The sequence below is a fragment of the Nocardia sp. NPDC055050 genome, assembly GCF_053608345.1.
In genome coordinates, this window is the sequence record NZ_JBSGVG010000008.1 from 115,344 (window position 1) to 171,261 (window position 55,918).

Annotated in this window: 59 protein-coding genes (2 of these 59 only partly in view); 38 read left to right on the forward strand and 21 right to left on the reverse strand. The window is 67.5% G+C overall.

Features of this window, described 5'->3' with window-relative positions:
- A protein-coding gene (locus ACWGCN_RS10825; protein WP_379313848.1) for an AraC family transcriptional regulator crosses the window boundary here: on the forward strand, positions 1–622 show its 3' portion. 323 nt of this gene lie to the left of the window's left edge; only the last 622 of its 945 coding nucleotides appear in the window; its start codon lies beyond the left edge, outside the window; it ends in the stop codon at positions 620–622.
- Positions 623–694: 72 nt separating this feature from the next.
- Here ACWGCN_RS10825 and ACWGCN_RS10830 read toward each other — a convergent pair whose 3' ends face one another.
- Complete coding sequence (locus tag ACWGCN_RS10830) at positions 695–1,108, reverse strand: ATP-binding protein (protein WP_452457628.1); 414 nt, start codon at positions 1,106–1,108, stop codon at positions 695–697.
- A gap of 289 nt (positions 1,109–1,397) precedes the next feature.
- Here ACWGCN_RS10830 and ACWGCN_RS10835 point away from each other — a divergent pair, with 289 nt between their 5' ends.
- A complete protein-coding gene (locus ACWGCN_RS10835; RefSeq protein ID WP_379313850.1) occupies positions 1,398–1,754 on the forward strand; it encodes an STAS domain-containing protein in 357 nt (118 codons plus the stop codon).
- Here ACWGCN_RS10835 and ACWGCN_RS10840 read toward each other — a convergent pair.
- The 4 genes from ACWGCN_RS10840 to ACWGCN_RS10855 form a co-directional block, all read right to left on the reverse strand.
- Positions 1,751–2,212, reverse strand: a complete 462-nt coding sequence (locus ACWGCN_RS10840; RefSeq protein ID WP_452529009.1) for a response regulator — start codon at positions 2,210–2,212, stop codon at positions 1,751–1,753. The two genes, ACWGCN_RS10835 and ACWGCN_RS10840, sit on opposite strands and share 4 nt — an antisense overlap.
- Complete coding sequence (locus tag ACWGCN_RS10845; protein ID WP_452457629.1) at positions 2,209–3,831, reverse strand: sensor histidine kinase; 1,623 nt, start codon at positions 3,829–3,831, stop codon at positions 2,209–2,211. Before ACWGCN_RS10845 ends, ACWGCN_RS10840 begins: the two co-directional genes overlap by 4 nt.
- Positions 3,828–4,988: a PP2C family protein-serine/threonine phosphatase gene (locus ACWGCN_RS10850; protein WP_452457642.1), complete on the reverse strand. Its 1,161-nt coding sequence runs from the start codon at positions 4,986–4,988 to the stop codon at positions 3,828–3,830. The genes ACWGCN_RS10845 and ACWGCN_RS10850 overlap by 4 nt, the downstream gene beginning before the upstream one ends.
- A gap of 523 nt (positions 4,989–5,511) precedes the next feature.
- Positions 5,512–5,850 carry a hypothetical protein gene (locus tag ACWGCN_RS10855; protein ID WP_378995999.1) on the reverse strand — a complete coding sequence of 113 codons (339 nt, stop codon included), beginning with the start codon at positions 5,848–5,850 and terminating at the stop codon, positions 5,512–5,514.
- A gap of 1,149 nt (positions 5,851–6,999) precedes the next feature.
- Here ACWGCN_RS10855 and ACWGCN_RS10860 point away from each other — a divergent pair.
- From ACWGCN_RS10860 to ACWGCN_RS10880, 5 genes are all read left to right on the forward strand, one after another.
- A complete protein-coding gene (locus tag ACWGCN_RS10860; protein ID WP_387444380.1) occupies positions 7,000–7,491 on the forward strand; it encodes a beta-class carbonic anhydrase in 492 nt (163 codons plus the stop codon).
- A 67-nt stretch (positions 7,492–7,558) separates the two neighbouring features.
- Positions 7,559–8,332: an SDR family NAD(P)-dependent oxidoreductase gene (locus ACWGCN_RS10865; RefSeq protein WP_452457630.1), complete on the forward strand. Its 774-nt coding sequence runs from the start codon at positions 7,559–7,561 to the stop codon at positions 8,330–8,332.
- Positions 8,333–8,504: 172 nt separating this feature from the next.
- Complete coding sequence (locus ACWGCN_RS10870; protein WP_378996005.1) at positions 8,505–9,011, forward strand: pyridoxamine 5'-phosphate oxidase family protein; 507 nt, start codon at positions 8,505–8,507, stop codon at positions 9,009–9,011.
- 120 nt (positions 9,012–9,131) lie between these two features.
- Positions 9,132–10,742: a GMC family oxidoreductase gene (locus ACWGCN_RS10875; RefSeq protein ID WP_452457631.1), complete on the forward strand. Its 1,611-nt coding sequence runs from the start codon at positions 9,132–9,134 to the stop codon at positions 10,740–10,742.
- 139 nt (positions 10,743–10,881) lie between these two features.
- On the forward strand, positions 10,882–11,583 hold the full coding sequence (locus tag ACWGCN_RS10880; protein WP_452457632.1) for a Crp/Fnr family transcriptional regulator: 702 nt from the start codon (positions 10,882–10,884) through the stop codon (positions 11,581–11,583).
- Here the strand turns inward: ACWGCN_RS10880 and ACWGCN_RS10885 are convergent.
- On the reverse strand, positions 11,571–12,110 hold the full coding sequence (locus tag ACWGCN_RS10885; protein ID WP_452457633.1) for a hypothetical protein: 540 nt from the start codon (positions 12,108–12,110) through the stop codon (positions 11,571–11,573). The two genes, ACWGCN_RS10880 and ACWGCN_RS10885, sit on opposite strands and share 13 nt — an antisense overlap.
- Here ACWGCN_RS10885 and ACWGCN_RS10890 point away from each other — a divergent pair.
- From ACWGCN_RS10890 to ACWGCN_RS10900, 3 genes are all read left to right on the forward strand, one after another.
- Positions 12,103–12,429, forward strand: a complete 327-nt coding sequence (locus tag ACWGCN_RS10890; protein ID WP_378996014.1) for a hypothetical protein — start codon at positions 12,103–12,105, stop codon at positions 12,427–12,429. The two genes, ACWGCN_RS10885 and ACWGCN_RS10890, sit on opposite strands and share 8 nt — an antisense overlap.
- A gap of 333 nt (positions 12,430–12,762) precedes the next feature.
- On the forward strand, positions 12,763–12,891 hold the full coding sequence (locus tag ACWGCN_RS10895; protein ID WP_379314492.1) for a hypothetical protein: 129 nt from the start codon (positions 12,763–12,765) through the stop codon (positions 12,889–12,891).
- Between the two features lie 34 nt (positions 12,892–12,925).
- The gene (locus tag ACWGCN_RS10900) at positions 12,926–13,432 is read left to right on the forward strand and encodes a MarR family winged helix-turn-helix transcriptional regulator (protein WP_378996018.1); all 507 of its coding nucleotides are present in this window, start codon (positions 12,926–12,928) and stop codon (positions 13,430–13,432) included.
- Positions 13,433–13,754: 322 nt separating this feature from the next.
- Here the strand turns inward: ACWGCN_RS10900 and ACWGCN_RS10905 are convergent, their stop codons facing one another.
- The gene (locus ACWGCN_RS10905; protein ID WP_452457634.1) at positions 13,755–14,342 is read right to left on the reverse strand and encodes a hypothetical protein; all 588 of its coding nucleotides are present in this window, start codon (positions 14,340–14,342) and stop codon (positions 13,755–13,757) included.
- A 174-nt stretch (positions 14,343–14,516) separates the two neighbouring features.
- On the opposite strand from ACWGCN_RS10905, the gene ACWGCN_RS10910 reads away from it, so the two are divergent.
- Positions 14,517–14,981, forward strand: a complete 465-nt coding sequence (locus ACWGCN_RS10910) for an SRPBCC family protein (RefSeq protein ID WP_387444365.1) — start codon at positions 14,517–14,519, stop codon at positions 14,979–14,981.
- A 49-nt stretch (positions 14,982–15,030) separates the two neighbouring features.
- Here the strand turns inward: ACWGCN_RS10910 and ACWGCN_RS10915 are convergent, their stop codons facing one another.
- The gene (locus ACWGCN_RS10915) at positions 15,031–15,861 is read right to left on the reverse strand and encodes an SAM-dependent methyltransferase (protein WP_452457635.1); all 831 of its coding nucleotides are present in this window, start codon (positions 15,859–15,861) and stop codon (positions 15,031–15,033) included.
- Positions 15,862–16,044: 183 nt separating this feature from the next.
- On the opposite strand from ACWGCN_RS10915, the gene ACWGCN_RS10920 reads away from it, so the two are divergent.
- The 3 genes from ACWGCN_RS10920 to ACWGCN_RS10930 are packed head-to-tail and all read left to right on the forward strand — an operon-like array spanning position 16,045 to position 20,293.
- A complete protein-coding gene (locus ACWGCN_RS10920) occupies positions 16,045–17,463 on the forward strand; it encodes an MFS transporter (protein WP_452457636.1) in 1,419 nt (472 codons plus the stop codon).
- A gap of 44 nt (positions 17,464–17,507) precedes the next feature.
- Positions 17,508–19,100 (forward strand): protein kinase domain-containing protein, encoded by a 1,593-nt coding sequence (locus tag ACWGCN_RS10925; RefSeq protein WP_452457637.1) that lies wholly within the window; start codon positions 17,508–17,510, stop codon positions 19,098–19,100.
- Complete coding sequence (locus ACWGCN_RS10930) at positions 19,097–20,293, forward strand: DUF7373 family lipoprotein (protein ID WP_452457638.1); 1,197 nt, start codon at positions 19,097–19,099, stop codon at positions 20,291–20,293. Before ACWGCN_RS10925 ends, ACWGCN_RS10930 begins: the two co-directional genes overlap by 4 nt.
- A gap of 17 nt (positions 20,294–20,310) precedes the next feature.
- Here ACWGCN_RS10930 and ACWGCN_RS10935 read toward each other — a convergent pair whose 3' ends face one another.
- Positions 20,311–20,802, reverse strand: coding sequence for a glutathione peroxidase (locus ACWGCN_RS10935; RefSeq protein ID WP_452457639.1), 492 nt, complete (start codon positions 20,800–20,802; stop codon positions 20,311–20,313).
- A gap of 181 nt (positions 20,803–20,983) precedes the next feature.
- Here ACWGCN_RS10935 and ACWGCN_RS10940 point away from each other — a divergent pair, with 181 nt between their 5' ends.
- Both ACWGCN_RS10940 and ACWGCN_RS10945 read left to right on the forward strand, forming a co-directional pair.
- A complete protein-coding gene (locus tag ACWGCN_RS10940; RefSeq protein WP_378631374.1) occupies positions 20,984–22,465 on the forward strand; it encodes an FAD-dependent oxidoreductase in 1,482 nt (493 codons plus the stop codon).
- A 144-nt stretch (positions 22,466–22,609) separates the two neighbouring features.
- Positions 22,610–24,199, forward strand: coding sequence for a GMC family oxidoreductase (locus ACWGCN_RS10945; protein ID WP_452457640.1), 1,590 nt, complete (start codon positions 22,610–22,612; stop codon positions 24,197–24,199).
- 45 nt (positions 24,200–24,244) lie between these two features.
- On the opposite strand, the gene ACWGCN_RS10950 is transcribed toward ACWGCN_RS10945, so the two are convergent.
- On the reverse strand, positions 24,245–24,589 hold the full coding sequence (locus ACWGCN_RS10950) for a DoxX family protein (RefSeq protein ID WP_378996034.1): 345 nt from the start codon (positions 24,587–24,589) through the stop codon (positions 24,245–24,247).
- Positions 24,590–24,706: 117 nt separating this feature from the next.
- On the opposite strand from ACWGCN_RS10950, the gene ACWGCN_RS10955 reads away from it, so the two are divergent.
- On the forward strand, positions 24,707–25,585 hold the full coding sequence (locus ACWGCN_RS10955) for a sigma-70 family RNA polymerase sigma factor (RefSeq protein ID WP_378996037.1): 879 nt from the start codon (positions 24,707–24,709) through the stop codon (positions 25,583–25,585).
- A 73-nt stretch (positions 25,586–25,658) separates the two neighbouring features.
- On the opposite strand, the gene ACWGCN_RS10960 is transcribed toward ACWGCN_RS10955, so the two are convergent.
- Positions 25,659–26,135 carry an HAD-IIIC family phosphatase gene (locus tag ACWGCN_RS10960; RefSeq protein ID WP_378631370.1) on the reverse strand — a complete coding sequence of 159 codons (477 nt, stop codon included), beginning with the start codon at positions 26,133–26,135 and terminating at the stop codon, positions 25,659–25,661.
- A gap of 183 nt (positions 26,136–26,318) precedes the next feature.
- On the opposite strand from ACWGCN_RS10960, the gene ACWGCN_RS10965 reads away from it, so the two are divergent.
- The gene (locus ACWGCN_RS10965) at positions 26,319–27,545 is read left to right on the forward strand and encodes a PucR family transcriptional regulator (RefSeq protein WP_378631369.1); all 1,227 of its coding nucleotides are present in this window, start codon (positions 26,319–26,321) and stop codon (positions 27,543–27,545) included.
- A 68-nt stretch (positions 27,546–27,613) separates the two neighbouring features.
- On the opposite strand, the gene ACWGCN_RS10970 is transcribed toward ACWGCN_RS10965, so the two are convergent.
- The 3 genes from ACWGCN_RS10970 to ACWGCN_RS10980 form a co-directional block, all read right to left on the reverse strand.
- The gene (locus tag ACWGCN_RS10970) at positions 27,614–28,795 is read right to left on the reverse strand and encodes an esterase/lipase family protein (protein WP_379314825.1); all 1,182 of its coding nucleotides are present in this window, start codon (positions 28,793–28,795) and stop codon (positions 27,614–27,616) included.
- 184 nt (positions 28,796–28,979) lie between these two features.
- Positions 28,980–30,344, reverse strand: a complete 1,365-nt coding sequence (locus ACWGCN_RS10975) for a lipase family protein (RefSeq protein WP_379314826.1) — start codon at positions 30,342–30,344, stop codon at positions 28,980–28,982.
- A 250-nt stretch (positions 30,345–30,594) separates the two neighbouring features.
- Positions 30,595–31,824, reverse strand: coding sequence for a lipase family protein (locus ACWGCN_RS10980; RefSeq protein WP_452457643.1), 1,230 nt, complete (start codon positions 31,822–31,824; stop codon positions 30,595–30,597).
- Between the two features lie 274 nt (positions 31,825–32,098).
- On the opposite strand from ACWGCN_RS10980, the gene ACWGCN_RS10985 reads away from it, so the two are divergent.
- From ACWGCN_RS10985 to ACWGCN_RS11000, 4 genes are all read left to right on the forward strand, one after another.
- On the forward strand, positions 32,099–32,350 hold the full coding sequence (locus ACWGCN_RS10985) for a hypothetical protein (RefSeq protein WP_378631365.1): 252 nt from the start codon (positions 32,099–32,101) through the stop codon (positions 32,348–32,350).
- A gap of 80 nt (positions 32,351–32,430) precedes the next feature.
- Positions 32,431–32,919, forward strand: a complete 489-nt coding sequence (locus ACWGCN_RS10990) for a DUF2599 domain-containing protein (protein ID WP_452457644.1) — start codon at positions 32,431–32,433, stop codon at positions 32,917–32,919.
- A gap of 12 nt (positions 32,920–32,931) precedes the next feature.
- Complete coding sequence (locus ACWGCN_RS10995; protein WP_387444342.1) at positions 32,932–33,585, forward strand: SDR family oxidoreductase; 654 nt, start codon at positions 32,932–32,934, stop codon at positions 33,583–33,585.
- Positions 33,586–33,939: 354 nt separating this feature from the next.
- A complete protein-coding gene (locus ACWGCN_RS11000) occupies positions 33,940–34,194 on the forward strand; it encodes a hypothetical protein (RefSeq protein ID WP_378659728.1) in 255 nt (84 codons plus the stop codon).
- A 102-nt stretch (positions 34,195–34,296) separates the two neighbouring features.
- Here the strand turns inward: ACWGCN_RS11000 and ACWGCN_RS11005 are convergent, their stop codons facing one another.
- Both ACWGCN_RS11005 and ACWGCN_RS11010 read right to left on the reverse strand, forming a co-directional pair.
- Positions 34,297–35,181: a helix-turn-helix domain-containing protein gene (locus tag ACWGCN_RS11005; RefSeq protein WP_378992032.1), complete on the reverse strand. Its 885-nt coding sequence runs from the start codon at positions 35,179–35,181 to the stop codon at positions 34,297–34,299.
- A gap of 18 nt (positions 35,182–35,199) precedes the next feature.
- Complete coding sequence (locus tag ACWGCN_RS11010) at positions 35,200–35,433, reverse strand: DUF397 domain-containing protein (protein WP_056817490.1); 234 nt, start codon at positions 35,431–35,433, stop codon at positions 35,200–35,202.
- A 352-nt stretch (positions 35,434–35,785) separates the two neighbouring features.
- On the opposite strand from ACWGCN_RS11010, the gene ACWGCN_RS11015 reads away from it, so the two are divergent.
- The 6 genes from ACWGCN_RS11015 (at position 35,786) to ACWGCN_RS11040 (ending at position 41,872) form a co-directional block, all read left to right on the forward strand.
- A complete protein-coding gene (locus tag ACWGCN_RS11015) occupies positions 35,786–35,974 on the forward strand; it encodes a hypothetical protein (protein ID WP_067445892.1) in 189 nt (62 codons plus the stop codon).
- An 87-nt stretch (positions 35,975–36,061) separates the two neighbouring features.
- Entirely contained in the window at positions 36,062–36,496 is a 435-nt protein-coding gene (locus ACWGCN_RS11020) for a CBS domain-containing protein (RefSeq protein ID WP_378992030.1), read from the forward strand.
- A gap of 86 nt (positions 36,497–36,582) precedes the next feature.
- A complete protein-coding gene (locus ACWGCN_RS11025; protein ID WP_452457645.1) occupies positions 36,583–37,860 on the forward strand; it encodes an aminotransferase class V-fold PLP-dependent enzyme in 1,278 nt (425 codons plus the stop codon).
- A 39-nt stretch (positions 37,861–37,899) separates the two neighbouring features.
- On the forward strand, positions 37,900–39,153 hold the full coding sequence (locus tag ACWGCN_RS11030) for a heavy-metal-associated domain-containing protein (RefSeq protein ID WP_452457646.1): 1,254 nt from the start codon (positions 37,900–37,902) through the stop codon (positions 39,151–39,153).
- Positions 39,150–40,559, forward strand: a complete 1,410-nt coding sequence (locus ACWGCN_RS11035) for a decarboxylase (RefSeq protein WP_452451470.1) — start codon at positions 39,150–39,152, stop codon at positions 40,557–40,559. The genes ACWGCN_RS11030 and ACWGCN_RS11035 overlap by 4 nt, the downstream gene beginning before the upstream one ends.
- On the forward strand, positions 40,559–41,872 hold the full coding sequence (locus ACWGCN_RS11040; protein WP_452451468.1) for a pyridoxal-phosphate dependent enzyme: 1,314 nt from the start codon (positions 40,559–40,561) through the stop codon (positions 41,870–41,872). Before ACWGCN_RS11035 ends, ACWGCN_RS11040 begins: the two co-directional genes overlap by 1 nt.
- Here the strand turns inward: ACWGCN_RS11040 and ACWGCN_RS11045 are convergent, their stop codons facing one another.
- Entirely contained in the window at positions 41,873–43,264 is a 1,392-nt protein-coding gene (locus tag ACWGCN_RS11045; protein WP_452457647.1) for a condensation domain-containing protein, read from the reverse strand.
- A 346-nt stretch (positions 43,265–43,610) separates the two neighbouring features.
- Between ACWGCN_RS11045 and ACWGCN_RS11050 the strand changes: the two genes are divergently transcribed.
- From ACWGCN_RS11050 to ligD, 3 genes are all read left to right on the forward strand, one after another.
- Positions 43,611–43,994: a cold shock domain-containing protein gene (locus ACWGCN_RS11050; RefSeq protein ID WP_378992022.1), complete on the forward strand. Its 384-nt coding sequence runs from the start codon at positions 43,611–43,613 to the stop codon at positions 43,992–43,994.
- A 183-nt stretch (positions 43,995–44,177) separates the two neighbouring features.
- Positions 44,178–45,257 carry an ATP-dependent DNA ligase gene (locus tag ACWGCN_RS11055; RefSeq protein ID WP_378992021.1) on the forward strand — a complete coding sequence of 360 codons (1,080 nt, stop codon included), beginning with the start codon at positions 44,178–44,180 and terminating at the stop codon, positions 45,255–45,257.
- Positions 45,254–46,252 (forward strand): non-homologous end-joining DNA ligase, encoded by a 999-nt coding sequence (ligD, locus tag ACWGCN_RS11060; RefSeq protein WP_452457648.1) that lies wholly within the window; start codon positions 45,254–45,256, stop codon positions 46,250–46,252. Before ACWGCN_RS11055 ends, ligD begins: the two co-directional genes overlap by 4 nt.
- Positions 46,253–46,256: 4 nt before the next feature.
- Here the strand turns inward: ligD and ACWGCN_RS11065 are convergent, their stop codons facing one another.
- Complete coding sequence (locus ACWGCN_RS11065; RefSeq protein ID WP_449962885.1) at positions 46,257–46,970, reverse strand: hypothetical protein; 714 nt, start codon at positions 46,968–46,970, stop codon at positions 46,257–46,259.
- Positions 46,971–47,227: 257 nt separating this feature from the next.
- Between ACWGCN_RS11065 and ACWGCN_RS11070 the strand changes: the two genes are divergently transcribed.
- Positions 47,228–47,581, forward strand: a complete 354-nt coding sequence (locus ACWGCN_RS11070) for a hypothetical protein (RefSeq protein ID WP_378992017.1) — start codon at positions 47,228–47,230, stop codon at positions 47,579–47,581.
- Here the strand turns inward: ACWGCN_RS11070 and ACWGCN_RS11075 are convergent.
- Complete coding sequence (locus ACWGCN_RS11075) at positions 47,578–48,147, reverse strand: TetR/AcrR family transcriptional regulator (protein ID WP_379317543.1); 570 nt, start codon at positions 48,145–48,147, stop codon at positions 47,578–47,580. The two genes, ACWGCN_RS11070 and ACWGCN_RS11075, sit on opposite strands and share 4 nt — an antisense overlap.
- A gap of 235 nt (positions 48,148–48,382) precedes the next feature.
- Between ACWGCN_RS11075 and ACWGCN_RS11080 the strand changes: the two genes are divergently transcribed.
- Both ACWGCN_RS11080 and ACWGCN_RS11085 read left to right on the forward strand, forming a co-directional pair.
- Positions 48,383–49,813, forward strand: a complete 1,431-nt coding sequence (locus ACWGCN_RS11080; RefSeq protein ID WP_378992014.1) for an SDR family NAD(P)-dependent oxidoreductase — start codon at positions 48,383–48,385, stop codon at positions 49,811–49,813.
- A gap of 69 nt (positions 49,814–49,882) precedes the next feature.
- Entirely contained in the window at positions 49,883–50,257 is a 375-nt protein-coding gene (locus ACWGCN_RS11085) for a DUF2784 domain-containing protein (RefSeq protein ID WP_378992013.1), read from the forward strand.
- Here ACWGCN_RS11085 and ACWGCN_RS11090 read toward each other — a convergent pair.
- Positions 50,238–50,990, reverse strand: a complete 753-nt coding sequence (locus ACWGCN_RS11090) for a thioesterase II family protein (RefSeq protein WP_452457649.1) — start codon at positions 50,988–50,990, stop codon at positions 50,238–50,240. The two genes, ACWGCN_RS11085 and ACWGCN_RS11090, sit on opposite strands and share 20 nt — an antisense overlap.
- A 42-nt stretch (positions 50,991–51,032) precedes the next feature.
- On the opposite strand from ACWGCN_RS11090, the gene ACWGCN_RS11095 reads away from it, so the two are divergent.
- Positions 51,033–52,409, forward strand: coding sequence for a CoA transferase (locus ACWGCN_RS11095; protein WP_452457650.1), 1,377 nt, complete (start codon positions 51,033–51,035; stop codon positions 52,407–52,409).
- A gap of 9 nt (positions 52,410–52,418) precedes the next feature.
- On the opposite strand, the gene ACWGCN_RS11100 is transcribed toward ACWGCN_RS11095, so the two are convergent.
- Positions 52,419–52,988, reverse strand: coding sequence for a TetR family transcriptional regulator (locus ACWGCN_RS11100; RefSeq protein WP_449962900.1), 570 nt, complete (start codon positions 52,986–52,988; stop codon positions 52,419–52,421).
- Between the two features lie 107 nt (positions 52,989–53,095).
- On the opposite strand from ACWGCN_RS11100, the gene ACWGCN_RS11105 reads away from it, so the two are divergent.
- The 3 genes in view from ACWGCN_RS11105 to ACWGCN_RS11115 are tightly spaced (at most 53 nt apart) and all read left to right on the forward strand, a layout consistent with a single transcriptional unit that may run on beyond the window.
- Positions 53,096–54,310 carry an FAD-dependent monooxygenase gene (locus tag ACWGCN_RS11105; RefSeq protein WP_452457651.1) on the forward strand — a complete coding sequence of 405 codons (1,215 nt, stop codon included), beginning with the start codon at positions 53,096–53,098 and terminating at the stop codon, positions 54,308–54,310.
- A gap of 53 nt (positions 54,311–54,363) precedes the next feature.
- Entirely contained in the window at positions 54,364–55,404 is a 1,041-nt protein-coding gene (locus ACWGCN_RS11110) for a nucleoside hydrolase (protein ID WP_378992008.1), read from the forward strand.
- Positions 55,401–55,918 carry the 5' portion of an amidohydrolase family protein gene (locus ACWGCN_RS11115; protein WP_379312666.1) on the forward strand. Its footprint extends 364 nt past the window's final position, so 518 of the gene's 882 nt are visible here — the first part of the coding sequence; its start codon is at positions 55,401–55,403; the stop codon falls past the right edge of the window. The genes ACWGCN_RS11110 and ACWGCN_RS11115 overlap by 4 nt, the downstream gene beginning before the upstream one ends.

A 55,918-nucleotide genomic window follows, 5' to 3' on the forward strand; every position in this document is an offset into this window, starting at 1 on the left:
CATCCGAACCAGCCGCTACGACATCACCATGTTCGACCCTGCGATCCTGAACCGTATGGCCACCGCCGCGGGTGGAGACCGCGTGCGCGTAGACGGGCACCGACCTGTCACTGTGGCGGCCGGACAGCGGCTGCGGCGGGTGATCATCCACCTGCAGCAGATCGCCGCGGACCCCGATGCAGCGAGCAGCCCGCTCACCGTCACGACGGCCTCGGACTATCTCGCCGCGACTGTGCTGGCCACCATGCCGACGACCGCCGAGCACGAGCCCACCGCCACCGATCGTCACGATGCTCACCCGCACACCGTGCGCCGTGCCATCGCCTACCTGGAGTCCCATCTGAGTGACAAGATCGCGATCAGCGACGTCGCAGCGGCAACCTTTGTCACGCCGCGCGCCTTGCAGCTCGCCTTTCGCCGCCATCTGGACACAACACCGCTCGAGTACCTGCAGCGACTGCGCCTTGCCGCGGCGCACGAGCAACTCGGCGCCGCGCTGCCCGGTGACGGTCAGACTGTCGCGACCATCGCCTACCGATGGGGCTTCCCCCATCCGGGCCGCTTCGCCACGGCCTACCGCCGGCGCTACGGTCGGCCACCGAGCCAGACCCTGCGCGAATGAGCGCTGCCGTATCGCGTCGCGAACGCGGTCCGAGCCCGCCGCGCCGGCGCGACCGAGGGGGTCAGGGCCGTCTCACGCCCGAGCGAACCGCATGTCCACCACCGTGCCTGCCGCCGATGTGCTGACCTCGAATTCACTGCTGAGAGCGCGCATGATGCCCATCCCGCGTCCACGTGACCGATCGATGTCCGGATCAGGGGTCGACCAGCGTCCCTCGTCGGTTACGACGGTGTGGACATGAGTCTCGGTGAGCGCCGCTGTAACGCGTACTGTGCCGCCGTCGCCACGGTGACCGTGCTCGACGGCGTTGGTACACGCCTCACCGACGGCGAGCACTATGTCGTACGCCTGGTTCGGGTCGACCGGTACCTCGGCCAGCCAAGCCTGTAGCGCGTGGCGCACTTCGGCCAACCGCGCGGCCTCTGCCGAGAAATCGATCTCGAACGGTTTCACGGCGCTGTCCTGCCGAGACGGGTGCGTCGTCACCTGATGCCTCCCTCTCCATCTCGACGTCCAACGAATCCGCGAGAGAACACCCGCGCCATTGGCAGTACCCCTGCAGTATCCGGATATGCCACGTCCGGGCGTGACAAAACCCTCTCGCGGCAGCCCTGCGGATACGTCCGAGCCAGGGTACCCCGGTGCGGCGCAACGGTTTGCGGCCCGAGCGGATGGGGTAGGTTGCTCGAGCAAGAATCGCTCGCACATTCGCCGACCCGGCGAAGCTAGAGGCAAGAGGTAGAAAAGTGGCGAATCGCAACCGAGGAGACCTTCGGTGAGTGTAGAAGGCGGCTTCCGCGACCTCGACGTGCAGACACGAGCACAAGACGACTTCGAAATCCTCTCCGTGCGCGGTGAAGTCGACATGGCCTCGGCGCCCCAGTTGCAGGCGGCGCTGGAGAAGGCACAGCAGAGCGGCAAGACACTGGTCGTCGATATGACCCAGGTCGGCTTCCTCGGCTCGGCCGGACTCAGCGCGTTGCTGGTCGTGTCCAAGGCAGCGCCCTACCAGCTGCGCGTGGTCGCCTCCCATGAGGTGGCTCGACCGATCGAATTGACCGGACTGGACAAGCTGCTCGCCGTCTACGCCACCCTGGAGGCGGCAATCGCCGCGGAGCCGAACGCGCACTAGGTCCGCAGTCGCGGCTCCCGTACTCGCGGGAGCCGCACGACCTGCACGAAGAACTCATCGATCTGCCTGATCGCAGCGATGAACTGGTCGAGATCCACCGGCTTGGTGACGTAGGCGTTCGCGTGCAGTTTGTAACTGCGCAGAATGTCTTCCTCGGCCGCCGATGTGGTGAGCACGACCACGGGGATGTGGGACAGCTCCGGGTCGGCCTTGATCTTCTCCAGCACCTGCCTGCCGTCGTACTTGGGCAGGTTCAGATCCAGCAGGATCAGATCCGGCCGTGGGGCGTCGACGTGCGCGCCGGTGCGATAGACGAAGTCCAGCGCTTCCTGACCGTCCCTGACCACGTGCAGCGTGTTGCCGATCTTGTTGTCCTCGAAGGCTTCCCGCGTCATCAGTTCGTCGCCGGGGTCGTCTTCGACGAGCAGGATATCGACCGGCTGGGCGGGATCGGTCATGCGAATACCTCGTTCTCGATGGATGCGGCGGTGGTCGCGGGCGCTGCCGCCCGCAGGGTGAAGCACAGGCGGGTGCCGTCACGGTAGTCGGTGTCGAGCCAGATCCGGCCGCCGTGGAACTCCACGATCTTCTTGCACACGGCCAGTCCGATCCCGGTGCCGCCGTACGCATCTCGCGGGTGTAGACGCTGGAAGATGACGAAGACCTTCTCCGCGAATTCGGCCGCGACGCCGATTCCGTTGTCCGACACCGAGAACTCCCATTCCTCGGCGTCGTCGACGTTGGACGCGCACGCCACCCGGACCACAGGGGTCAGGCCGGGCGTGCGGAATTTGATCGCGTTGCCGATGAGGTTCTGCCACAACATGATCAACAGGGTCGGTTCCCCGAGGAGCTCCGGCAACGCCGCCGGGCGCTCGATCACGGCCTCGGATTCCTCGATGGTCGCCGACAAGGCGGCCATCGCCTCGTCCAGGGTCTGATCCAGGCCCACCGGCTCGGTGCCCTCCGACATCCGGCCGACGCGGGAGAAGGTGAGCAGGTCGTTGATCAGCACCTGCATGCGCTTGGCGCCGTCGACGGCGAAGTCGATGTACTGCTTGCCGCGCTCGTCGAGCTGGTCGCCGTAGCGCTTCTCGAGCAACTGGCAGAACGAGGCCACCTTGCGCAGCGGCTCCTGCAGGTCATGGGAGGCGACGTAGGCGAACTGCTCCAACTCGGTGTTGGATCTGCGCAGTTCGTCGGCCTGGATGTCGAGATCCTGCTTCTGGCGCAGCAGTTCCGCCTCCTGGATCCGCGTGGAATCGAGCTCGGCGACGATGTGATGGCGCATGTTCTCCACCGCCTCGCAGACCAGCGCGATATCGGAAGGACCGACAGCCTCGATCTGCGCGTCGAACTCCCCCGCGGCTACCCGCCGCGACGACTCGGTGAGATAGCCCAACGGCCGTACCACCAGTCGCCGTACCAGCACGGTGAGCAGCACCCCGGTCAGCAGGAAGACCGCGACGATGCCCCACAGCACGATGTTGCGGGTGGTGCGTGCGCTTGCCAGCTCGGCGGAATCGCTGTCGACGACCGCGACGAGATGGTCGTTCTGCACCGCGAAGGTATCGCGCACGGCGTCGAAGAGCGCCTTTCGACGCACCGCTCCGGTGGCGGCGTCGAGACCGATGCCCGTGCGAGACGACACGGCCCCGGTCGCCGGATCGGTGAAGTCGGCCCGCCACTGCTGGGCGGCGAGGTCGACAGCGGCGAGGTCGGCGAGCAATCCGGGGTGGCCGACGAGCAGCTCCCGTAAGCGGTCCGCGGCGCGTGTCTGCTCCTGGCGCCCTCGGTCGTAGGGCTCGAGGAACTGCGGGTCCCCGGTGATGGCGTAGCCGCGGATGCCGGTCTCCTGATTCAGCAGCGCACCCTGCAGCCGATGGGCTTCGGTGGACGCGGGCAGAGTTTCGGCGAGCAGACGATCGGTGACCCGGCTGGTGTGCGCGATGACCTGCGCACCCGCCGCGGCACCGACGACCACCACCAGGATCATCAGCGCGAACACGAGCTGGAACCAGCCCTGTGCCGTCAGCTGACGGATCGACCCCGACCGGGCTGGTGCACTACTCGTCACGTCATCCGCCTCGTCACATCACTCCACCGCAAATACAGGATGGCCACATCGTCATCCAAACCGCCTGCCGCCGAGGCAAGCTCCGCCACCTGCCCGATCAGCGCGTCGACGAAGGACTCGGGCTGCCCGACGGGCAGTGTCTGTGCCAGTTCGAACAATCCGTCCTCGCCGAGGCGGGTGCTGCCGTCGCCGACGCGCCCTTCGAACAGTCCATCGGTGAACAGCATCAGCCCCGCCTCATCCGCCAGCGCCACCTCGTGCGCGGGCCACTGCGCGTGGCCCGGCACGAAACCGAGGGCCGGTCCGCCGGGCACCTCCACCCAGCTCAGTCCGCCACCGGTGCACGACAGCATGCCGGGGTGACCCGCGCGGCGTACCGACACCTGCCGGGTCGCCGGGTCGAGTACCAAGCTGGTAGCAGTGGCGAAGGTTTGCTGGTCGGCGCGTTCGGCGAGCAGCACTTCCTCGAGCAGGCTCAGTTGCCTGGCACCGGTGACACCGCTGAGCACCAGCGTGCGCCACGCCAGCCGTAATGCGACCCCGGTCGCCGCGGCGTCGGGACCGTGGCCGGAGACATCACCGATGATGGCGTGCACGATGCCGGTCGGGTCCTGGACCACGTCATAGAAGTCGCCGCCGAGCAGTGAGTGGTCGCGGCCGGGCCGATACCGCGACACCACCTCCACTGCGGGGTCGGCACCCAACAGCGGGGTCGGCAACAGTCCGCGTTCGAGCCGGGAGTTCTCCTGCGCCCGCATCTGACTGGCCTGCAGGGCCGCGCTGGTGAGTTCGGCCTGCTTGCGCTGGATCGCGTAACGCACTGCGCGCCCGAACAATTCCGGGTCCACCCGGCCCTTGACCAGGTAGTCCTGCGCGCCGGAGGCCAACGCGAACAGCCCGGTGCGCTCTTGGTCGAGCCCGGTCATCACCACGACAGGGACCTGATCGTTGCGGTCGCGGATCCCGGCCAGCGCCTCTAGTCCGTGCGCATCGGGCAGATGCAGATCGAGCAGCACGCAATCGGGGACGTCGGCGCGTAGGCGCTCGCCGGCCTCGGTCAAGGTGCGTACCCAATCCAGGTGCGGGCGCGGAGACAGATCGGCGACCATCTCTTCCACCAGCAAGGCGTCGCCGGGATCGTCCTCGACCAGCAGTATGCGGAGTTGACGTTGCGATCTGGGCCCGGCCGCGATGGGATCGGCGTTCAACGCGTCACTGCGCACCACGACCACCGCCGGCGCAGCCGAGAGTCGCCTGCTCGCGCCACATCAGACCTCCCCCTCCCCACCTGGACAGCACAAAACCCAGGGTGTGCACGAAAGCCTCCGATCACAGGCGCCCACGACGCGAACTGACTCCGCCGGCCGGTTGCTGGACCGAAAGGTAGTACCGGGGATGCTATCCGATTGCGCCGACACCCATGCCCACGCGGGATTTCGGCGTGGGCATGGACACCTTCGCCTATCGCACTACGTGCCCGGACTTGGTGTCCGCGAGGTCGACCACCCTATCGAAGGCCACTCCGCCCCTGAGCTCATCGCCGGCTACCTCCACGGATCCGAAGGTTCGAGAGCGAATCGCCCGGCGTACTGCGCGCTAGCCGCATACTGCGCGCGAGCCGCTGAGGCTTGCCCGCCACGTCCGACTTGCACCCACACCGGCCGCCGACGGGCCTCGTTGTCACATATGTGGCGGCTGGAGGTGGTCCTTCGCAAACACCGCCGTCACGTAATCGACGAGGTGAAGACGGAGGGCGGAAGGCCAGTCTGCCGAGAGATCGTCGAGGTCCACACCGAGTGCCTTTTCGACTTCCTTCAACACGAAGGGAAGCGGGATGCTCTCGCGCGAACAAACCTGTACCGCGTACTCCAATTGATCCACGACATCGTGGAGATGAGCGGTCTCGCTGTCATAAGATTCAGCGCCATGAGCCGCAAAGCGGTATTCAAGATTTCGTGAAACCCGATCGCCGCCTGCGTCATCGCGCGATAGCGGGGTACCACTGATGTTCTCGTCCATCGATCCCCCTGTCGAAGTAGTTCCCCGTCAATGGTCGACCGTACCCGAATATTCGCAGAAAATGGAGGGCCAAACCGGACATCTTATAGCTAATTAGTAGCTAACATAAGCGGGTTTGTGAGCCGTACCAAAGAGCATGTGATCTGCGCGAGATCGGCAGCCGGGCGCGAGGGCGGCCGTCTATCCGCGTGGCACAGGGCACTTCGGGCGGCCGTCACGACGCTTCCCACCTCGGCAAACGCCCAGTCTCGTCCCGGATACAGCACTGCCGACAGGAACGTCGGCGAGATGCCGAGGCCGCGAGGTCAGCCCAGGTGAACCAGTGAGCCGATACGGCGCAGATATCCCGGCCGGCCGACCGGAACCGTGTTGCGCTCGGCTTCGAGGAAGGCTGGCATCATTATCGCGGCCAGTTCTATAGCGTCCTTACGGTCGTGGCCGCTGTCGCAGTGTCGAAGCATTCCCTGGAAACTCCGCAGCTTCGCGGTGTTGGTGTTGAGAATTTTCTGTCAAACACCGGAAAGCACCGGAATACTACGCCTGAACGGCCGGTCCGGGCGGTCGAAAATTATTCATCCCCTGCCGCCGATGACCATACTGGCGACACTGCATCCAACTGTGAATTGCCCTGCGGCACAGAACAACCCGATTACTCCGTCTCGAATATTCATACTGCGATACCCGCGCCCGGCAAATAGCTGGCTCGACATTTCACTACGGATGCGACAGGAATCTCTTATACAAGTCATCCATGGACCCGGCGCCGGTCGACATGCAGTGCTGACGCACACGGCCTCGGCGGTTACACCTCTGCCGTCACGACGGATCATGTTCGCGACCGGATTCGATTCACAGCTGACGCGAATCCTGATTTCATAGGAGCTCTCGCAGTAGATGAATCAGGTTGCCCCTGACGACACACCGCCCCCACAGGTGCGGACCACCGAGGCGTCCGGTCGCGGTCGATCAGGCTTCTCTCCCGGCCCGACGCGGGCACCGTGGCATCGACACGGGCGGCGCCTACTCGTTCGCACCGCTGCGAACGACCCTTCGCCTCGATCTGCGCGAATCTCTGGCCGCCCTCCGAAACAGCACCAACCATGAAGGCGGAGATTCGTTGTCGCGACCCATCAACCCTAGGACGCCGCCATGACCGTCACAGACGAATACCTCAGTAACAACACCGCGTACGCAGCGCAGTTCAGCGGCCCGCTCCCGCTGCCGCCCAGCAAGCACGTCGCGGTGGTGGCGTGCATGGACGCCCGCCTCGATGTCTACCGCATCCTGGGACTGCACGACGGTGAAGCGCACGTCATCCGCAACGCGGGCGGCGTGGTCACCGACGACGAGATCCGCTCGCTGGCCATCAGCCAGCGACTGCTCGGCACCACGGAGATCATCCTGATCCACCACACCGACTGCGGCATGCTCACCTTCACCGACGACGATTTCAAACGAGCGATCCAGGACGAGATCGGCATCAAGCCCACCTGGTCCGCCGAGGCCTTCGGCGATCTCGACGAGGACATCCGCAACTCGCTGCGCCGCATCGAACGCAGCCCCTTCATCACGCGCACCACCTCCCTGCGCGGATTCGTCTTCGACGTCGCGACCGGCAAACTGAACGAAGTACTCGACTGATCATCGGTGTGACTGCCCGAGTGGCCGAGATCAGATCCGCTGCTCGGGCTCCGACACAAGGCCCCAGATGAGCAAGCCCTCCCCCGCCGACGCGCGTCGCGTCGCGATCGTGACCGGCGCCGCGTCCGGTATCGGCCGAGCCACTGTCGAGTTGTTCGCCGAACGCGGGCACGACGTGGTCGCGGTGGATCTCTCCGAGCACGGCCTGACCGGATTCGGCGACGGCATCGTGCCCCTGGCCGGCGACGTGTCCTCCGACGCGGTGAACCAGGCCGCGGTCGACGCCGCGCTGAGCCGTTTCGGCCGACTCGACACCATCGTCCTCAATGCCGGAACCGGCGGCACCCCGCCGCTCGAGGCCGCCGATGCGGTGCGCACAGCCGACCGCATCCTCGACGTGAACCTGCTCGGGCCGATTCGCGGGCTGCGAGCGGCGATTCCGGCGTTGCGTCGGTCCGGGGGCTGCGCGGTGTTGACCGCATCGGTGGCCGGTTTGCGTGGCGATGCGGGAAACTGGGCCTACAACGCGTCCAAAGGCGCGTTGATCAACCTGGTCCGCGCGGTCGCGATCGACTATGCCGCGCAGGGGATTCGGATCAACGCCATCGCACCCGGGCTCACCCGCACCGGCATCACCGCCGGCGTACACCAGGACCTCGCACTGCTCGCCGCGATCGAACGCCGGATCCCACTCGGACGGTTCGCGGAACCACGTGAACAGGCGGAGGCGATCTGGTTCCTCGCCTCGCCCGCCGCCGGCTACATCACCGGCACCACCCTCGTCGTCGACGGTGGCCTCGACGCCAACCTGGGCATTGTGCCGCTGCCCGGCCAGTTCTGAACCAGCAGCGCCCATCCGAAGTGCTGTCGACTGCTGCGATTCACCCTGTGGGACGCGCTGTTCCAGCAGGCGACAACCACATGGGCCGCTGACCAGCGGAATAGTCGCGTTCGGGATCGCCGATCGCGGTTGCTCGATAGGGTCGGCGCAACGATCGAGCTGGAAGGTGAACGTGGGAATCAAACAGCGCGCCACGGTGCAGATGAGCGCGGACGAGATCGCGCAGTTCCTCGACCGCAGCAGGGTGCTCACCTTGGCCACCCTCGATGCCGAGGGGAAGCCGCATCTGACAGCGATGTGGTTCGGGCACCTCGACGGCAAGATCTACTTCGAGACCAAGGCGAAGTCGCAGAAGGCCACCAACCTGCGCCGTAACCCGACCCTCACCTGTATGGCCGAGGCGGGCGACACCTACGACCAATTGCGCGGCGTGTCGATCGAAGGAACAGCGCATCTGATCGAGGACCCCGCCGATGAGGAGTACTGGAACGCCGGAATCGACGTCTTCCGCCGCTACGTCGGTCCCTACACCGAGCAGGCTCGTCCGCTGGTCGAGTCCATGATGCACAAACGCATCGTCGTTCGGGTCGAGCCGACGCGGATCCGCTCGTGGGACCATCGCAAACTCGGTCTGCCCGCCATGCCGCTCGGCGGCAGCACAGCCGGCGTTCAACCCTGATCTGAGCCCTTCGGACGAGCACAATGAAGGGGTCCACCTCTCGACCGCATCCTGGAAGTCGTCTCCGGCAGGGTGATCGTCGCCGTACCGGAAGAACGGTAATCGAACGGAGAAACGCCGATGACCGACGCCGATTACATCGTGGTTGGAGCCGGTAGCGCCGGTTGCGCGGTAGCTCGCCGACTCGCGGAAAGTGGCGCGTCTGTCGTGCTGATCGAGGCTGGGCGCGCCGACGACAAAGGCATCGCCAAGATGCTCTTCCAGATTCCCGGCGCTATCAACGTCATGCACTCCACGCCGCAGTTGAAGAAGCTGTTCGACTGGGGTTCCAAGTCGACACCGCAACGCTGTGCGCTCGACCGCACGATCCCCATGACGCGCGGCCGGGTCCTGGGTGGTTCGAGTTCGGTCAACGGCATGCTCTTCGTCCGCGGCAACAAGAAGAACTTCGACGACTGGGCGGCCGAGGGCTGCGAGGGCTGGGACTACGCCGGTGTCCTTCCGTACTTCAAACGACTCGAAGATTGGGAGGGCGGCGCCAGCGAGCTCCGTGGTGGCGGTGGCCCGATCAAGGTCACCCGGAAGAGCGATCTCACCGAGGCGGCCCGCGCGTTCATGGCAGCGGCGACCGAGCGCCTGGGTGTGCCTGCCATCGACGACTACAACGCGGAAAGTCAGGAAGGCGTCGCGGTCTTTCAGCAGAGCGCCGCGAAGGGGTTGCGCTACTCCACAGCGCAGGGCTACATCCATGCGGATCCGCTCCCGAACCTGCTGGTTCTCACCGAGACGACGGTCATCAGGATCGTCATCAACGGCTCGCGGGCCACCGGCGTCGAGATCACGGTCGAGGGCGGCAAGCAGATTGTGCACGCCTCGCGCGAGGTGATCCTCTCGGCGGGAGCGTTCGGGTCGCCGCAGATCCTCCAACTGTCCGGAATCGGTCCCGCCGAACACCTCGCGCAGCACGGTATCGCGGTGCACGCGGATCTGCCGGTCGGCGACAACCTGCACGACCACCTCTTCGTCCCGCTCTCGTACAACATGAAATCGGCGGTGCGTCGACCGACTCCGTCGTACTTCCTGCGCGGACTCCTCGCGGAGAAGCGCCGGCCAGGGAGCTCGTGGGCGGCCGGATCATCGTTCGAGTCCGTCGCGTTCGTGCGCACGTCGTTCGCCCAGGACATTCCCGACCTGCAGCTGCTCAGTCTCTACTGGGTCTACCCCTCGCCCAACCAGGACTCCGACAAGCGGGTCGTACCGCCGACGAAGAAGCCGGGACAGAGTGTCTTCCCGACGCTGATCTACCCGGAGAGCCGGGGCACCGTCAGGCTCTCCTCGGCGGATCCGACCGCGGCTCCACTCATCGACCCCGGGTATCTGAGCGTGCCCAAAGATGCGGAAGTACTGCTCGAAGGCATCGCGATGGTGCGCGAGATCATGGCGGGAACCGGCGACAACGCAGGCGAGATCAACCCCGGGGCCGAGTTCGCCGACGACGCGTCGCTGCGCGCGGAGCTGCCGAACCGAATTCACACCGTGTACCACCCGGTGGGCTCGGTGCGGATGGGCGTCGACGAGCGTGCGGTCGTCGATCCGACGTTGCGGGTTTCGGGCATCGACGGTCTGCGCGTCGCGGACGCGTCGATCATGCCGTCCATCATCGGCGGGAACACCAACGCGCCCTCGATCATGATCGGCGAGAAGTGCGCGGACCTGATCCTTCGACCCTGAGCGGTTCCGCATCGGTATACACGCGGTGGGCCTCTTGCCGAAGGGAGGACAATGGGCGGTGGGTTGACCAGTTCGTACGCACCGTCAGGAGCACGCGATGCTACACAGCCACCGAACGTTCTCCCACTTGCTGCACGATATGGGTGAGCAGTCTTTCGACGACCACCGAGTGCGTCATGCGGCCTGGGTCGCGCGATGGGTAGGCCACGGCGCCACCGCTCCCCTGCATCTCGATGACCTCACCGCCCTTGCCGAAGGTCTCGAGTCCCAAGCCCTGCCCGCCGGATCGGTGATGTTCTCGGCGGACCAACCGCCGGACGGAGTCTGGATCGTGCGGCAGGGGAAGGTCGAACTGTCCGTCGAGTCGGGCACACAGCGTGCGGTGGTAGGCATGTTGGGTCCTGGCGATGTCGACGGCGATATCGCGCTGGTGCTGGGGGTGCCACTGGCATACACCGCGCGCACGCTCGCCGAGACGCAGTGCCTGTTCCTGCCTCAGCGCAATTTCGACACAGTGCTCACCACCCACCCCGAGATCGCTCGGCGCTGTATATCCACTGTGGCGCAACGGGTTACGACAGTCCAGACCCGGCTGACCGATATGCTCGGCCGCCCGCTCCCGGTCCAGGTGGCTCAATTGCTTCTCGACGAAGCCGTCGACGGGTCGGTGCAGCTGGATCAGCGCACGCTCGCCGCCATGCTCGGCGTGCGGAGCCCGTCGTTCCACAAGGTCATCGAGGAATTCGAGCGACACCGCCTGATCACCATCGGCCCAGGAACCATCGGCATCGATGACGGCGACGGATTGCGGCAGCTCACAGCAAAACTTCACAGCCACTGAGCAGCCGGCGGGTGATGACAGGCCGAGACAATACCGGTCTGCGAAAAAACCTTTCCGCAGTTAACTATTCCGGATAGATATCTAATTGCGGATAATGATATTTTTGACACGCTTGGATTTGCGATTTCAACAACAGAAAGATGCGAGCGGGTTATATTTTCTGAACACCCATTTTTTAGCGGTTCGAACTCCCGTCTTACCGCTGCTCGACATTCCCTGGAGATCGCCATGATATCGACCTCTTCCCTGTTTCGTGCGGGCTTTATCGCCCCGGTCGCCATCGCTACCGTCTTTTGTTTGGCCGCACCGGTAAATGCCGCGCCCGTCAGCGTGAACTGGAGCTGCCGGGGCACGGTCCTCGGTATCGGCCAAACCTCGAGCATGAACACCTCGGTCACCGGCACCGCGCCGAGCTCGGCGGCATCGGGTTCCGCGGTGGCCATCACCATCACACCGGGCGCCTCGTCGGTGCCCAGTTCGGCTTCCGGATTCACCGTGAACAACATCAGCAACCTGAAGATGACCATTCCGACTCCGGCGAATTCGACGGTGGTCTCGGCTACCGCCTCCGGGGGCACCGTGGCGGGCACCGTGGCCACATCGGGCGGGAATGTCGTACTGACCGTGCCGGGCCCGATCGCCGGCGGCACCAGCTTCACCCCGCCGGCGGTGACCATCAACGTCACCGCCGGCGCCGCCGGAACACCGATCACCAGCAAGTACGCGGGGACCAGCTACACCAGTCCCGGTATGACCATGACGACCAATGTCTCCTTTGTCGGCAATGTCGCGACCTCGTGCTACCCGAACCCGTCCCCGACCCTGACCACCACAGCTGTCGTCTGAGCTCACCCAACGAGTGCCGCCGGATGATGACCGGTGTCCGCGCCGGCGGCCTGTGGTGAAGGGGCCGGACCGGGTTGCCTCAGCAGCCCGGCCCGGCCCCACCGACCCGCACCCGACGGCAGCATCACCTGATAGTGGTTGCCCTGCTTACGGTTTGGAGACGAGAAGTCAGTTCGACCGAATTATCCGATGCGCAGTATCGCCTCGCCCGGTGTGTCGTACAGTGCATGTCCGGCACAGCCACGGCCGCTTCGATGACCGGAGCGGTGCCGCTTTCGTGATGTTCGTCAGCCGCGGTTCGGGCAGCCGGTCGATCGATGGACAGGAGCGCCCATGCCCACTTCGAGCACCTGGCCGCAATCCCCGCTGCCGCGCCCTGCGGCATCCATCGACTCCGCCGCGCGTCCCGGCTCCCCTGAACGGATCGCGGCGCTCAGCAACCGAGCAGGCCCTGATCGGTGACTCGTGCTGAGCGGTTCTCTGTTTCCAGTGATCGATGGGAAAGCCCGTGTGCCCGACAACAAGCGAACCCGCCCGGATCTCGGTCGAGCTCAAAAGGGCGCTGGAGTTCTACCACGGAAGCGTCGAGGACCTGGTCCGTGAATTGATCAGAGTGCTGGGCGTGAACGAGACCGATCGGCGTGCGCTGGAGATCGTCCTGCTCGAGGAGAAGTCCACGACGCCGGGCAGGCTGGCCGAGCGGCTCGGTCTCACCTCCGCCGGTGTCACGATCATGCTCAACCGGCTGGAGAAACAGGGCTACATCGCACGGTCGCTGCACCCGACCGATCGTCGTCGCGTCATTGTGATGGCCACCGAACTCGCGGCCGATCGCGTACAGGAACTCGTCGTTCCGATGATCGTCGAGAGCTACAAGATGTTGCTGAATTATTATGACGCCGCCGAACTGGAAATAATCGCCGACTTTCTCACCCGCGCGGGCGAACTGCAACGAATTCACCGGCAACGGCTGCGCGAGGTGGATCCCTACTCGCGCCCCTGAGAACAGCACGCCGGTCGGCGTATTTCGAGGGAGAAAGCAGGAATGCAATGCGCACCTTCGACAACAGCGAAGACCCGGTGGCGGAGCCTGTCACCGAGACCGAGCCTCGACCCCAGAATGCGCGACGGTGCGGCCACCCGCCCGCGGCGCGATCAACAGACCGGTTCCGGCGGCACATGTCGCGTGCCGGGGTGGCGGCCGCGTTGGCGATGACGGTTATCGGGACAACGCTCGTGGTGCGGGCAGATTCGAGCCCACCGGCGCGGGCGAACAGCGCGGGGCCGTTCGCGGGCCAACCCACCGCACGATTTTCCGACTACGACTACAGTGCCGGCCGAAGCCAGTCCATCGCGACGATCACGAGCACAACAGCCGACAACCCGAGCGAGGTCGCCGTGCCGGTCGACGTCTCGGGCGGCCACCCCGCTACCGATGCCGAGTCCGCCCAACCGGGCGCCGATTCCCCGAGCACGACCACTGCGACGGAAACGACGACAACCATACCGACGGAAACCGCGACGGCGAACTCGACGGTTGTTTCGGTGAGCGCGAGTTTCTCTGCCACGGCAAGCCTTTCGGTCCAGGACACCTCCGATGTGCCGGGCCCAGCTGCCGTGACCCCGACCCCGACCTCCACGGTGCCCGTCGCCATGACTCCGACTGACACGTCGACGATCACGGTGACAGCCGATCCGAGCACGGTGACGACGTCTGCTGATCCCTCGACCGTCACCGTCACTTCCACCACAGCGCCGGGCACCACCACGACGGCACCGCCCAGCACCACGACAACAACCGATCCGCCGAGTTCGACCACGACATCCCGGTCACCGGCGATATCCACGACACCGGCGGCGCCGACGACCACATCGGCTCGGTCGACAACAACCACGTCGCCAACGACGACCATGCCCCCGCCCACGACGAAGCCGCCGCGTCCGACTCCATCGATCGCCCGCCCACCGGCCACCGCACCGAGGTGACGGCAGCAGGACGATCGGACCTGCCGCGCACGCGTAGCCGTCCGGTTCAGCTGGCGTCAGTGGCGGACCGCATCGACGCCGAGTATGCGAGGGTGGACGACATGACGGTAGAACGGTTCGAAGTGCAGCGGCAGGTCCCCGCGTCACCCTCGGAAATCTTCACACTGCTGTGTTCCCCCGAAGGGCACGTAGCGATCGACAGCTCGGGCATGCTGCAATCGGCGGAGGGCAAGCCCGTCACCGGCGTCGGCGACGAGTTCATCGTGCACATGGATCGTGAGTCCCTCAACGATTTCCCGATGGGCAAATACGACGTCACAGTGATCATCACCGAGTTCGAGCAGGACAAGCAGCTCGAGTGGACGATCTCGGGCGCCATCCAACCGCCGATCGAGCACCTGTACGGATATCGCCTCGAGCCCAGCGACATCGGCACCCTGGTCACCTCGTACTACGACTGGAGCAGGATCGCGCCCCGCTACCGCGAAGCAGCTATCTTCCCGATCATTCCCGAGTCCGCGCTGCGGGCCACTCTCGGCATCCTCGCCCGCACCATCAAGAAGTAACCCAGCGCCCCGAAAGGTAGCGCCGGGAACTCGGATCCGGATCGCGGCGCTAGGGTTTGCGGCCGACGCCGCCGACGATGCAGTTGCGGACGTCGGAGAGGGGGGTGAGGTGGGGGCCGTCGGACCACCAGTCGTCGCAGCGGACGAGGCCGGGTTCGACCATGTCGAGGGTGCCGAACATGGCTTGGATTTCGTCGCGGGTGCGGAAGCGGCCGCTACCCATCGGGCTGTGGATGAACTTCTCTTCCATTTTCCGGGCCAGGTCGCTGTATTCGGCGGTTTCCGGGTCGTGGAAGTGGGCGATCGCGACGAACGAGCCCGAGGGCAACGCGTCGATGTAGGTCTGCATGAGGGCGGGGCCGTCGTCGCCGAGATAGTGGTGCAGGGTGCCGATGTGGAACAGCGCCAGCGGGCGGGTGAAGTCGAGTTCGCGGCGGACCGTCTCGTTGCCGAGAACTTCCAGGGGGCGGAAGATGTCGGCTTCGGCGATGCGGGTGCGGCTGTTGCTGGCCAGTAATGCCTGCGCGTGGACGAGCACCGACGGGTCGTTGTCGACATAGACGACCTTGGACTGAGGATTCACCCGCTGGACCACCTGGTGGGTGTTCTCCGCGGTGGGCAGACCCGATCCGAGATCGAGGAACTGGTCGATTCCCGCCCTGGCCAGGAATCGGCAGGCGCGGATCAGGAAGTCACGGTTGGCCCAGGCCAGGTCGTTGACCTGCGGAGCGACGGTGCGGACCTGGTCCAGCACTGCGCGATCCACGTCGTAGTTGTCCTTGCCGTTGAGTGCGGCGTCGTAGACACGCGCGATACTCGCACGGGTGGTGTCCACCCCGACCGGAACAGCGCTGGGGTAGGCGGCAGAAGAATGCGACATCGGGAGCGCCTTTCGAGCATCGGAGCCAACTGGACGAATCAAGCCTAGAGCATCAGTTACTTTGGCAGACAAGCTATTCCGACTCCATCCGGGGCAGGCCGCGAGCGGGGTATCGGGAGTACCCGTATCGGTGGGCTCCTATTCATCCTGTGCATCCGGTCCCAGGATCTGAGCATGATCCAGATGCTCAAACCAGCCCCGGTGCCCGATTCGGTGGTGGGCAGGCGGTCGATCGCCGTGCTCGTCGTCATCCTCACCGGCCAGTTCATGACGGTGCTCGACGGCTCCATCGTCAATGTCGCCATTCCGTCCATTCGGTCGAGCCTCGACACCGGTGGGGCCGCACTGCAATTGATCGTCGCCGGGTATGTGATCGCGTACGCGGTGTTGCTGATCGGCGGTGCGCGCCTGGGTGATCGGTTCACGCAGCGACGCACCTTCATCGCGGGGCTGGCGGGGTTCACCCTGGCTTCACTCGCGTGTGGACTGGCATGGAACGAGCTGTCGCTCATCGTGTTCCGGTTCGGTCAGGGCGTCGGGGCGGCCGCGATGGCGCCACAGGTGATGACGTTGATCCAGCGCACCTTCGCCGGGGCGGCGCGAGCCAGAGCCCTGAGTATCTATGCGGCGATCGTCTCCGGTGGCCTGCTGGCGGGCCAGATTCTCGGCGGATTGATCGTCGACGCCGATCTGGGCGGCACCGGTTGGCGTGGGGTGTTCCTGGTGAATGTGCCGATCGGCATCGCACTGCTGGTGCTGGCTCCACGTGTCCTCCCGGTCACCGTCGCCCGCACCGATCGAACGGTCGACGGGCTGGGCTTGGTGACGCTCACGGCCACCGTATTGTTGCTGGTCGTGCCGCTGGTGCTCGGCCGGGAGCTCGGGTTTCCGCGGTGGTCGTGGCTGTGTCTCGGAGCGGGTGTGCTCGGGCTGGCGGTGTTCGTTGTGATCGAGCGGGCGGTCGCCGGGCGCGGCCGCGATCCCCTGTTCGCGCCGCAGGCGCTCGGCGCGCCCGGTCTGCTCGCCACTGCCGCCACCCTGCTCATGGTGATGGGGACCTTCGGCGGCTGGCTGTTCGTGAGCGCCATCCACATGCAGAGCGACCTCGGCTACAGCGCGCTGCGGGCGGGCATGCAGTTCTTGCCGATGGGTGCGGCGTTCGCCGTGGCCGGACTGTCCTGGCAGCGCGTTCCGGCCACGCTGCACGCGAGGATGATTCCGTTCGGGCTGGTGATGAGCGCGGCCTCGCTGGGCTGGCTCGCGTGGCTGCTGGGCGACGGCGCGGGTATCGGTATCGCGGCGTCGATCGCGTTCGGGGTCTTCGGTCTCGGTAACGGGCTGGCGTTCAGCCCGTTGATGACACGGGCATTGGCCGCGGTACCGGTGACACTCGCCGCCGACGCCAGCGGCATTCTCGTCACCAGCGTGCAACTGGGGACCGTGGTCGGGATCGCGAGCATCGGGTCGGTGTTCTTCGAACTGGTGGGAGCGACCGCGTCATCGGCGGCCGACGCGGTCGCGGTCGTGCATCTGATCTGCGCGGCGATCACGCTCGTCGCCGCCGTCTCGGCGGCACTGGCTGTGCGCGGGATCCACCGCTGAGCGTGCTGATCGCGGCGCCACCGGTCCTGAGCTAGCGTGACACCATGCACGAGCTCAGGGCCGGTGACCTTTTCGCCGGCTATCGGATCGAGCGGGTGCTCGGGGCGGGCGGGATGGGGAGTGTGTACGCCGCCCGGCACCCGCGGTTGCCGCGTCTGGTCGCGGTGAAATTGCTGCACTCCTCGTATTCGGCGGATCCGGTGTTCCGGGGTCGATTCGAGCGCGAGGCCGATCTCGCGGGGCGCCTCGATCATCCGAATATCGTGGCGATCCACGACTGCGGAAACGAGGACGGGCGGCTGTGGATCGCGATGCAGTACGTCGCGGGCAGCGACGCGGAAACGGCGCTGCGCACAGGGGCTGTGGCACCGCGGCGGGCGTTGCACATCGCACGGTCGACGGCGGACGCGCTCGATTGCGCGCACACGGCCGGGCTCCTGCATCGCGATGTCAAACCCGCCAATATTCTGCTGAGCGAGAGCGCGGGCGGCAGCGGTGAGCGGGTGCTGCTCACCGATTTCGGCATCGCGAAGGCAGTCGACGAGGGCGCAGCGCTGACCGAGACCGGGACGTTGGTGGCGACGCTGCGCTACGCGGCGCCCGAACAGCTCGACGGGCGCACCGCGGGCGCGCGGTCGGACCAGTATTCGTTGGCGTGCACGCTGTTTCACCTGCTCGCGGGGCGCCCACCGTTTACCGCGACCCATGCGGGGGCGTTGATCGGTGCGCATCTGATGCAGCCGGTGCCGCGGATCAGCGAGATCGCGGCGGGCATGCCCGCTGCGATGGACGCGGTGTTCGCGCGCGCCCTCGCCAAGGATCCCGATCATCGATTCGCCAGTTGCGCGGCGATGGTCGCGGCGGCGTCCACGGCCCTGACCTCCGGAACCGCTCCAGCTCATCCGATGACCGGCCCCGTCGGACCGGCTCAGCCGATCGACCACCTGGTGCGAGGGCCGCAGGTCAGCCGGGTGGGCCCAGACGCGGTAGCTGGGACCGGCGTCGCGGGCAACCCGACGTTCGGTGTCGGCAATCGGGCCGAGCTCGACACCGCCACTCGTACTGGAGCGCGTCGCCGCAACGCCGGGTGGTGGGTAGCGGGCGCACTCGGGGCGGTCGCCATGATCGCGATCGGAACTGTGGTCCTGTCGATCCGAGACTCCGGGAGCACCGGCGCCGTTCCGACGAGCGCAACGGTCGCGCCGACCACCACCGTCGACGCGTGGGCGGCGGCGCGGCCCACGATCGCGATGTTCCCCGACTTGCTGCCCGCGAGTCCCGACAGTGCAGGGTATCGGGAACTGCGGTGCAGTTTCGCGACGAAGAGCGCGGAGGCGATGTGGGATACGGGGTTCGACTGCACCGACCGCGAAGGACTGCACGTGCAGGTGATGGCGCACAAGGATTCCGGGACCGTCGGACGGTTCGTCGCGACCCTGCCCGCCGGGGCGACCCAGCAGCCGCGGTCGCGGTACGGCAGACCGCTGACAGTGCACAGTTTCAACGGCTCCACCGGACCATGGCTGCTGGTGCGATTCGACGCCGCGCCGTATTCGACTGTGCTGCTCCAGGTGTACTGGAAGGGCCACACCCATCAGGAGATGATCGACCAATGGTTGAGCACCGCACCTCTGTGACCGCACGACTGGCGCTGGGCTCGCTCGCCGTTCTGCTCGTCGGCTGCGGCACCGTCGAGGGCATCGCGACGCCGGGTGAGATCGACGTCCGCCCCCTCGGCGTGGGCAGTTATACGACGGCGCCCGCCGATATCGAGGCGGGCCGAAAGTCCACGGACGGGCCGATTCTGGAAGGGCTGCGGATGGCGGGCGCGGTGGTGTTGCCGCACGAGGTCGATCCGGCGCTGACCCACAGCTGGGGCACCGATGTCCTGGACACCCCACGGCGGGCTGCGGACACCTCGGCGATCTCGAATGTGAATCTTCCCGTGCTGGAACGGCATCGGATGATCGTGGCCTTCGACGTCGCCGAGGGCAGCCAAGCCTTCGACAAGGCGAGACCGGCGATCGAGACCGACGCGCGGATCACCAGGGTGGTGCTGGCGCGGTTTCCCGGCGCGAAGACCGCCGAGGAGGCGGCGCGGGAACTCGAGGCGACCGATTTCCGGGTGAGTCCGGACAATCAGCCGGTGTCGATCCCCGGTTACGCTGCCGCACACGCGCATTGGCGGCCCGGCATCAAGACGATCGGTGCCACCTTCGCCCACGGCGAGATCGTGGTGAGCATGTTCCTCCAGCATCCCTCGCCCGACATCGACGCGCTGGCCACACGCGTCGCGGCCGTCCTCGACGCCCAGATCCCCCTGCTCGACAAGTTCACCCCGACCGCGCCCGACCGGATCGCCGAGCTACCCCGCGATCCCGACGATCTGTTGCGCCGCACCCTGATTCCCGGCCCGGCCAATCAGCAGATCGCCATCTCCTCGCGCGAGTTCGCGGCGTGGACCGGCCGTGCGGGACTGCACTACCGCCCCACCGAACCCGCAGAGCTCGGCGCGGCGTGGGATCACGGTGGCGTGGACAGCGTGGCGAATTCCTACAGCACCACGCTGTTCCGGTTCCGTGACGAAGCCGCGGCCCTCGCCTTCGGCACGACATGGCAGAACACACTCAGCGCGGCAGCGCATCCGGTCGCGGCGCCCGAGGGCCTGCCGCAGGCGCGGTGCGCGGAGCGGCGTGCAGGGAGTGCGCCCGCACTGACCCGCTGCTATGTGAGTTACCGGCGCTACGGCGCGTTCGTCAGCGGCGCCGAACCCGCCGGAGTTCGCCAGCAGGCCGCGGCACAGTACGCGCTGCTGGCGAACGCTCAGTAGTTCGGTGCTGGTCTAGATCAGAGCTGGGCTTCGATCGCCTGCACGACCTCGGCGGCATCGGGGGTCGTGCGCGGGCGGAACCGGCCCGCGACCGTGCCGTCGCGACCGACGAGGAACTTCTCGAAGTTCCACTGCACGTCGCCCGCCGCGCCCTCGGCGTCGGCGGCCTCGACCAGCGCGGCGTAGAGCGGGTGCCGGTCGTCGCCGTTGACATCGGCCTTGGCGAGCAGCGGGAAATCGACGCCGTAGGTGACCGAGCAGAATTCCTGGATCTCCTCGGCGCTGCCGGGCTCCTGGCCCATGAACTGGTTGCTCGGGAAGCCGATCACGGTGAAACCGCGCTCGCCGTAGGTCTTCTGCAGTTCCACCAGGGCGCCGTACTGCGGGGTCAGGCCGCACTTGGAGGCCACGTTGACCAGCAGTACCGCCCGCTCGCCAGCCAGCTCACCCAGTGTGGTGTCCTCGCCCGCCAGGGTCTGCACCGCAATGTCTCGAATGTTCGCGCTCATCACATCACCACCAGATCTCGTCTATGTCGGTTCGATCGCCACCGTACCGGAGCCCGATCGGCGCGCAAGTGTCCCGCTCGGCGAGAGAATCTGTAACACGTTCTTGTTTTGTGACGCGGTTCACGGCACCATTCCTATGGATGGGCGGTGATGCCCGCACCCTGAGCACCGGAGGAAGCCCGTGAGCGACCAGCCACATCGGATCGATACCGTCCGCCCGCTGCGCGCGAGCGAGGTGACGCAGTGGGATTTCGACGCCGATGTGGTGGTGGCCGGTTTCGGCATCGCCGGCGTGTGCGCGTCGATCGAAGCCGCGCGAGCGGGCGCGAAGGTGCTCATCCTGGAACGGACCGGCGGCTGGGGCGGCGCGGCGGCGCTGGCGGGCGGATTCGTCTACCTCGGTGGCGGCACACCGCTGCAGAAGGCACTCGGGTTCGACGACACCCCGGAGAACATGGCGGCGTTCCTCACCGCCGCGCTCGGACCCGGCGTCGACGAGGCGAAGATCAAGGACTACTGCGCGGGCAGCGTCGAGCACTACAACTGGCTCGTCGACTGCGGAGTGCCGTTCAAGGAGTCGTTCTGGGGCGAGCCCGGCTGGGAGCCCCCGCACGACGAAGGCCTGATGTACTCCGGTGGCGAGAACTCCGCACCGTTCCTCGACATCGCCGAACCCGCTCCGCGCGGCCACGTTCCGGAGCTGGCGGGTAAGAAGATCGGCGAGCGCAGCGGCGGCTACATGCTGATGAAGCCACTGGCCGACACCGTGGCCGAGCTCGGCATCGACGTCGAGTACGACACCCGCATCCGCCGGCTGGTCGTCGACGACGAGGACCGGGTGGTGGGCGTGCTGGCCACCACCTACGGCAAGCCCGTCACCGTGCGCGCCGCGCGTGGTGTCGTCCTGGCCACCGGCAGCTTCGCCTACGACACCGAGATGATCGACCGCTACACCCCGCGCCTGAGCGGCAGGCCCGGCGCGGCCATCGAAGAACACGACGGCATCGGCATCCGGCTGGCTCAAGCGCTCGGCGCCGAGCTGGCGCACATGGATGCCAGCGAGGTGGCCATCTTCGGCGATCCGCAGATGATGGCGCGTGGCATCCTCGTCAACGGACGCGGCCAGCGCTACGTCACCGAGGACACCTATCCCGGCCGCATCGGTCAGGCGACGCTGTTGCAGAACGACAACCAGGCGTTCTTGATCATCGACGAGACCTCGCTGGAAGAGGCGCTCGCCACCGAGAGCGCCACCCCGTTCTTCCGCTTCCAGCCCAAGTGGGTCGCCGAGACGGTCGCCGAGCTCGAGGCCGAGATGGGCCTGCCCGCACAGACATTGCAGACCACCGTCGCCACCTACAACCAGCACGCCGAGCACGGCACCGACCCGCTGCTGGGCAAGAAGCCCGAATGGGTGCGCCCGATCAAGGGGGCGCTGGCCTGTTTCGACCTGCGCGGGTTCACCGCCGGGTTCACCCTCGGCGGGCTGCGCACCGACCTGGATTCGCGGGTGCTGCACGTGAGCGGTGAGCCGATCGAGGGCCTGTTCGCGGCGGGTCGCTGCACGTCCGGCCTGTGCGCGTACGGCTACGTCAGCGGGGCCTCGCTCGGCGACGGCAGCTTCTACGGCCGTCGCGCGGGCAAAGCGGCGGCCGCGGGCTGAACCGCGGACGACCCACCGCACGGGTTCTGTCAGTACTCTGCTTGCAGCGTCACGCCCGACGACGAGTCCGGCTGGGCTCACGGTCTTTTCACGCCCGGGAGCAGGCGCGCCGAACGAAGACGCAATGCAGATCGGAGTTGGACAGTGCAAGCAGGTGGGACGTCCGCGGATTACGTGATCGTCGGCTCCGGATCCGCGGGGGCGGTGCTCGCGAATCGGCTCAGTGCCGACCCGGGCACCACGGTCGTGCTGTTGGAGGCAGGTCCGGCAGACGACGACAAGTTCGCCCACATCCCGGCCGCGTTCTCGAAACTGTTCCGCAGCGAGCGCGATTGGGACTATCTGACCGAGCCGCAGCCCGAGCTCGGCGACCGGCAGATCTACTGGCCGCGCGGCAAGACCTTCGGTGGCTCGTCATCGATGAACGCGATGATGTGGGTCCGCGGCTTCCGCGCCGACTACGAGGAATGGGGGCTGCTGGCGGGCGAGAAATGGAATTTCGCCGCCGCGGTGGAGCAGTTCCGCAAGATCGAGAACGTCCAGGACGCACAGTTTCCCGACGAAGGTTCCAAGGGGCCCCAGCACGTACAGCGCCAGCGCAGCCCACGCGCGTCGACGCACGCGTTCCTCGAGGCCGCGCGGCAGGCCGGCCACGAGCTCGAATCGGCGAACCGGCCCGCGCCCGAGGGCTTCACCCAGACCATGGTGACCCAGCGCGACGGCAGGCGCTGGAGCACCGCCGACGGGTACCTGCGTCCGGCGATGAAGCGGGCGAACCTGACAGTGCTGGCCGAATCGCTGGCCACCCGGGTGCTGTTCGAGGGCACCAAGGCTGTGGGCGTCGAATACCGCAGCGGCGGGCAGACCCTCACCGTGACCGCCGATCGTGAGGTCATCCTGTGCGGTGGCGCGGTGAACAGCCCCCAGCTGCTGCAGCTTTCGGGCATCGGCGATCAGGACGAGCTGAAAGAACACGGCATCGAACTGGTCGCGCACTCCCCCGAGGTCGGCGCGAACCTGCAGGATCACCTCATCTCGGCGCTCGGCTACAGCGTGGACTCCGATTCGCTGTTCACCGCGGAGAAGCCCCTCGAACTGATCAACTACCTGGTCCGCCACCGCGGGATGCTCACCTCCAATGTCGGTGAGGCATACGGCTTCGTGCGCAGCGCGCCGGACCTCGAGCACCCCGACCTGGAGCTGATCTACGCTCCGGCGCCGTTCTACCACGAGGGTCTGGTCGAAGCCACCGAACACGGTGTGGTGCTCGGCGCGATCCTGCTCCGCCCGCGCAGTCGCGGCAAGATCAGCCTGGCCTCGGCCGATCCGACGGCCAAGCCGGTGATCGATCCCCGGTATCTGTCCGATGCCGAGGGCGCCGACCGGGCCGCGCTGACCGCCGGACTTCGGGTGTGTGCCGGGCTCGCCGCGCAGCCCGCGCTCAAGAGCGCGCTGGGCGCGTTGATCTACCCGCCCGAGGCACCCGAGGATCTCGAGGCGGCCATCGCGCTGACCATCGAACAGTTCTCGCACACCCTCTACCACCCGATCGGCACCTGCCGGATGGGCACCGATGCCGCCAGTGTCGTCGCCCCGGACCTGAAGGTTCGCAGCGTCGAGGGTCTGCGCGTCGCCGACGCGTCGGTGATGCCGCTGATCATCCGCGGCCACACCAACGCCCCCGCCATCTTCATCGGCGAACAGGCCGCGGACTTCATCCTCGCCGAGGCCTGACCCAGGTGCTGGTGGCGCGCGGGCACGGGCGCGCCACCAGCTGCCTCATGCTCCCGCGAGGCCCAGCGAAGCGGCCGCGAGCAGCAGGTACGGCAGCGGATAACCCAGATCCGCGTACTGGCGCGCCCGCAACACGGTGAATTCGGCGGCGACGAAATACAGCACGAGCCCGGCCGCGGCTGCCACCGCCAGCGGCCGATAGGCCAGACCGGCGAGCAGACCGAGTCCACCCGCCGCCTTGATCAGGGCCAGCGGCGTGAGCGTCCAGGGCGCGATGCCGTAGTGGCGCATGTTCTCGCGTACCCAGTCGGCGCGAACGACGTCGATCAGGGCAGCTGCCAAGGCGGCGACGGCCGCGAGCACGGTGACGACGAGATAGGTGGTGTGCATCGGATCAGATCCTCCGGTTTCGGTGATCGGCGCCTCTGTCATCGTGGAGACAGCCGCCGTGATGGGACAGCGAGTGCCGTCCTCGGATAGACGACCGGCGCGAGCGAAAGGTGACCGATGCGCACTGACCGGACCGAAGTGTCGGCGCGCGCGTTCGAACAACGGCGCGACCGCCTGCGTGGCGTGGCCTTTCGGATGCTGGGTTCGGGAGCCGAAGCCGAGGACGCGGTACAGGAGGCGTGGTTGCGCTTGGCCGGGACCGATACCGAGATCGCCGATCTCGACGGCTGGCTCACCACGGTGGTATCGCGGATCTGCCTCGATATGCTGCGCGTCCGTACCCGTCGCGCCGAGATAGCGTCCCCCGGGACTTCCGTTCCGGTGGCGACGGGGGCGGGTGTGGATCCCGAAGCCGAAGCGGTGCGGGCGGATTCCGTCGGGCGGGCGCTGCTGGTCGTTCTCGACACGTTGGGCCCCGAGGAACGTGTCGCTTTCGTGCTGCACGATCTGTTCGCGGTGCCCTTCGCCGAGATCGCGCCGATGCTCGGGCGCACGCCGGCCACCACCAAGAAACTCGCGAGCCGGGCCCGGCTGCGTGTGCACGCGCCCGCCCGGGTCGAGCCGGCGGAACTACTCGCGCATCAGACCGCGGTGACGGCTTTTGTGCAGGCTGCTCGCGAGGGCGATCTCGGCGGACTGCTCGCGGTGCTCGCACCCGACGTGGTGCGAACCGCCGACCCGGCGGCGCTCTCGCCCGGAATGGCCCTGGTCGTGCGCGGCGCCCGCGCCGTGGCCGACGGCGCTCTCGCGTTGCGGCGGCGCTCGCGCGAAGCGGTGCTGGTGCTCGTCGACGGCAGGCCCGGCCTGGTCGTGCCGGGAGCCGACGGACCGGATTTCGTGGTGACGTTCCTCGTGCGCGGTGGGCGCATCGCGGCTTACGACGTGGTGGCCGCGCCAGCTCGGTTGGCCGCGCTCACCCTGTCGCTGCTGCCCTGATCAAAACCCGCGAACGCCCGGATTCCGCGTTTTTGCACTCGATGCAATGTTGCGGTCACTGCGTCGATCGCGGTCAGAGGGCGGGAACGCGGGCGAATCCCAACGGTGGAGTCGGCACGGGGCCCGAACGGAGTTCGTGGCGGAAGTCCGGGAGCAACGGCAGCATGTCGACATTGCGAGCGGCGTAGCAGCGCACCATCGGCAGCGCTCGCGAGACCTCCGCGCGTTCGACCGGCTCGGCGTCCACGAACGCGAGGGAGTCCAGACCCAGGCCGAGGGTGCCTGCGATGCGGACGATCGAGGCGGACTTGCGCCCCCAGCCCACCTCGACCGCCGAGAACATCTCGTACAGACCGTGGCGGTACAGCGTGTGCATGGTTCTGGCTCGGTCACCGCGTGCGGCGACAGCATGGAGCACACCGCGCTCGCTCAGTTTCGTCAGCGTGCGCAGTGCCGGTGGGCGCGGCGTGGTGCCGGTCTCGTCGTGGACGACACCCTCCCACAGGGTCTCGTCCAGTTCCCAGACCAGACAACGGACGGCAGGTCGCATGGCGCTGAACTCTACAACCACTGATAGCTAAGAACCAGACTTGTGATCCGTCACTACGGCGACCGCCAGGGCTGGGCCCCCTACCCAGAACCTGACAATCCATTCCGGTTTCCTTTGTCGTTCGTTAGGGTGGGGTTCGCTGGACAGCGGGGGGTACAGCCGAAACTGGCGAAGGGAACACAGATGTCCGTCCACAATCCACCCCGACCGTCGCTGACCGTCTCGGGCAAGCCGATGTCGTTGCCACTCAAGGACGTTCGCGCACTCTCGCGGCAGATGGTCGGCCATTTCGTCGCTACCGTCGCACCCTGTGGCACGCTACCCGGTGACGCCATCTCCGGCGATGTCACCACGATCACCCGGATCTGCCTGGAATTCGCGGTCGGCATGCTCGACGGGCGTGATGTCCCGAGCCAGCTACAGCGCCTGCAGGACGCGGCCAGCGCGTGGGCCCGGGAGGGCGTACCGATCGACACGATCCACCACTCGATCGCCGAGGGCTTCAAAATCGGCCTCGACCTGGTGGTATCGAGCGCGTCGGGCAAGGATTTCGACAGCCTGGTCGGCGGCGTCAAAGTCGTGATGGAACTACTCGACACCATCACCGCCCAGATCTCGCTGGCCTACGTGCGCGAGCTGCGCGGCGTGGTCAGCGAGCACCACACCGCCGTGCACACCCTCACCTCCGCCCTGCTCGGCGGGCACAGCACCTCGACGATGGCCCGCGAATGCGGCATCACCATCGCCGAGACCTACGCAGTCTTCGCCCTGGCTATCCCCCAGCACCGCGAGGAAGCCAACCCCGCACTGGACTCGAAGGTCGTCGCCCGCCGCAAGTTGCGCCGGGTACAAGCCGAACTGGCCAAGCGCTGCGGCGACTCGGCACTGTCGCTGCTCAGCGTCGACGGCGGGACGGTGCTGATCCCCGCCAACGCCTTCGACCGCGAGGGTTTGACCGCGCTCGTCGCCCAGCTCTCCCAGGCGGCCCAGGTCGGCATCACCGCCGCGATGGTCGAAACGAGCACCACCGGGGTTCCCGATGCCGCCGATCAGGCCCACGAGTTGCTGGACATGGTGCAGCGGCTCGAGGTGACCTCGGGTCTGTACCGCTTCGACGAGCTCGCCCTGGAATACCAGCTGACCCGTCCCGGGCCCGGCCGCGAATTCCTCGGCTCGCTGCTGGATCCGCTGGATCAGTACCCCGAGCTGCTCGAGACCCTGCAGCGTCACATCGCCAACAACCTCAACCGGCAGCGCACCGCTCGCGTGCTGCACGTGCACACCAATACGGTCGACTACCGGCTCAAGCGGATCGGCCAGCTCACCGGCTTCGATCCGACTCAGCCTTCGGGGCTGTGGTACCTGCGTTCCGCACTCGTCGCGCGCAGTTACCGCTCCGTTCCGGCCTGATCCCCGACACGACGAAGGCGCTGCTCACCATGGTGGGCAGCGCCTTCGTCGTGCTCAGTGCGGGCGGGTCAGAGCGAGCCGCCGCCACCGACCAGCCACGGGTTGAACGCGCAGGTCAGCTGCGGGTTCTGCACCGGGTCGAGCGCGCGAAGCGCGATCGAGAGGGCGCGCGGTGAGTACATCATCGTCAGGTGATCGGAGATGTCCTGCTCGCAGCCGTCCTGCAGGGTGATGTTGTGGACCGTCGCCCCCGGGCCTGCCTTCATGAAGGTCAGTTCGTAGGGGTTGGTCACCTCGTCGTAGCGGGTACCGACGATGGTGTAGTCGACACCGGCGACGGTGTCACCGCCGGCATTGAGGTTGTTGACGAAATCCGAGCCGATCGTCTGCTGGATTCCCGCGTGCCCGACGAAGATCTCGATCGGACCCAGGATGTCGATGCCCAGGTTGTTGATCATGCGACCCAGGGCGCCGATGCCGTCGAGGCTGGTGCCGTGGTGGGTGGCGCCGAAGGTGATCAGCTTGTTGACCTTGGCCGCCCCGCCCTCGAACTTCGTGTAGTAATTCGCCATCGACCCACCTTGGGAGTGCGCGATGATGTCGACCTCGTCGGAACCGGTCGCGGCGAGCACGCGATCGACGAACGCCGCGGTCTGCTTCGCCGAATCCTCGATGTAACCGGTGCCCATCACGCCGGGCAGGAACGAACCGAGGCCGCCGCCCTCCATGATGTTGGAGCGACCGTAGTTGAACGTGAACGTGCAGTAGCCGGCGTCCTTGATGGGCTGGCCCATGTAGGCGTACCCGTTGTAGGCGTTCATCCAGGTACCGTGCAGCAGCACGACCGGGCGAGGATGCTCGGCCGTCGGCTTGCAGTTCCAGTCGTTCGTCCCGGGCGCGGCCGCATCGGGGTTGCCGAGGCCGTAGGCGAACGCGGCGAGGAACGCCGTCGACTCCGGTCCGTACGCACCGGGATCGGAGGAATAACCGCCCGAGGAACCCGAGCTGGAACCCGAACCGCCGTAGCAGTCACCGGACCCGTTACCGGAGCCGGCGCCACTGCCGGAGGTGCACGCCGACCCGGAGCCGGCGACCTGCCGGCCTTCGGAGATGATGCCGGCAAGATCCTGCTCGGTCGGCGCCGAGGCGGGAGCCGCGCTCGCCCCCGGCCCGGTGAACACCATGGAGAGAGCGCCGACTCCGGCGAATACCGCCGTGTGCAGCGTGCGCCTGCGACTGGGAGATTTCATGTGTTGACTTGTCTTCCTGTGCGATTCGAATATTCGTCGCCCTTTTCTTCCGGGAGAACGAATGGCTTGTCGAAACCGCCCAAAACATAAGCCGCAGAATTACTTACGAGACGATTGTCACGCGCGGTCTGGGCAGGTCACCACAGCCCCTCGAAAACTGCCATGACAGGGCACAGGAAAATATTCAGCACTCGCTACGTGCCGCGACTCCGAGAAGTCGCTCGTCGAGCCACAGCACCGCCTCCGGATAGCCCGTCGCCGCGCCGATGATGTGCTCACCGAGCACGCCGCGATACACCGCGTTCGCCCCGAGTTCGCACTGCTCATCGTAGAGATTGCGCGCGCCCTCGGCGGGAATCCACCACTCCTGGTCGCCGTTGTAGATGTAGAGCGGCGTCGACGACCGCATTCCTTGCATCCGGGTGATCTCGTAGATGTCGGTGGCCAGTTCCGAACGCAGGGGGTCGGCGATGTTGGCGCCCACATCGATCGGCAGTTGCAAGATTCCCGGCACCGCGAACACGCTGGCGCACGTATCTTTCATAATCGAGGTGGTGACCCAGCGCCCGAGATTGTTCATCGCGGCGAGGATTTCGGGTCGCTCCCGTCCGATTGCGAAGGTCGCGGCCATAAATATTCCGGATGCGAGGTTGGCATTCATACTGCGCGAGAGGATTTCGAAGTCGGCGGGCACCCCGCCCAGTGCCGCACCGACGATGACGTCGGCCAGTTCCGGTGCGTAGGAATCGATCAGCTTGGCCGCACCGTGGGTGGCGATGGCGCCACCGGAATAGCCGGTCATCGCGAATCGGCTGTCGCCGTAGGCCGCCGGGTCACCACCGCGCACCGCCCGGATCGCGTCGAGCACCGCGTGCCCGGCGACATACGGTTCGGCGTAAGCCATCCACGGGCCCTCGTGGTCGGGCACCAGGACCGCGTACCCGCGCAGGACCGCCAGCTGCGTCGTCGGCGGAATGAACTCTGTCGAGCTCGACTGCGATGTCAGGCCGTGCGCCAGCGAGTAGCCGGGAGTGCACTTGCGACCCAGCGCGTCGATGGGCAGGTTGTTCACCAGCACAGGGCGATCCCCCGGCCCGGTCCACTCGGTGGCGGGCACGATCAGGGTCGCGGTGGCATAGGACGGCCTGCCGTGGGCGTCGTCGGTGCGGAATTTCAGCAGCGTCGCCGAGCGGATGGGGACCAGGGTCAACCAGGCCGCGGTCGCGGTGACGTCGCGGGATTCGATCAGATCGCCGGGCGACAACTCGTCGAGCCCGGCCGGCCACTGGTCGAAGATCGGATCGCCGACCGCCGACGGGAGCACCGCCGCGTGGAGTGCCGCGAGTTCGGCCGCCGGATCGGCGGCGTTCGCCGGGATCGGCGAGGGAATCACCTGGTCGATCCAGCGCTGCAGATCGGGCAGGAAACCGGGTGTCCCCAGCTGCGGCACCGGGAATTCCTGGGTCGGCGGCGGCTCGGCGGCCGCGGTACCTGCCGCACAAGAGACGAGCAGCAGCACCGAACCGATAAGTACTCGAACAGATCTCATGGCACACACGCCTTCGGGTGGCAACGGATTCGTCGATGACGTGCCACTATGCGGTGCTCCGACCCCTACCGAAACTCCCCCACCGCGCCGTCGTCAGATCCTTCACGCTACGGGGCGCGGCGAACCGACTTCGGCGTTGTGCCCGAGTCGTGTGCGCAATGCCGCTGTATCGCAACAAGAATCGTCGATGGCGACGCGAATCGGCCCGGATCCGCTTCGGGGCGAGCGGATCCGGGCCGATCGAACCGGCTCAGCAGGTGCTGGGCGCCGGTTCCCCCTGCAGCCGGGCATCGAGCCAACTCAGCGCGGAAGGCAGTCCGAGCACAGCTGCGGTCAGATGGTCCGGGGTCGGCGTCTGCTGACTGACAACCTTGGCGCCCGCGGCACACCAGCGATGAGTGGTGGAGGTGATCGCCTCGACCGGGATGAGGCCGTCGATCGGCGAATGCCATTCGAAGACAGGCATTGTCGGCGCGCCCGGATACAGCTCGAGGCTGTTCTCCTCCACCACAGCGCGAGCTTCGGGATCCTCCACCAGTGAGGTGGTGGCCGCGAAGTCGAGGATGCCGCGCCCGGCTCCCGCCCCGAGGATGTCGTTGGTGCAGGCGTCACGGATCGACGCGCGGGCGGCCAAACCGCTGGCATTCATCTGATCGCTGATCGGGAACCGTTGGGGGTATTCCCGTTCGAGCCCGATCCCCGCGGCCAGCGCGAGACCGAACACGGGATGTGAACCGAAGCCGAGCCCCTCGAGCATCGACACCAGGTTCATCGGCACCCCGCCCATCGCCGCCCCCGCGATCTCGAGCTCGGGCGCGTACTCGGGCTGCAATGCCGCCGCCCACGCCGTCGCCATGCCGCCACCGGAGTACCCCGCCATCGCGACCCGGCTGCCGCCGACCCGCAACTGCTCGACCTGGCGCACCGCGCGGATACCGTCGAGGGTCACCTGGCCGCCCAATTTCGCTGCCCCGTAGGCGAAATTCGGTCCGAGGTGGTCGGGCACGGCCATCGTCCAGCCGCGCTTGAGCGCGTAGTTCCAGGCCACCGCCTCGCGCACCATCAGGTCCGGATCGTCGGTGTAGAGGACCTTGGAGACCGAGCAGCGCGTGCCGAGCCCGTTGATGATGTGCTGGTAGGACAGCACGGGGGCGTCGGTGCGGTGGTTGTTCGGCTGCAGCACCGTCGTCGTCGCGGCGATCGGGTCACCCGCGGAATTGGTGGAGCGGAACTGGATCAGGGTGATGGTGGTGTCGGGGAATATGGCCAGCGCCGGCATCTGCCGTACGCCGAGTACGTCGCCGGGCTTGTGCTCGGCAAGGTCGGCCGGCTGGCTGTAGAAGGGGTCGGGGTCGGCGGTCGGGTACAGCGGTGTGGTGTGGCCTGCCGCGGCGGGGACCACGGTGAGCACCGCTGCCGCCAGGCAGACCAATAGTGTTCGGCCCGGCCTACTGTGTCGTGCCGCGGCATCCCAGATCATGCGGCTGTCCCTCCCGTGTCGCTGCTGTCGAGACCGATCTTCGCCGGTACCGTGGCTCCTCGTCGACGGGTCGCCGCGAACATCGGCGGAGCTCACAACCTCATCTGTGTGCGGTTGTGACCGGAGGCAGCACGCCGATATGCGGGCGCACCGCCGCGGCGACAGGTGGATTGTGAGATCTCCAAGCGAAATCGGAACGTGTTCCTCTCGATGGTGCAAGACCTACCGTCGAGTAGGAAGGCGCTCACCAGTGCCGGGGCGAAAGGAGCACGCCATGATTCCCACCGACGAGAACATCGCCGCCACCCTCCACCGCATCGACCCGAACGAGATACCGACCCGGCGGATCACGGTCTACTTCGACGGCCCCACCCCCGAGGACGCACTGGTCCTGGAATACGCCGCGACCCAGGCCGAGGCGTGGGAGTTCACCTCGGCGGCCGTGCATTCCGGCCTGCTGGTGACCGTCGACGGCAATGTCGGCCCCGGCCTGCGCCGGCTGCCCTGCCGGTCGCTGTGGCACTGACGCTCGCGGCGCCGCACCGCCGGCCGCACTAGGCTGGCACGGCGGGCGCTGCTCGGCCCGCGGTGACAGAAAGGGCATTCGTGACACGGTGGCAGTTCCCGCTCGCACTGGCCGCGGCGGCCGTCCTCACCGGCTGCGGCTCGGCAGACACCACCGAGGTCGCCACCCCACCCAGCACCACCGCCCCGACGACGACCACCACCACCAAGCGGGTGCCCGCCACCATCGCGCCGCCCACCACCACCGTCGACCCCTACGCGGGCCTACCCCTGATCGATCACGTGACCTGGACCGAGAACGTCGACGGCCCCCGTCTGCTCGTCTTCCCCACCCAGGCGGGCCGCAAGACCGCCGCGCCCGGCACCGACGAACTCGCGTGGCAGGAAGTACGTGCCCTCGACGCCGACGCCGACGCGCCGGGGATGCGCGACCAGTTCGTCTGCCACTGGGTTTGGGCCAGGATGGTAGCGCCCGACAAGCCGAGCTGGAATCTCGAACCGTGGCGCCCCGACGTCGGATATCAGGCCACGGTGGCGGCGAACTGCAATCCCGGCGGCCCCGAACGCTGATAGGAGCATCCCATGCGCATCGTCATCGCCGGTGGACACGGCAAAATCGCTCTTCTGCTCGCCCAGGTACTGACCCGGCGCGGCGATCACGTCCACGCCCTCATCCGTGAACCCGGCCAAGCCGCCGATATCGCCGCGACCGGCGGCGTGCCGGTCATCTACGACATGGAACGCGACACCCCCGCCGACCTCGCGGCCGCGGTCGCCGGTTCGGACGCGGTGGTGTTCGCAGCGGGTGCGGGCGCGGGTAGCGGTGCCGCGCGCAAATACACGGTCGACCTCAACGGTTCGGTACAACTGGCCGACGCCGCCGAGCACACGGGCGTCACGCGGTTCGTGCAGATCTCCACGATGGGCGCGGGCAGCCCGCCCGCGCCGGGGACCGATGAGGTGTGGGCCGCCTATATCGACGCCAAGACCCGCGCCGAGCAGGACCTGCGGACTCGCGAGCTGGAGTGGACGATCCTGCGACCGGGCCGGCTCACCGACACCGAAGGCAACGGTCTGATCACGCTCGGACCGCCGCCGATTCCGCGCGATTCGGTGCCACGCGCCGATGTCGCCGCGACACTCGCGTCGATCTTGGTCGCGGACAACACTTTTCGACGCACACTGGAGCTGGTCTCCGGATCGGAGACGATCGAGTCAGCGGTCGCGGCCATTTGATAGCCACAAATTAACTATCACAACATATTTCGCCCGTTGAACGCCATTGTCGTCAACTCGCGCCACATTGTCGTCACCTGATGAACACGGCCAGCCGCCGGTCACGCCGATATTCGAGCGCCACATATGACGGAGATGGTGGCGCTACCCTGGATTCGCCGCTCAGAAGCCGGGAAATGCACCGCATCGAGACGGAATCGATCGTGCAGATGTGCTTGCATCTGAAAGTCTCCCCGTCCTAAACTCAGGGCCGCAACACAATTCAGGGGACAGTCAGGGGAGGCCGCGAGCGGCACACCCGGGGCCAGGATTGCCTTGGGTTTGCCACTGCCTGAGAAGCACAGGGGCATTCACATGAACAACACCACGGGCCGTTTCGGCCTCGCCGATCGCGCGGCGGCCGATCACCCAGGCTCCGCTCGATGGTCCAGGGAAAGCGCGGTCGCCTTCGTCATCGATGCCGTGGAATCCACCGGCGCGGCGACCCGCAACGATTTCGATATCGACCGAATCGTGACCACTGCGCACGAACTGGCCGATGACTGGGATCTGCAAACGCTGACTCCCGATACTTTCTGGCGTATCGCCGCCGGCTGTATCCGGTACTGACCACGATCGGTACCCACGGATCGACTGTCCCGCCTCTCGCGCGCAGTCCGATCAGCTCTCCGTGTGTTCGATTCCGCCCGACCGATCAGCTCCGCTCGGCTGTCAGTCCCGCTCGGAGTAGGACAGCAGTATCTCGCGTGAGCGATCCGGCCGTTCGGCTTGAACGCTGAGCTGATCCATCACCGATAGATACATCGCGAGGTCCTGGCGGCGCTCGAGGTAGAGCGCGCTGGTGAGTTGCTCGAGGTAGACGATATCGGGCAGTTCCGGCTCGCCGAAGCGCAGAATGCTGAACGAACTACCCGCCGCCGCGTGCCCGCCCGCCGAGTACGGCAGCACCTGCACCGTCACGTTCGGCAGTTCCGAGAGCTCGGCCAGGTAGCGAAGCTGGGCCCGGTGCACGTCACGTCCGCCGATCGGACGATGCAGCACGGCCTCGTCGATCACCGCCCACACCACCGGCGGGTCGACCCGGCGCAGGACATCCTGGCGTAACTGCCGAACCTGGACCCGGCGGTCGGTTTCGGCGTCGTCGAAACCGAGGGTGACGATCGCCCTGGTGTACTCCGGCGTCTGCAGCAGGCCGGGTACCAGCTGTGCTTCGTAGGTGCGGATCTGGCTGGCCGCCTGCTCGAGCCCGAGATAGGTGCTGAACCACGACGGCAGCAGGTCGCTGTAGCGATGCCACCAGCCGGGTTCGCTTGCCTGCCTGGCCAACTCGAAGAACGAGGTGCGTTCCACCGGGTCGTGCACGCCGTAGAGCGTGAGCAGATCCCGGATGTCACGTTCCTTGAAACCGGTGCGGCCCAGCTCGAGTCGGCTGATCTTGGCGTGCGAGCCGCGGATCGCGTCGCCCGCGGCCTCGCGGGTGATGCCTTTGCCCTCGCGTAGCTTGCGCAACTGGCCGCCGAGCGCGATACGCAACACGGTGGGGCCACGGTCGACAACAGGTTGTACGCGACCGATCTCGTCGGGTTCAGCCGTCATGGACCCAGATCCTACCGATTACCCGGTGAGGTAGTCGAACTCTCCGGCCTTCGCGCCGCGGATGAATGCGTCGATCTCGGGCCGGGTGTAGAAGATCACCGACCCCTGCGGGTCGCGCGAGTTGCGTACGGCGACCGAGCCGTCGGCGGCTTCGGCGACCTCGACACAGTTGCCGCTGGGGTTGCTGTAGGTGCTTTTGCGCCACGCACCGTCTCCCGGGCGTTCACGCTGATCATGCTGCATTCCGGACATACCGCACTCCTCGTTGTCGAATGATGCCCACCGGTACGAAAATTGCAGATGCACGCACAAACGTTCTTGCATCTGCCTTGCGCGATGGGGACATTAACACGCGAAACGCCACCGCGCACCGGTCGGTACTTACCCGGCGTCATGACCGCGGCCAGGCGCCGACCGTCTCGTCCAGCCCCCTGAATTCGTAAGCGCCGCAACCCCATCGCGAGCCGACACGGCCGCAACGAGCGTGCAGATGTGCTTGCATTCGAAAACGAACCGCCCGTAGACTCAGGCCGCAAGATCACCGGGAGGTACCGCGGCTCCACCAGCCGGGCGGGCCTCCCGTCGCCGAATGGGAGGGGACTCGATGAGCAGTCCGTTTCAGCGACACCTCGGTGCCGCAGGCGCACCGCCCACGGCGTGTAGCGACGAGCCGAACGGGCTCACCTACCGTCAGGCGCGCGAGATGCTGAGCCAACACGACATCCATGGTCCGCAGTGCCGTCAGTGGCTGGCCGCTGCCGCGTACCTGTCCGCGGGACTGGACGACGAATAGTGCGGTCGTAACGTCTTCGTGCTGGTCAGACCGGTTCCGACAGGTCATGCTGGTGGGCGACGATCGATCCGGACAGGTGGTGCGCGTATGCGGATAGCGGAGATCCTGCGCAACAAGGGCAGGGCGGTCACGACCGTGCCGCCGCAGACCACCGTGCGCGACCTGCTCGCGGCGCTGGCCGACCACAATATCGGCGCGGTGGTCGTTTCCCCCGATGGTGCCGTGATCACGGGCATCGTCTCCGAACGCGATGTGGTGCGTCATCTGCACGCCCACGGCGCCGCGCTGCTGGATCGGCCGGTCACCGACATCATGACCGCCCGGGTTCGCACCTGTGGGCCCGATGAGGATGTGTCCTCGCTGCGCGATGTGATGACCGAGCACCGGATCCGGCACATGCCGGTGGTGAAGTCCGACCGGCTCATCGGCATCGTCAGCATCGGTGACGTGGTGAAGAGCGAGATCACCGAACTGGCCGCCGAACGTGAACACCTCGTCGAATACCTGCAGGGCAACTACTGAGCCCGCCACCGACCGGCGACACCGAAAAGCCTTGCGCCTGAGAATTCTTCGCGAGCTGTACCAGAAACGTGCGTATCGTTGAGCGGGTGCACCCCGTCCGGCCCGAGCTCGCCGCCGCCTCGGCGATCCGGCACGCGCCCACCCCGGTGCCCGCCTCGATTCGCACGCGGTTTCCGGCCCTGGCCGATCCCGCGGTGGTCTATCTCGACAGTGCCGCGACGACGCAGAAGCCCGATACCGTCATCGCGGCCGTCACCGACTACCACCGCGAGCACACCGCCAACGCGGGCCGCGGCACCTACGGCTGGGCCACCGCGCTGTCGGCGCGGATCGCCGACGTCCGTACCCGGGCGGCCGGTTTCCTCGGCGCGCACCACAGCGACGAGATGGTGTTCACCAGCGGAGCCACCGCCGCACTCGGCGCGATCGCGCACAGTTGGGGCCTGGCCGAGCTCGACGACGGCGACGAGATCCTCTACAACCCGGCCGATCACGCCGCCAATGTGCTGCCGTGGCACCACCTGCGCGACACCCTCGCCAGGTTCGGGCGCCGAATAGTGTTGCGGCCCTATCGCAGCACCGCTACCGGCGAAGCCGACATCGACGACATCCTCGCGCGGGTCGGTCCGCGCACCCGCCTGATCACCACCAGCCATCTCCATCACGTGTACGGCGGGCTCACCACCCTCGAGGAATTGCACGGCCGGATCGACCCCGAGATCCTGCTGTGCTTCGACTGCTCGCAGAGCGGAGGGCACCTGCCGGTCGACGTCACCGCGCTGCGAGCCGATTTCGCGGTCTTCGCGGGACACAAGATGTTCGGTACGCCCGGGATCGGCCTGCTGTACTGCCACCGCCGGGTGCACGCCAGGCTGCACCCCTTCCTGCCCGGCGGGAACACCGGGGTCAGGATCACCGAAGACGGTCTCGTCACCACCGGAATGCCCGAGCTGCTCGAAGGCGGTACCCACAACATCCCCGGGATCCTCTCCCTCGCACCGGCTTTCGACCTGCTCGACGAGCTCGACCGATTCGCTGTCGCCGAGCACAACCGGGTGCTCACCCTGCGGTTCATCGACGGCCTGCGCGAGGTCCCCGGGCTCGACTTCCTCCCCGGGCCGGCACACGCCACCTGCGCCGTCGGCTATGGGATCGTCTCGTTCACCCTCGACGCGATCAGCGCCGCCGACCTCGGGTTCGTCCTGGCCGATGCCGGTTTCCTGGTGCGAACCGGAGCGCATTGCGTGCCCTCGGCCGACGCCGGGGCCGGTTCGGTGCGGGTGAGTACCCACCTCTACAACACCCTCGACGAGATCGACCGATTCGTCGCCTGCGTGGCCGGCCTCGCCGGTGACGGGCGCTGAACAACCTGTCCTTCAAGCCCCCGACGCCGAGGAGGAACGATGGGCTCGCCCACCGTGCAGCACTACGATCGTCGCGCCGCGTCCCGGGTACTGGCCCGCCTGGCCGCTCCCGGACTGTTCGCCGCCACCGAACCGCCGCCTCCGGCCCGAATCACCTACCGTGCCACGGCATTACAGCCTGAATCGGGTGCCGTGCTGACACAGTCCCAGCGGATGTACCTGGAACGGTTCATGCGCCCCTGCCGCCCGGATCAGGTGACCAGCGCGACCCATCGCCTCACGTGGACCGACAGCGCGGGAATTCCCAACACCGGGTACTTCCACACCGCGGGCGCGGGCCCCGAACTCGCGGTCCTCGCGCGGGAAACAGTCCTCGCGCTGTGGCATTCGCTGGCGGCATCCGAACTCCCGGCGCGCGCTGCGGCCCTGTCCGCCCACGATCACGGCGTTCTTTCCGCGACCACCACCGATCACGATCCGCACGAGATCTTCCGGGTCGGTATTGAGGCAACGGGTCGCGCACTGGTCCAGCACGGCCTGATCGCCGCCGACACCCCCTATCGCGGGCTCGTCGAATTCGCCACCGGCATGCGTGATTGCGGCATCTTCACCGCCGTCGCCACCCGCTGGTTCTGGGAACTGCAGGCCTCGACCTTCCGGCGCGGGATGATCCCGGTGCGCTTTGCCAGCCAGCCCGACGGGTCCGTGCGCTACACCGCCGACTCGATCGCCATCCTGCGTGCGATGAAAGACGCCACCATCGCCGACGCGCACGCGGTGATGCTGCGCGCGACCGGTGAGGAGGGCCTCGAGACCGAAGCGGCCGTCGCGAAATACCACGACGACCTCGACCTGATCTCACGGCAATACGCGCTGCTGCCCGCCGACACGCGACCCACCTGTCTCGCGGCGACCCAACACGACATCGACGGCGCCGATGTGCACGTCCTCGCCACGGTCGTCGATCGGTTCGTCGAGACGTTCGCCGCGCTGACAGGCTCGGTGGAAGTGCTCGAGGACCTGACCGAGGAACAGCCGGGTACCGCCCCCTCCGGCGACGACGGCGTCTTCTACGTCCCCGATATGAGCTGCCGGCATTGCGTCCGCACGATCACCGCCCTGCTCGAGTCGATGGAGATCCCGGTCGTCGAGATCGATCTGGAGTCCAAGCGGGTGATCGCCCGGATCCGCAGTCCGCGCAACAGGTTCCGTGTCTTCGAGGCACTGCGCGATGGCGGCTACAACCCGGTCGACGACGTGCCGGCGCAGGTGCCCGGCGCGTCGGTGGGATGATCCCGCCCGCCGTTCCCGCCGCGCTGCATCCGCTCGTCGCCGCGTTCCTCGCCGATCGCGACGGCGTGCGCGCCGCGCTGCGCCGCTACGGCTCCCCCGTACATCTGGTGTTCCCGCAGATCTTCACCGCCAACCTCGCCGCACTGCGCGCCGTGCTCGACGCGGGAGCGGTCCGGCATCGAATCTGCTATGCGCACAAAGTGAATCGCTCCGCGGCGTTCGCCCACACGGCCGCGCACGCGGGAATCGCCGTCGACGTGGCGTCCACGGGGGAACTGCGTTCCGCGCTGTCCGCCGGATTCCCCGCCGATCGCATCGAGGTGACCGGCCCCAAGGGCGCCACGATGCTGCGGGCCGCGGTGACGGCCACGGCGACGATCAATGTCGACAACCTCTGGGAACTCGCGACCCTGGCCGAGCTGGCGTCACCGGCGGCGGCTGTCCCGGTACTGCTACGCATTTCGGGTTTCTCCGGCAGCTCACCGAGCCGGTTCGGGATCGATCTCGCCGACGTGGCCACGGCGCTGGAGCTGCTGGTACGTCACCGCGACCGGCTGCGGCTGCTGGGATTCGCCTTTCACCTCGATACTGCTGCCACCGCGGAACGGGTCAACGCCGTGGGCGACTGTCTGGAACTGATCGAACGGGCCTACGCGCACGGCCTGACGCCGACGGTGCTCGATATCGGCGGCGGCCTGCGCCAGGTCTTCACCGCCGATGCCGGGGGGTACGACGCCTACGACCACGCACTGCGGGCGGGCCTGCTCGGGCGTGGCCCCGCGATGCACTGGGGCAACAACACTTTCGGCTATCACGTGGCCGAGGGAATGGTGCACGGCGCACCGGTGTTCCACAAGTACGCCAATACCGAACCCGCCGCCGGCATCCTCGCCGAACTGCTCGCCGCTCCGCTGCCCGGGCACGGTGGACGGGCGCTGGCGGCGGTCCTCACCGACAATCTCCTCGACCTGTGGCTCGAACCGGGCAAAGCGCTGGTCGACCAGGCAGGCATCACCGTGGCCCAGGTCGAGTTCGTCAAACAGGCAGGCAACGGCGCGACGCTGGTCCATCTGGATCTCAGCCGCGACACCGTCACCGCCGCCGACCAGGAGGTGCTCATCGATCCGATCGTGCTGACCGACGTAGCCGAGTCACGGCCTGCCGGGGTGTATTTCGCCGGGCACCTGTGTCTCGAGCGCGACCTGATCACCCAGCGGCAGGTGCGAGTCGCGCAGCTGCCGTCCCCCGGCGATCCGGTGGTGTTCCCCAATACCGCCGCTTACCACACGGACCTGTCGGCCGCGCAGGCCGGCATGCACCCGACACCCGCGAAAGTCGCTGTGCTGCACCGAGAAGGACAGTTCGTTCTGTGCCCTGATGCCGACTATCGGCCCGGGGGCCAGTGATGGTCTACACCCACATCACCGAGCTGATCGGCAACACTCCCCTGCTGCGCCTGGACCCCGCCGTCCACGGGCTGACCGAGGTCGAGCTGTACGCGAAACTGGAGTCGCACAACCCCTTCGGTTCGGTGAAGGACCGCGTTGCCTGGGCGATGATCCGCGACGATCTCGAGCGCGTCCGCGCAGGCGGGCAGTCGTTCATCGAGGCGTCGAGCGGGAACACCGCCAAAGCGCTTCGGGTACTCGGCGCGCTGCACGGCATCCCGTTGCGCGCGGTCACCAATCGGATCCGGGTGAGCGAGGTCCGCCAATTGCTGCAACTGCTCGGGACCGAGATCGTGGAACTTCCCGGCCTGTCCGAATGCCCTGATCCCCATGCCGCCGATGATGTTTCGGCGGTCATCGAGCAGACCATCGGCCAGGCGCCCGACCACTGGTATCACCCCTCGCAATACACGAACGAGCGCAATATCGCCGCCCATCACGACGGCACCGGCACCGAGATCGCCACCGACCTCGCGGACGCGGGCATCGACCACCTGGATTACCTGATCGGCGGACTCGGCACCACCGGCTCCACTCGGGGCACCGCGACCGCCCTGCTCGCCCACCATCCGGACCTGCGCACCGTCGGGGTGGTGTCGGACCGCTTCGATTTCATCCCCGGTATCCGCTCCGAGCGCGAGATGTGGGACGTCGGGCTGTTCCGGCCCGATTTCTACGACGAGATCGTCACCGTCGACTCCGCCGCGGCCATCGAGTCGACCCTCGACCTGATGCGCGGCTACGGCGTACTCGCCGGACCCACCAGCGGCGCGGGCTATTGCGCCGCCCTTCGCACCCTGGCCGCGGCACCGCGCCCCGAGGGCAGAGCACTGGTGGCTGTGCTGATCGTGTGCGACCGGATCGAACCGTATCTGTCCTATCTGGCCAAACGCAGGCCGCAGCTGTTCGGCAAGCCCACCGGGCCCGCACCCCCGAGCCCCGACGACACCGCGCCGACGCTGTCTCCCGCTGAGCTGGCCGAACTCGACCGCACCGCCAGACCCACCGTCGTCGATACCCGCGGCGCGATGGCCTACCGCGTCGGGCATGTCCCCGGCGCGCTCAACATCCGCGACGACCAGCTCGACGAGATGCTCACCCAGGGCGTGCCGTTTCCGCGGTCACGGCCGGTGGTGTTCGTGTGCCCGGTCGGGGAAACCTCACTGCGTTTCGCCGCGGTGGCCCACCGCGCGGGCTACGAGGCATACAGCCTCGCGGGCGGCATCGTCGCGTGGCGCGACGCCGGATACGCGATGGAGCGCGGCGGCTGATCAGACGAGCACCCTGGTGGCGCGGCGCGCGGTGCTCAATCCACGACCGCGACCGGTGGTCGCCAGCAGCGCCGTGAGCGGTCCGCGATACCCATCGGCGAGCAGCCCGACGACCGCGCGGAAGCGCGCCACGAACTGCTGCGCGGTCGCCTCGTCGAACCGGGCGATCGGGTAGATGAACGACCCGTCGACCCCGGCGGGCGCGCCGAGTGGATTGTAGTGGTCGGTGAGCCCGAACTCGAGGTCGTGCTTGGCCCTGACCACCCCGGTCGGCAACTCGGTGATCGAAAGCCCCTGCGCAGGAGGGTATTCGACGGCGGTGCGTGGGGCCCCGGCTCGCTGCAGGATGAGTGTGGCCTGGAACAGCGGCAGCGCCGCGTCCTGCGGCAGGCAGCGCTTGAGGCGTGGGTTGGGGGTGTCGGGGTGGGCGTACGCGGCGAGCGCGACCCGGCGCACCTGCTCGAGAAGTTCGCCGACATCGGCGGCACGGTCGAGGCGCACCCGCATCAGCACATCAGCGGAGAAATTGCCGACGAGATCGTCGAGCAGGCGGTGATCGCGACCCGAAACCGCTGTGGCGACCGTGACATCGGCGCTGCGCGCGAACGCGCCGACGGTGAGCGCGAACGCGGTCTGCAACACCATGAACAGGCTCGCCCGCCCCTCCTGCGCCATCCGCAGCAGCCCGGCATGGGTCTCGGCGTCGAACGAAATCGGCAGCAGCGCACCGGCAACCGGGTCGATCGGGGCCGCGGGGAGCTCACGCGCGGGTAGGTCCAGCAGGGCCGGGCGGCCGGCCAGCGCATTGGCCCAGTACCGCAGCTGATGGGTGGCCCGGCTCCACTCGTCGGTGAACTCGCCGAGCTGCTCGTGCTTCCACAGGGTGTAGTCGATGTAGCTGATCGGCAGCGGCGGCCAGTGCGGGGTGGTGCCGGCGCGACAGGCCAGATAGGCGGTGACGAGGTCGCGGATCAGCGGGCCCATCGAGCGACCGTCGACCGAGATGTGGTGCACGACAAGGGCGAGCACCACATCGTCGGGCCCGAGCACGAACAGCCGCGCCCGCACCGGCAGATCGCGGGCGAGGTCGAAGGGCTGCCCGGCCAGCGCGGCGACGACGGGGGCGAGGTCGGCTTCGCCGACGCCGCATTCGGCCACATCGAGGACGGCATCGTCGGGGTCGACGACGCACTGAGCCGGACCCAGCTCGGTCGCCGGAAACCGGGTCCGCAGCGGAACATGGCGACCGACAAGAAGTTTCAGCGCCGCTCGCAGCGCTGCCACGTCGACCGACGCGCCACGCAAGCGCATCGCCCGCGCGACATTCCAATCCGCCGACCGGCCGAGTCGCGCGGCATGCCACATCCGCTCCTGCGCGGGCGCCAGGGGCACATGCGGCGGACACGGTCGCGGGCCGAGCACCGGTGACGCGGCGGGCCGCGCACAGACCGGGTCGCTCCCGGTGCGCGCCGTCGCCGGCAAAACGCCACTGCCGGCGCCGTATCCCCCCGATCTCCGCCCCACACCGGGGTCCGACACGCGTCTACAACCTCCACACCGTTTCGACAGGTGAGCAACGCTAACGAGCCGATGTGAACACGCAGTTACCGGATCGTGACCATGCTCGGTCAGCCCGCCCGCATCGCGAATCCCAAGATTTCGCCGACTATCCACTTTCCGGGCGAAATCGCCCAAAAGCCGCGTTAGAGTAGCGACGGGAAGCGGAGCGAGGAGTTGGTTGGTGTCCATCGGGAAATTGGTGTCGTTCGACGGTTCACGGGGTTTCGGTTTCATCCGGCCCGATGACGGCGGGCCCGATGTATTCGTCCACGTCAACGACATCGGACTCGACGAGGACGAGTTGCGCCAGGGTCGCCTGTTCGAATTCGATGTGACCGAAGGCGATCGGGGTCCCAAGGCGATCAACCTGACCGGGGTCGGACAGCCCCCCGCCGCTCCGAAGACACGCAAGGGCGGCGACCGGCTCGGTCCCGACGAACTGCGTCAGCAGATCACCGAATTGCTGCTGGAGGCGTCCCCCGCGCTCACCGCGGCCGAGATCATCACCATCCGCGACCGGTTCACCACCTTCGCCGACGAGCACGGCTGGCTCGACAGCTGATCTCACGCCAGGGCGGTTGTCGCGCCCGCCGATGAACTCCGGCGCGGACTCGGCGAGCACGACAGGCACGCACTCGATGTCCGCGCACGTGTCGGTCCCCCGTCCTACGATCGCCTCACACACCGATGAATCGGGCGTGCTCGCATCGTCGACACGGGTGAACACACCCGCGAGGAGGATCGGATGGATCTACCGGTGATGCCGCCAGTGCGCCCCATGCTGGCCAAGTCGACGCCGTCGCTACCGCGCGAGCCAGGACTCAGCTATGAGCCGAAGTGGGACGGCTTCCGCTGCGTCGTGTTCCGCGACGGTGACGAGATCGAACTCGGCTCCCGCAACGACCGCCCGCTCACCCGGTACTTCCCCGAGCTGGCCGAGCTGCTGAAGGAGGCGCTGCCGCAACGCTGCGTCATCGACGGGGAGATCGTGGTCGTCACCGATCACGGCCTCGATTTCGACACCTTGCAGCAGCGGTTGCACCCGGCCGCGTCGCGGGTCACCAAACTCGCGGCGCAGACACCGGCCAGTTTCGTCGCCTTCGACCTGCTCGCCCTCGGCGATCGCGATCTCACCACCGCACCGTTCGCGCAGCGGCGCCGCGAACTCGAGTCGTTGCTCGACGCCGCGCCGGGCCGGATCCATCTCACGCCGATCACCCAGGATCCCGACGTGGCTCAGGACTGGTTCACCCGCTTCGAAGGCGCGGGCTTCGACGGCGTGATGGCCAAGTCCGACGAACTGGCCTACCTGCAGGACAAGCGAGTGATGCTCAAGATCAAGCACGAGCGCACCGCCGACTGCGTGGTCGCCGGTTACCGGATGCACAAGGACGGCGAAGGCGTCGGTTCGCTGCTGCTCGGCCTGTTCGACGACGAGGGCAATCTGCACCATGTCGGGGTGGCGTCGAGTTTCACCGCGGCCCGGCGCCGCGAATTGCTCGGCGAGCTGGCGCCGTTGCGCGAGAACGCGCTCGACGACCATCCGTGGCGCACCTGGGCCGACGCCGCCGCGCAGGCGAACGCCGACGGCAAGATGCCCGGCGGGCAGAGCCGCTGGAGCGGGGGCAAGGATCTGTCGTGGGAGCCGCTGCGGCCCGAGCTGGTCGCCGAAGTGCGCTACGAGCACGTGCAGTCGGGACGGTTCCGCCACGGCGGGCGGCTGGCGCGGTTCCGCGCCGACCGAACCCCCGATTCGTGCACCTACGCCCAGCTCGATGAAGTGGCGCCCGCCGAGCTCGACGCGATCTTCGGAGTCGGCCGATGAGCGCCGCGGTAGAACTCGACATCGACGGCCGGGCGCTCACCATCAGCAATCCCGACAAGGTCTACTTCACCAAACGCGGCGAGACCAAGCTCGATCTGGTCAACTACTACCGCGCTGTCGCCGCACCGCTGCTCGGTGTGATCGGTGGTCGCCCGCTACTGCTGGAACGCTATCCCGACGGCGCGTCGGGCAAATCGTGGTTCCAGAAGCGGGTGCCGAAGTCCGCGCCGGACTGGTTGCAGACCGTGGAGGTGTCCACCCCCAACGGCACCACCAGCGACGCGCTGGTGGCCCACGATCTCGCGCACATCCTGTGGGCGGTGAATCAGGGCTGTCTCGGTTTTCACGTGTGGCCCAATCATGTTCCGGATCTGCGGATCGCCGATGAACTACGCATCGATCTCGATCCCTCGCCCGGCATCGGTTTCGATGATCTGCGCCGGGCCGCGGTGCTCACCCGCGAACTGCTGGCCGAACTCGGCGTCGACTCGTCCATCAAGACCTCGGGCTCACGTGGCCTGCACATCTACGCGGCGCTGGAACCGCGCTGGGACGGCTACGAGGTGCGGGCCGCCGCGGTGGCGCTGGCCAGGGAGCTCGAGCGCAGGCATCCCGAGGAGATCACCGCGCAGTGGTGGAAAGAGGAACGCGGCTCGCGGGTGTTCATCGACTTCAATCAGAACGCCCCGCACAAGACCGTGTTCGGCGCCTGGTCGGTGCGGCCGAAGGTCGGCGGTCAGGTGTCGACACCGATCACCTGGGCCGAACTCGACACCGTCGTCCCCGATGAGCTCACGCTGGCCACCGTGCCCGCCCGCCTCGCCGAGTCGGGTGATCCCTGGGCGAACCGGGCACCGCAATCGATCGAACCGCTGCTGACGATGTCGGAGCGCGATATGGCAGCGGGGCTGATGGACGCACCGTGGCCACCGCAGTATCCGAAGATGCCCAACGAGCCGCCGCGCGTGCAACCCAGCCGGGCCAAGAAGGAGTGAGAACCTATTCGGAGGTCCACAGCGACCAGACCGCGGCGCTGCCCTTGCCCTCGCACACAAGCGCGTGGTTGTCGGAGGTACGGCCCGATTTGTCCACCGAGGGATCGCATTTCGCCCCCGCGGTGTAGTAGGACCCCGATACCTTGAACGGCCCCGACCAGGTATGACCACTCGGTCCGCGCAGACACAGCAATGTCGCACCGTCTGCCGCGACGCCGAGCAGACCGGCCTTCTCCGCGGTGCACTCCGTGCCCTTCTCGACCACGCCGCTCTTCTCGCCGCCGCCCGCGGGGCTCGTCACCGGGACGGCCTCGGTCACCGTCGGTGCCGTGTGCGAGGTCACCGACACCGGCGTCGGCGTCGTGGTCGCCGCCGACTGGGCGAGAGCCGGCATCGACACGTCCAACCCGCCGAAAACGGCGAGCCCGATCGCTGCCGCGACCGCCACCTCGGAGATACCGAGCAGCAGTGCCAGCACCGCGATCCCCCGCCCGCGTGGATGCCCGAACGACAGCAGCCCGAACACGATCGCGATCGGGAACAGCAGCACCAGCGCGGCGGCCAGCGCCACCATCGAGTACGGATTCACGCGCGGTTGGTCACCGCGGCGACCGCCGGTCGCACTGTCCGCGCTCACCTGCGGCCAGCGCTGGCCGTCCCAACGCCGATCGTCGGACTCCTGCTCGGGGTCGTCATCCCATTCCTCGTACCGTGCCATCAACCCCGGGTCCCTCTCCGATCTCCCCGGGCGCACAACGAAACAGGTGCGGCGCCGGGTTACGCGACGAGAATAAGGACTCACAGCCCGGTAGCACAGCTCAAACGCGAAATAGGGTCACAGTGACATAACGTGTCAACTCGCGCGAGCGCCCTGGTAACGAACCGGCTAACACCCTTACCCCGGTGGACGGAACAGGTTCATGCTGGTCATCAAGTGCAGCGTTGCGCGCACCCCTGAGCTCGCGAGGAGGACTCATGTCCGACAGCACGCCGTCGGCAGACCGCACCTGGCATGCCCAAGCCGGTGATCTGCTGGCCGACGATTACAACGTTCCCGGCATCATCATGTGCGCGATCGGGGTGGTCGGGCTCGCGTGCACCCTCGTCGCGGCTGGTACCGAGCACACCGGATGGGCCGTGCTGGCCGGGATCATGACGTTACTTTTCCTCGGCGGCGGTGTCGGTGCGCTGATGTTCGAGCATCACCGGGAGAAGAAGATCGAGCAGATGCTCGGCCGCACCGGGCACGCGCCCGGCCATGCCGGACCCCAGCGCTACAGTGCCGCCGCGATCGCGATGCGGCGCTCGAATCGCGCGCTCGATTCCTAGCGCTCGCCCGATTCCACGGTCGGTTCCGGCTCGGTGATCAGCACGCTGGGAATCGTCACGGTGATCATCGTGAGCAGGGTGTCGGCCAGCAGTTGATGCACCTGCGCCCTGGTGAGGGTGCCGCGGGTGATCCATTCGCGCCCGGCGACTTTCACCAGTCCCGCGTAGGCGAGGACCAGCGCGCGCAAACGTGCACTGTCTGCCAGATCGGCGCGCCCGATCATCACCAGCATGCGTTCGGCGGCGGCATCGTCGGCCTGATCGAGGATCTGCTGCACCTCGGGGTCGTCGCCGACGCCCTCGTGGCTGGTCACCTTCACCCAGGTGGTGCCGTGCTCGGCGATGGTGTCGAGCAGCCAGCCCACGATCGCGTCGACCCGCTCACCCGGTGTGCCGTCGGGAATGGACACCTTGTCCTGACGCGGCAGAGTCACCATGCGGCGCACCACCGCCAGATACAGGTCGCGCTTGTTGCCGAAGTAGTGGTTGATCAGGCCACGGGCCACCCCCGCGCGCTGGGCCAGTTCCGCGGTCGACACCGCCGCGTAGGGCCGCTCACCGAACATATCGATGGCACACGCCAGGATCTGCGCTCGTCGCTCGTCGGGTTCGAGCCTGCGCCTGCGCGGCGCGTCTGCGGTGTCGGTGTCCAGCGGGGAAATCGCGGTTCTCCGTCGAGTTCGATAGCCGTCGCGCGGTTGCGACGACGGCCCATCACGATACCCAGCGGGTCGCTCGCGCGGCCAATGCGACAATAGATGTCGTCCACCGCTCCCGCACGAAGGAATGTCGCACTCCCCGATGACCGAGAACATGATCGATCCGGACGAGTTGGCGACCTGTCTGCGGGTACTGGAACGCGCCGGGCAGCTGGAGAAGGAACATCCCGACTCCATCGCCGTGCAGCGCGCCGTCGGGCACATGTTCAAAAAGCTCAAGCACCGCCGTCGCATCGAGGCCAGGGAGCAGATCTCCTCGAACGACCGCGCCGTCATCGCCGCGACCGCGACGGGCTCCCCGCAGCGCATCGACGACGAGACCGCGGGCATCCCGATCAGCTCGTCCACCACGGGCGCCAGCGCGGGCACCCTGCTCAAGGCGCGTCCCTGCTACATCTGCAAGCAGAAGTACACCCAGGTCGACGCGTTCTACCACCAGCTGTGCCCCGAGTGCGCGGTAGCGAGCCACACCAAGCGCGACGCGCGCACCGACCTGTCCGGCAAACGCGCCCTGCTCACCGGCGGTCGCGCCAAGATCGGCATGTACATCGCGTTGCGGCTGCTGCGCGACGGTGCGCACACCACCATCACCACTCGCTTCCCCAACGACGCGATCCGTCGCTTCGCCGCCATGGAGGACAGCGCCGACTGGCTGCACCGGCTGCGCATCATCGGCATCGATCTGCGTGACCCCGCGCAGGTCGTGGCGCTGGCCGATGACGTCGCCGCCCAGGGCCCCCTCGACATCCTGATCAACAACGCGGCCCAGACGGTGCGCCGATCGGCCGGCGCCTACAGCGCGCTGGTCGACGCCGAGACCGCGCCGCTGCCCGCGGGCGTCCTGCCGGAGATGGTCACGTTCGGCAAGACCATGCAGGCCCACCCGACCGCACTCACCGCCTCCCTCACGCCGTCGCTGTCGGCCACCGATGTCGCCGAACTCGCGCTGGTCGCCGGTTCGGCCACCCCGGAGCGGATCGCGGCGGGCGTGGCCATCGACGCCGGTGGTCTTGTCCCCGACCTCGCGCACACCAACAGCTGGGTGCAGACCGTCGGCGAGGTGGAGGCCACCGAGCTGCTCGAGGTGCAGCTGTGCAACTCGGTCGCGCCGTTCATCCTGGTGTCACGGTTGCGCCCTGCCCTGGCCGCCGCGGCAGGCCGGCGCAAGTACGTGGTCAACGTCTCGGCGATGGAAGGCCAGTTCGGCCGCGGCTACAAGGGCCCGGGGCACCCGCACACGAACATGGCCAAGGCCGCGCTCAACATGCTCACCCGCACCAGCGCCCTCGAGATGTTCGAGGCCGACTCGATCCTGATGACCGCGGTCGACACCGGCTGGATCACCGACGAACGCCCGCACTTCACCAAGGTCCGCCTCGCCGAGGAGGGCTTCCACGCACCGCTCGATCTCGTCGACGGCGCCGCCCGCGTCTACGACCCGATCGTGCAGGGCGAGGACGGCGTGGACCTCTACGGCTGCTTCCTCAAGGACTACCGGCCTTCACCCTGGTGACGCAAGCGATGCCGAACCGGAATGATGATCATGATGCCGCCCGGGGAGCACGGTACATATCCTGAATAGGTGCCGTTCCGGGTGCTGGCCGACGTTCTCGCCGTCACCCACGTCGCGTTCATCGCGTACGTGGTCGCCGGCGGCTTCCTGGCGTGGCGATGGCCCCGCACGATCGGCCTGCATGTACTGGCCGTGGCGTGGGGCTTCGGCACCATCCTGATCGGCTTCGACTGCCCGCTCACCTACGCCGAGAACTGGGCGCGCAGGCAAGCGGGGGTGGGTGAGTTGCCCGCCGCCGGCTTCATCGACCACTATCTCACCGGGGTGATCTACCCCGACAGCGCGCTCGGCTTGGTGCGGGCACTGGCGGCGCTGGCGGTGCTCGTGTCGTGGCTGGGCTACGCGCGCCTGCACCAGCGCCGGCTCAGTTCACGTGCCGTGTGATCTCCTGCGCCACCGCGGCGTGCTGTTCGTCGAGGTAGAAGTGCCCGCCACCGAACGTGCGCAGGCTGAACGGCCCGTCGGTGACCGCACGCCACTGTTCGGCCTGGTCCACCGTGGTCGTCGGATCCTCGGTACTCACCAAGGCGACGACCGGGCAGCTCAGCTGTGCTCCCGGCCGACGCCGATAGGTCTCGACCGCCTGGTAGTCGGCCCGCACGGCGGGCAGCACGAGATCGGCCAGGCCCGGTTCGGTGCGCAGCAGTCGCACCGGTGCAGGATCGTTCGCCAGCCGCTCCAGCTCGTCGATGAGCGCGGTGTCCGATCCTCTGTGTAGCTGTCCGGTTTCGACGAATTCCGGTGCGGGACGACCGGAGACGATGAGGACGCGGGGCGGTTGCCCGGCGGCGGCGAGTCGTAGTGCGGTCTCGTAGGCCACGGTCGCGCCCATGCTGTGCCCGAACAGCGCACGGGCCGGTCCCGGCTGCCGCGCGATGTCCGCGGCGATCCGGTCGGCGAGCAGATGCAGGTCGGTGATCGTCGGATCGCCGAGCCGGTCCTGCCTGCCGGGATATTGCACCGCCGTCACTTCGACACCGGCGCCGATGTGTCGCGCCAACTCCCGATAGAAGGTCGCCGATCCCCCGCCGGGCGGGAAACACGTCACCCGCACGCGGGCCGCCGCCTCCGATCGCAGGATCCGAACCCACTCCGTCGCAGCCGTATTCACGCCCACATCACACTCCTCACCCTCTCCACCGCAACTAGGCTGGTCGATGTGACCACCGCGCAGCAGCTCGTCCACGCCTACGAGACGGGACTGGGACTCCCGCCGTCGAGCGATGCCGACGTGCCGGATCCTGGTGCGCGGTTGGCGGCCACCCTACCGGTGTGGGCGCTCGCGGCGGGTTCGGTCGCGGCAGTGAGCGCGGCCGCCAACCGGGTCAGAGTCGTACGCGGCCTGCCCGCGCGCCCCGTTCGCCTCGATGCCGACCGGGTGACCGCGGCGTTCAGCAGTGAACGGCTGTTCCGGCGAGGCGGTAGCGCGCCCGCGTTCTTCGCCGAGCTGTCCGGCTTCTTTCCCACCGCCGACGGATGGGTGCGCACCCACGCGAACTACCCACATCACCGGGAGCGCTTGCTGCGCGCGCTCGACCTCCCGGCAGCCGGTGACGCCGCCCAGCTCACCGCCCGGTTTTCCGCGATGAAGGGCGCCGAGATCGAAGATGCCGCCGCGGCCGTGGGCGCCATCGCGGCACGCGTCCGCACCGAGGGCGAATGGGCGGAAAGCCCGATGGGCCGCGCGGCCGCTCTCGGAGCATTGGTCGCCGTCGACGCCCGCGACGCCCGCACATCCACCCCACCGTGGCCAGGTGCGGGCGAGCGCGCCGCTACCGTCGAGCGACCGCTGACCGGCCTTCGCGTGCTCGACCTCACCCGCGTCCTCGCGGGCCCGGTGGCCACCCGAACGCTGGCCTTGCTCGGCGCCGACGTGCTGCGGATCGACCCACCGCACCTGCCCGAAATCGACTGGCAGTTCTCCGACAACTGCCAGGGCAAACGCTCGACCTTGCTCGACCTGCGCACCGACCTGGCGACCTTCGAGATCCTCCTCGACGAGGCCGATGTACTGGTCACCGGTTACCGCCCGGGTGCCCTCGCCGCGGCCGGTGTCCGCGCTGCCGGACGTCCCGGCTTGATCGAGGCCACGGTCTCGGCCTGGGGTACGAGCGGGCCGTGGGGCGAGCGACGGGGCTTCGACAGCATCGTCCAAGCGGTGTCCGGCATTTCGTTGCTCGAGGGAGCGCCCGATCGGCCCGGCGCACTGCCCGCCCAGGCACTCGACCACGGGTCGGGCTACCTGCTGGCCGCCGCCGTCATGGATGCCCTGCTGGCTCGCGCCGGCGACGGGTTCGGCCGCAACGTCCGAGTTTCCCTGGCACGCACCGCATCCTGGCTCCTGACCGCGGACGACCGCTGCCCCGGCCACCCCGCGCCGACACCGCCGGACCCGGCGTCGACCGTCACGCACAGCGAACTGGTCACGGCCGCACCGGCATTCGCCGACTACGACGACTACCGCTGGCCCGCACCACCTTACGGATCAGCGCAACCGTTCTGGGTCGAAGCACCCGATCATTACCACCGCCCGTGACCAGCCGGGTCACTTCCCCGCGAGCGCCCGGATCGCCACAGTGAGCTGATCGCCATCGACAGCCACCTCACCCGGGTCCAGCAGCCACAGCATCCCGAGCCCCTGGGCGATCACGAAATACATCCGCCCGATCGCCGCGGCCTGTGCCGCGTCGAGCTCGGGGTGGGCCGCCCGCACATGGGCACCGAGGTCGGCGAACGCCCCGGACAGCTGGTCGCCCAGCTGCGCTCGTGCGTCGTCGGAGCGCACGATCCGCACGATGTTCTCCAGGCTGGCCAGCATCGCCTCGTGATTGCCCGCGAACACCTCGGGCATCCCGTTCCACAGCAGCGCGAGCCCCTCCAGCGGTGACTTGCCGGTGCCCGCGGCGATCAGCTCGTCCATCGCATCGCCCATCCCGGTGCCGAGCGCCTCGCTCAACGCCTCGGTGACGAGGCGATCCTTCGACCCGAAGTGGTAGCCGATCGCGGCCAGGCTCACCCCCGCCGCGGCGGCGATATCACGCGCGGTCGCCTTCGCGACGCCGCGCTCGAGAATCACTTTGCGCGCCCCCGCCAGTAGGTCTTCTCTGTTTCCCATGCTCAGCAGCCTACCCGACCGTCTAAGACATTTGTTCTAGACATACGTGCGAATCTCTGTTAGACATATGTCTAAGACATTCGTACATCAGACGGGGAACCACCATCATGAGCATCACCAGCACCCTCCACGTTCTCGTCTCCGGCGGCGGCATCGCCGGCAACGCGGTCGCACTCCAGTTGCTGCGCACCGGCATTCGCACCACCGTGGTCGAGCGCGCCGCGGCCCCCCGCCCCGGCGGCCAGGCCGTCGACCTGCGTGGCCCGAGCAAGGAAGCCGCTGAGCGGATGGGCCTGAGGGAAGGCATCGCCAAGTACCAGCTCGACGAGCGCGGCATGTCCTACATCGACGGCGACGGCAAGATCTACGCCAGGATGGCGATGGAGGACTTCGACGGGCAGGGCGCCGTCGCCGAAATCGAGATCACCCGGGGCGACCTCAATCAAGTGCTCCTCGACGCGCTGGCCACCGCCGACAACGGTCAGCTGGACTACCGCTACGGCGAGTGGATCGACCAGGTCGTCCAGGACGACACCGGCGTGGACGTCACGTTCGCCTCCGGGGCCACCGAGCGGTTCGACCTGGTGATCGGCGCCGACGGCATCCACTCGGCGACGCGGCGACTGGTCTTCGGGCCCGAGGAGAAGTTCAGCACCAACCTCGGCGGCTACGGTGCCTTCTTCACCATGCCCAAGCCCGCCGATGTGGAGCCCGGCTGGTTCAGCATGCGCCTGGTGCCCGGCGCCATGCTCGGCATCCGTCCCGACGCCGACCCGAGCACCGCCAAGGCGATCATCACCATGCGCACCGAGCCGGACCCGGCGCTGCGCCGCGACGTCGACGCCCAGCGCGCGCTGATCAGGAAGACGATCGGCGACGCGGGCTGGCATGCTCCCGCCGTCCTCGCTGCGATGGAAACCACCCCCGACTTCTACTTCGACGAAGTCGCCCGCGTCGACGTTCCCGAATTGTCCGTCGGCCGCGTGACACTGATCGGCGACGCGGGCTACTGCGGCTCACCGCTGACCGGCATGGGCACCGCGATGGCCATCGTGGGCGCCTACATCCTGGCCGCCGAGATCGCGGCCACCCCGGACGATCTGGCCGCCGCGCAGCAGCGCTACCAGGACAAGATCTCGCCGTTCCTCGACAAGGCCAAGGAGATCCCCGGTGGCGGCATGGCGATGATGATCCCGAAGTCCCCGCTGTTGACGCGGCTCGCCAAGACGAACGTGCGGCTGATGATGTCGCGCCCGATGCGTCCGCTCACCAAGAAGATCTTCTTCGGCCACACCGAGGAATTCGCCCTCCCGACCTACTGACCACCCGCAGACTGGCCGCGGACCTCGACAGGTCCGCGGCTACTCTCGATGACGTGCCGCAGAAGATCATCCTCGACGTCGATACCGGAATCGACGACTCCCTGGCCATCCTGTATCTGCTGGCCTGCGACGACGCCGAGATCATCGGCATCGCGGCCACCGCGGGCAACGTGGACGGCGCCCAGGTCGCGGCGAACACCCTGGCGATGCTCGACCTGGGCCGGGCACCCGAGATCGAGGTGGCGCTCGGCGCCCCCGAACCGCTCGCCGTGCCCTTGCGCACCACCGAGGACACCCACGGTCCGCAGGGACTCGGCTACGCCGTGCTGCCTGTGTCCTCGCGTGCGCTGTCGCCTCGATCGGCGGCCCAGCTCTGGGTGGACCTGGTTCGCGCCGCGCCGGGCGAGGTGATCGGCCTGTGTACCGGTCCGCTGACCAATCTCGCACTGGCCCTGCGCATCGAACCCGAGCTGCCGCGCCTGCTGAACCGTCTCGTCATCATGGGCGGCGCGTTCAACCACCCCGGCAATACGACTCCGACCAACGAGTGGAACATCCACGTCGACCCCGAAGCGGCCAAAGAAGTGTTCGACGCCTTCTCGGCGGCGCCACCGGAGCGCAGGCCGCTGGTGTGCGCGCTGGATATCACCGAGTCCATCGAGATGCTGCCCGAACATCTCGCCCTGCTCGCACAGGCGGCACGCAGCGCACCGATCGAGCATGTCGGAGCGGGTGATCCCCCCGAATTCCGTTCGGCGGCCAGCAATCCGATCATCCGCTATCTCACCGACGCGGTGCGGTTCTATTTCGACTTCCACCACCAGTACGACCTGGGATATCTGGCCCACATGCACGACCCGTTCGCGGCGGCGGTCGCGCTCGACCCGACCTCGGTGACCACCCGCCCGGCCACCGTCGACGTGGAACTGGCCGGCACCATCACCCGTGCCACCACGGTCGCCGACTGGGCGGGCATGTGGGGCCGAGAACCCAACGCCGACATCGTGATCGGCACCGACCCCGCCGTCTTCTTCGAACGCCTCGTCACCCGCGTCGGCGCCCTGGCCCGCCGCCTCTACCCGGAGCAGTCATGACCGTAGACACTGTCGCCTACCTCGCCGACTTCCGCGCGCGCTACCAGCTGCCCGCGATCATCGACGTCCACACCCACTTCATGCCCGACCAGGTGATGCGCAAGGTCTGGGCCTACTTCGACACCGCGGGGCCACTGACGGGCCGACCGTGGCCGATCACCTATCGCGACGACGAACAGGTGCGCCTGAAGACCCTGCGCGACTTCGGCATCCGGGCGTTCACCTCCCTGGTGTACCCGCACAAACCGGAGATGGGCGCCTGGCTCAACGACTGGACCGCCGAGTTCGCCGCACGGACCCCCGATTGCCTGCACACCGCCACCTTCTACCCCGAGCCGGACGCGCCACGCTACGTTCGCGAGGCCATCGACCGTGGCGCGCGAGTGTTCAAGGTGCACATCCAGGTCGGCGCGTTCTCGCCCTTGGATCCGCTGCTCGACCCGGTGTGGGCGATCCTGGCCGAAACCGGCACGCCCGTTCTGATCCACTGCGGATCGGGCCCCGCCCCCGGCGA

Coding starts and splice junctions, on each gene's coding strand:
- ACWGCN_RS10840 (WP_452529009.1), bottom strand. CDS start 2,212: ATGACCGATCCCGCCCAGCCGGTCGATATCCTGCTCGTCGAAGACGAC.
- ACWGCN_RS10855 (WP_378995999.1), bottom strand. CDS start 5,850: ATGGACGAGAACATCAGTGGTACCCCGCTATCGCGCGATGACGCAGGC.
- ACWGCN_RS10860 (WP_387444380.1), top strand. CDS start 7,000: ATGACCGTCACAGACGAATACCTCAGTAACAACACCGCGTACGCAGCG.
- ACWGCN_RS10865 (WP_452457630.1), top strand. CDS start 7,559: ATGAGCAAGCCCTCCCCCGCCGACGCGCGTCGCGTCGCGATCGTGACC.
- ACWGCN_RS10875 (WP_452457631.1), top strand. CDS start 9,132: ATGACCGACGCCGATTACATCGTGGTTGGAGCCGGTAGCGCCGGTTGC.
- ACWGCN_RS10880 (WP_452457632.1), top strand. CDS start 10,882: ATGGGTGAGCAGTCTTTCGACGACCACCGAGTGCGTCATGCGGCCTGG.
- ACWGCN_RS10890 (WP_378996014.1), top strand. CDS start 12,103: ATGACCATTCCGACTCCGGCGAATTCGACGGTGGTCTCGGCTACCGCC.
- ACWGCN_RS10885 (WP_452457633.1), bottom strand. CDS start 12,110: ATGGTCATCTTCAGGTTGCTGATGTTGTTCACGGTGAATCCGGAAGCC.
- ACWGCN_RS10895 (WP_379314492.1), top strand. CDS start 12,763: ATGCCCACTTCGAGCACCTGGCCGCAATCCCCGCTGCCGCGCCCTGCG.
- ACWGCN_RS10900 (WP_378996018.1), top strand. CDS start 12,926: ATGGGAAAGCCCGTGTGCCCGACAACAAGCGAACCCGCCCGGATCTCG.
- ACWGCN_RS10905 (WP_452457634.1), bottom strand. CDS start 14,342: ATGGTCGTCGTTGGCGACGTGGTTGTTGTCGACCGAGCCGATGTGGTC.
- ACWGCN_RS10910 (WP_387444365.1), top strand. CDS start 14,517: ATGACGGTAGAACGGTTCGAAGTGCAGCGGCAGGTCCCCGCGTCACCC.
- ACWGCN_RS10915 (WP_452457635.1), bottom strand. CDS start 15,861: ATGTCGCATTCTTCTGCCGCCTACCCCAGCGCTGTTCCGGTCGGGGTG.
- ACWGCN_RS10920 (WP_452457636.1), top strand. CDS start 16,045: ATGCTCAAACCAGCCCCGGTGCCCGATTCGGTGGTGGGCAGGCGGTCG.
- ACWGCN_RS10925 (WP_452457637.1), top strand. CDS start 17,508: ATGCACGAGCTCAGGGCCGGTGACCTTTTCGCCGGCTATCGGATCGAG.
- ACWGCN_RS10935 (WP_452457639.1), bottom strand. CDS start 20,802: ATGAGCGCGAACATTCGAGACATTGCGGTGCAGACCCTGGCGGGCGAG.
- ACWGCN_RS10950 (WP_378996034.1), bottom strand. CDS start 24,589: ATGCACACCACCTATCTCGTCGTCACCGTGCTCGCGGCCGTCGCCGCC.
- ACWGCN_RS10955 (WP_378996037.1), top strand. CDS start 24,707: ATGCGCACTGACCGGACCGAAGTGTCGGCGCGCGCGTTCGAACAACGG.
- ACWGCN_RS10960 (WP_378631370.1), bottom strand. CDS start 26,135: ATGCGACCTGCCGTCCGTTGTCTGGTCTGGGAACTGGACGAGACCCTG.
- ACWGCN_RS10965 (WP_378631369.1), top strand. CDS start 26,319: ATGTCCGTCCACAATCCACCCCGACCGTCGCTGACCGTCTCGGGCAAG.
- ACWGCN_RS10970 (WP_379314825.1), bottom strand. CDS start 28,795: ATGAAATCTCCCAGTCGCAGGCGCACGCTGCACACGGCGGTATTCGCC.
- ACWGCN_RS10975 (WP_379314826.1), bottom strand. CDS start 30,344: ATGAGATCTGTTCGAGTACTTATCGGTTCGGTGCTGCTGCTCGTCTCT.
- ACWGCN_RS10980 (WP_452457643.1), bottom strand. CDS start 31,824: ATGATCTGGGATGCCGCGGCACGACACAGTAGGCCGGGCCGAACACTA.
- ACWGCN_RS10985 (WP_378631365.1), top strand. CDS start 32,099: ATGATTCCCACCGACGAGAACATCGCCGCCACCCTCCACCGCATCGAC.
- ACWGCN_RS10995 (WP_387444342.1), top strand. CDS start 32,932: ATGCGCATCGTCATCGCCGGTGGACACGGCAAAATCGCTCTTCTGCTC.
- ACWGCN_RS11000 (WP_378659728.1), top strand. CDS start 33,940: ATGAACAACACCACGGGCCGTTTCGGCCTCGCCGATCGCGCGGCGGCC.
- ACWGCN_RS11005 (WP_378992032.1), bottom strand. CDS start 35,181: ATGACGGCTGAACCCGACGAGATCGGTCGCGTACAACCTGTTGTCGAC.
- ACWGCN_RS11010 (WP_056817490.1), bottom strand. CDS start 35,433: ATGTCCGGAATGCAGCATGATCAGCGTGAACGCCCGGGAGACGGTGCG.
- ACWGCN_RS11015 (WP_067445892.1), top strand. CDS start 35,786: ATGAGCAGTCCGTTTCAGCGACACCTCGGTGCCGCAGGCGCACCGCCC.
- ACWGCN_RS11020 (WP_378992030.1), top strand. CDS start 36,062: ATGCGGATAGCGGAGATCCTGCGCAACAAGGGCAGGGCGGTCACGACC.
- ACWGCN_RS11030 (WP_452457646.1), top strand. CDS start 37,900: ATGGGCTCGCCCACCGTGCAGCACTACGATCGTCGCGCCGCGTCCCGG.
- ACWGCN_RS11035 (WP_452451470.1), top strand. CDS start 39,150: ATGATCCCGCCCGCCGTTCCCGCCGCGCTGCATCCGCTCGTCGCCGCG.
- ACWGCN_RS11040 (WP_452451468.1), top strand. CDS start 40,559: ATGGTCTACACCCACATCACCGAGCTGATCGGCAACACTCCCCTGCTG.
- ACWGCN_RS11055 (WP_378992021.1), top strand. CDS start 44,178: ATGGATCTACCGGTGATGCCGCCAGTGCGCCCCATGCTGGCCAAGTCG.
- ligD (WP_452457648.1), top strand. CDS start 45,254: ATGAGCGCCGCGGTAGAACTCGACATCGACGGCCGGGCGCTCACCATC.
- ACWGCN_RS11065 (WP_449962885.1), bottom strand. CDS start 46,970: ATGGCACGGTACGAGGAATGGGATGACGACCCCGAGCAGGAGTCCGAC.
- ACWGCN_RS11070 (WP_378992017.1), top strand. CDS start 47,228: ATGTCCGACAGCACGCCGTCGGCAGACCGCACCTGGCATGCCCAAGCC.
- ACWGCN_RS11075 (WP_379317543.1), bottom strand. CDS start 48,147: ATGTTCGGTGAGCGGCCCTACGCGGCGGTGTCGACCGCGGAACTGGCC.
- ACWGCN_RS11080 (WP_378992014.1), top strand. CDS start 48,383: ATGACCGAGAACATGATCGATCCGGACGAGTTGGCGACCTGTCTGCGG.
- ACWGCN_RS11100 (WP_449962900.1), bottom strand. CDS start 52,988: ATGGGAAACAGAGAAGACCTACTGGCGGGGGCGCGCAAAGTGATTCTC.
- ACWGCN_RS11105 (WP_452457651.1), top strand. CDS start 53,096: ATGAGCATCACCAGCACCCTCCACGTTCTCGTCTCCGGCGGCGGCATC.